A 42,976-nucleotide genomic window follows, 5' to 3' on the forward strand; every position below is an offset into this window, starting at 1 on the left:
TCCTTTCGAAGGTCCGTCGCACGAGGTTCTCGAAAAGCAGCTTCATAAGAAACTCCCCTTGCAGCTTATAAAGGACAAGGGCTTGCGCAACATCATAGCGTGTGCCACAGACAAGAATCAGAAGGTGCGTTATCAGTCAGCTGCACAGATGCGTGTGGCCATGGAGAACCTCGATGGTCAAAAGCGCGAGATGAAGAAGTCTACCAAGATGTCTATTGCCGCTGCCATTGGTGTGGCTGTTGTTGTGCTGCTCGCCATAGCCGGCGTGTCGTACAGCAACCACCAGAAGGCAGAGCGCGAGGCACTTGCCAAGGAACAGGCCATGAACGACTCGCTGCGTTCAAAGGTGTCTGACGCTACAGCCTCGGCCGATGCAAGCTTTGCTCTTGGTCTAAAGCACGACGAGGGTTACGAGGTGGCTCTTCTCGACGCCTTTAACGGTTATGCTCATGCAATTGGCACAGCTGCAAAGATGACAGCCAATAATGTAGACACCAAGCCTATTGTTGCTAAGAAAGACAAGACTAAGGCTGCCTTGCAGGAAGCAAGAAAAGAGCTTGCCGACAAGAAAAAACTGTTCACCGATGAAGGAATGGCCGACATTGCAGCCGAGTTTGACAAGCGCATCAAGCGCATAGACGAGGCTGTGAAGTAACTTCTATAAGGATATAAAAACATCAACAACTAAAAAGAATTTTTTTTACGTATGAAGAATTACATCAGATTTGTAGTGGTCGTACTGTTCGCCCTTATAGCTGTTAACGTCAGCGCACAGTCGGCTGGCGACCGCTTGTTTGCGCAGGGGCAGAAGTATCAGATGAAACAGACTGTAAAATCGCAGAATCTTGCCATTGCCAAGTTTCGCAGCGCCAAGGCCGCTTACGATTCTGCCACCAAAAAGGCCATGTGCGACAACCAGATTGCCATTTGCCAAAACAACATCAGGACCATCAACTCCAAATCCAAGGTTGTAAGGCATAAAGACAAGCACAAGACTACCGACAACACCCAAGAGAAGCAACCGCAAGAGGCCGAGCCCGAGCGCGAGCCCGTCAAGCTGTCGCTCTCTGTCTCGTCGTTGGAGTTTAAGGCTGCCGGCAAGAAGAACGACAACCACGAGGTAACAGTCAACTGCAACTACGACGACTGGACCTTTACACACCCCGATTGGGTGCAGGTGGTAAAGAACGGTAACCGACTGCTGCTTACAGCCTCGGCCAACGAAACAGAGGAGGAACGCTCAGGCAACCTTACCGTTACGTGTCATGGCACAAAGGCCGAATTGATGATTTATCAGAAGAACAAGTTCTCGATAAAGTCTATCTTCGGCAACAAGAAGAACAAGAAATAATCCATCACATATATGTCCAATCCCGACCATGCCATAGTGCAGGCTCTGCTGCGCCACGACGACAGCGTTACACGCGAGTTTTTCTACCGCAAGTGCTACCCACTCTTCAAGTCGGTATACGACAACTATCACACCGACTGTTCGTCGTGCGTGGAATTTATTAACGAGATTTACATACTCTTGCTCACGCCCAGCCGCTCTACCGGCAAGTGCAAGCTCGAGGGATTCCAGTTCCAGAGCACGCTCTTCACATGGTTGAAAACTGTGTGCTTGTTTCATTGCTACAAGAAGTACGAGGTAAGGAAACGGGCACCCCAAATGCCCATTAGCGAAAATTTTGACGACGAAGGTGTAAGATTTGATGCTCAACACGGGTCTATAGATTTAGACCAGTCGGCTCTGCATGGCCTGGATGCCGAAACAATACTGCGTCTGATGCCCAACCGAAGGTACAGCACCCTTATACGTTTGCGTTATCTAGAGGGGCACACCAACGAAGAGACAGCCCAGATGCTTGGCATGAACCTCAACACGTTCTACAACAAGCACAAGCTGGCTAAAGAACAGTTTAAACGTATATTAAGAATGGAGGAATCGTACAATGACTGATTATTACGACCCGCTGCCCTTTAGCGAGGAACAGTTTGCGGCATGGCTTGACGGCACAATGTCGCCCGACGAGGAACAGCTCTTTATGCAGGAGTGTGCCTCTAACCCCGATATGCAATCCTTGCTCGACGCCAACGACAACATCGACGACTCTTTTGAGGAAATGATTGCCAATGGCTACGAAATGCCTGAAGAACTGTATGCAGATAGCTTCCAACTGCCAGAGATTGGCGACTTCGATGATGTCGATGACCACGTCTTTGGCTTCGACGACCAAATTGCCGACGATGACGATGTTGCCAATTCTGACGATATTACCGATGATGACGATATTGCCAATTCTGACGATATTTCCGATGCCGATGATATTGTCAATTCCGACGATATTGCCGACGATAACGATATTGCCAATTCTGACGATATGAACAGCGACTTCGACCATTTCTTTATATAATAAATCTAACTTATAATTCCCCTCTAAAAATATGGATATTCTGGATAGTAAATGGAACTGTTCCGTATGCATCGATTCGCGCCAAGGTGGACGTCCCGAGAACCAAGACTGCTATGCTTGTGCCGATACGCCTATAGGTTTTGCCGTCGTGGTGTGCGACGGTATGGGTGGCGGACCAGGTGGAGCCAATGCCTCAACCCTTGCCGTACAAGCCATCTTGCAGCACCTTAACAGCTGTCAGCCGTCTGCCGACGTACAGGCTGCGCTCAAGAATGCAGTCGGCTCTGCCAACAGTCTGCTGCGACAGACTGTGCTCGATCATATTGAGCTACAGGGCATGGGCACAACGTGTGTGGTGGCTGTAGTCAATGGCAAGACAGCTACCGTGGCACATGTGGGCGACAGCCGCCTCTATCAGGTGCGGGGCACAAAGGTGCTGTTTCGCACAGCCGACCATTCGGTGGTGGGCGAGATGGTGCGCCGTGGTGAGCTAACTGAGGAGGACGCACGCCGAGCCGCCAACTCCAACGTCATTACAAGGGCTCTTGGCATAACGGATGTCGTGGAGCCCGAAATCGACCGCCTTAGCCTTGCCCCTGCCGATCGCCTTGCTCTCTGTACCGACGGCGTGTGGGGAGCCATGTCCGAGGCACAGGTGGTGGCTTTGATAAGCGACAACAAGAGTCTGCGCGAGGTTGTAAGGCAGACAATGGACAGCGTGGAGATGATGGGACGTGCCAAACCTGGCTACGACAACCTTACGCTTGGCATTGTGCGTATTGCAGCACCCAAGGTTCCACGCAAGCCACGTGGCAAGATGTTTATGCCCCTGCTTGGCCTAATGCTCGTGGCCAGTCTTGGCCTTAATGCCTACTTCTACATGTCGTCTGCCCCCAAAGCCAATAGCTACAGCCAAGACCAAAGCTATAGCGAAGACCAACAATGGGACGCCAAGCACACACAATATGTAGCGCCCCACGACGACTCCGCTACCAGACAAAAGTCCACGCAAGACGATGCGCCCCATGCCGACTACAGCAAAGACGAGAATCCAGACCCCAACCTGAATTATCAGTATCTTAAGAGTGAGAGTAGACAGAAAGACGACACTATACGCAAGCTGCGCCAGCAGATAGAACAGGCTCTCAACGCCAAGCCCGTGGCACCAACCGCAAGGCAGCACACCAACAAGTCGCGCATTACAGAGCGCATAGTAAAGAATCTCAAGGCTATGAAGGAGCCGCAAAAGGACAAGGTACAGGCTACCAAGGCAAAGCGCCAGTATCAGCAACTTATACTTAAGGACTTCGAGCAACTTAAGAACGAGTATCGTCGCACCAACAAGAGCATCTCTGATGTAGAGCGACAAATCAACTCGAGAGCCTTGATCGAGATTAGTCCTGACGGCAAACCATCTGCCAAGTCAAACCAAACGATAGACTACGTGGTGAACACCCTTAACAACATGCCTGTGTATCCGGCTAAATAGAAGCAAAGTGTAGCCCTCTCTACTTGATTCACAAAATCGGCAAGTAAAACAAAAAACGACAACGCCGACTGTTAAGAATAAAAGAATTCTTACAGTCGGCGTTGTTTACATATAACAGTAATAATCCTCGCCAATATCTCTATATTAGCGGCATTCCAAGTTCAGCGCATTCTCTGCGCATATCTTCGGGCCAAATAGAGGCCTGAATCTCGCCAATGTGTGCCTTGTGCAGCAGAACCATGCACAGGCGGCTCTGGCCAATACCGCCGCCCACCGAAAGGGGCAACTCGTTGTTGAGCAGTCGGCGGTGGAAGTAGAGCGATGCGCGGTCTTCCTTGCCCTCAAGCTTAAGCTGGCGCTTCAAGGCCTCGCTGTCCACGCGGATGCCCATAGACGACAGCTCGAACGAGCGTTGCAACACCGGATACCATATAAGAATGTCGCCATTAAGTCCAGCCTTGCCATTCTCGGCAATAGTCGACCAGTCGTCGTAGTCGGGGGCGCGTCCGTCGTGCTTCTCGCCGTTGGCAAGCTTGCCGCCGATACCAATGATGAACACAGCTCCATACTTCTTGCAGATGGCGTCCTCGCGCTCCTTGGGGCTGAGGTTTGGATACATGGCCAGCAAATCCTCGCTGTGTATAAAGTGAATGTCCTCGGGCAAGAATGGTCTAATCTGCTCGTAGGTCTCGCACACCAGGTATTCTGTGCGTCTGATGGCTGCATAAATGCGCTGAACCACATCCTTTAGGAATGCGATAGAGCGCTGGTGCTGTGCGATAACAGCCTCCCAGTCCCACTGGTCAACGTACAGCGAGTGTAGGTTGTCCAGTTCTTCGTCGGCGCGTATGGCGTTCATGTCGGTGTACACGCCATATCCGGGCTGCACCTGATATTCGGCAAGTGTCAGTCGTTTCCATTTGGCAAGCGAGTGCACCACTTCAGCCTTCTGGTCGCCAAGGTCTTTAATTGGGAAAGTAACAGGACGCTCCACGCCGTTAAGGTCGTCGTTAATGCCAAGTCCCTGAAGCACAAACAGCGGAGCCGTTACGCGGCGCAGTCGTAGCTCGGTGGCAAGGTTTTGCTGGAAGAAGTCTTTTATAAGTTTAATGCCCTGCTCGGTCTTGTAGGTGTTGAGCAAGGCACAATAGTGTTCTGGTCGAATAAGTGTGCTCATCGTGTGTTATGTTGTTGTTTTGTAATATTTATCCTTTATGTTCTATACGTTTGTAAATGCAAAGGTATAGAATAATTATCGATTGGCAAAACAAAAAGCCGTGAAAATATCAAAAAGATATTAAAATAAATTGTTTGCTTTACAAAAGTGCATAATAATGCAAGGTATGCTAACCTCCTACAGGATGTTCTTCTCACGCATACTCTCTCGTTGCATCAAAGCAAGGACAAGCCTTGGCAGCAAAATCCCTATGCGACCGTACCACAGCTTCGGGAAACACGTGCTTGAGCGTCTTAACGAGATTGCGCATAGCCTTTCGTTGCTCCACGGTCCTGGTGTCCTTAGGCATCTTGCCGTCGGCATCGAGACCACCGATGTAGCACACGCCAATCGACGTGGCGTTGTGTCCCTTGCAATGTGCGCCCACTTCGGCAATTGGTCGGCCACGCTCCACATCACCATTCAATCGCACTACGAAATGGTAGCCAATAGATTTGAAACCCTGCTGACGATGCCAGCGGTCGATGTCGGCAGCCCGAAAGTCCTTGCCCTCGGCAGTAGCCGAACAATGGATTATTATTAAATCAATTTTTCGCATAATATATATAATGAACGTATAATTTTACTTGTAGTTCTTTTGTATGTAGTTCCCACAGAATGCACAGACCACACAGAAGCCTACGGGCTTAAGCTTTTCGAATCCACAGAATGGCCTACGCTTCGCGAGGCAAGAATCCACAGAAATGAATGCTTGCTGGTCTGCGTTCTGTGGGAACTACAAGCAAAGGAGATACAAGTACAAGAGCCTTTCGCCGCCATAGACGGCAACCATGCTTAACCTCGGCGTCGCTACACAAGCAATCAATTCTGTGCTTTCTGTCGTATGACGCGCAGCGTCTATACGCTCTGTGAATTCCGAAATATTAATCCCGTAGGCTTCTGTGTAGTCTGTGCGTTCTGTGGGAACTTTTCCCCTCACATTATAGCAAAGCTAAAAATGCGATGCGCACGAGCTTGCGGTTATTGCGCAAAGGATTGACGAAATGAAAGTCAATATCGCCTGAATTACTGAATGTTTCTGTTCTTGAGTCATAATAATAATTTTTTGATGAAACTTTAGCAAGTTTATAGAATTCAGAAGTTAGAGAAGTTAAAGAAGTTAAGTTTCGCAAGCGAAAAAGAATTTATCGGAAGTTAAGAAGAAGTTAAGTTTCGCAAGCGAAAGAAGTTATCGGAAGTTAAGAAGAAGTTAATCCATCTGCGATGGATGGAAGTGAACGGACAATACATATGCCCTTTAACTTCGGGCGAAGCCCAAACTTCCTTTAACTTCTAATTTCCCTCTTCACTATTGGATTTTTCTCTCTTCACTCTTCACTTTTCACTTAATACGCTATTGGATTCTTCACTCTTCGTTCTTCACTCTTCACTTAACATATGGATTCTTCACTCTTCACTTTTCACTTTTCCCTTAAACTCCCTTTTTCTTTATCGCTTCCAAGTCCACGCTGCCCTCACCATTCTTCTCCGCCTTCAGCGCAGCAGCCTGCACCACGCGACTCGACGTTGGGCTAAAGACAGCATCGTCGATAAGGTTCTCCAGTTCGCTGTCCGGGGTGAAGATAACGTTAATCTTCTTGATGTTGGCAGCGGTGAAATCCTTCACATTTTCTGCACCTTGGCTGCTGATAGTGAAACCGAATGTACCCAAACCTTCAAGCTGCACCTTGTTGCCGTTCAATAGTTGCTCGCGCACACAGCAGGCCACGTCGGCAAGCACGCCCTTGATAGTGCCCTTAGAGAACACGCTGTTGTGTCGCGCCACGTGCGCCACAAACTTATCGGTACCCAGCTTCTCTCTAATCTGAGCGGCTGCATAAGCCTTAGCACCCTCATCCTTACTCAAGTGGTTGGTGGTCATAAAAACAGAATATTCAATCATAATGTTAAAATGTTTTAAAAGTTAGACATTGAAATTTTAGAGTTAAGTACGAGTTCATATTTAGCTTTATATATGAGCGGCAATCTGTAGGAGGGTATGGCGTCCTTGCCGTACCCACTCTGCCATGAGTGTCCTGCCGATTTAGTGGGTATGGCAGGGATGCCATACCCTCCTACTATGTGTAAAGATATTTATGAACTGTTACTTAAACATTTGAAATCCCCGTAGCCCGACCGTCCCGTCATTTTTCTTGTGCGACTATTGTCGTGGGCCATTTACACTATTCTCGAGGCGCCTTTCGAGTAATGTTGTTGGCCAGGGCGAGCAGTCGCGTGTGAGCAATCCGCTTGTGGATGGACGTTGGACATGTGGCTGTTGGATTACATGTGCAAAGTTAATACATCCCAAAACATCAATCATACGATTGAGTACGATACGTGCGATTGAGTACGATTCAGTACGATTTTGTTTGTAAGACATAAGAACATGGTTTATTTAGACAGAAGAACAGAAGAACATGTTTTTTATTAAGACAAGAGAACAGAAGAACATGTTTTATTTATTAAGACAAGAGAACATGAGAACATGTTTTATTATTAAGACAAGAGAACATGAGAACAAGAGGGAAGGGTGAAGGCTTGATTGAGCAAAACGAGAACATGAGGTTTGGTTGGGCTTTGCCCAACACTCGTTGCTTGCGTATCCTCTATTAACTATTGGATTCTTCGTTCTTCACTCTTCGTTCTTAACTTTCCCTTCCATTACGGTTCGCCCAGCCACCTCACAATCATCTCCACCTCTCTTGTGGACAGCCATTTAACGTTCTTCTTGTATCCTTGTTCCACGAGCGCGTTGTGCAGCTCGGGGCAACGTTTAACCCACATCATCAGTCGGTTTACGGCCACGTGTGGGTCGGTTGAGGGGAAGTAGAGGAGGGCCAGCTCCTTCTTGGTGTAGGGTTGTAATTTAAAATTTTTCATACGTTTAAAAGGGAAAAGTTAAAAGTTAAAAATCCAAATGCTAAGTGAAGAGTGAAGAGGGAAGAGTGAAGAATCCATGTGTTAAGGGGAAAGTGAAGAATCCATGTGTTAAGGGAAAAGTGAAGCTTTGGAGGCTATGGCGCCTCGCCATAGCATAAGCAGCAAGTACGGCACAATTCTATGAATATGTGAGTGGGAGTTTGCTGCTTAGGTAGCCAATGGTAGGGCTGGGTTGTGCCAATGGTAGGGCGAGGGCGCCCTACCTTCCAAATGCTGTCGCCATAGTATGTTAGCATTGGAGGCTATGGCGCCTCGCCATAGCATAACCAGCAAGTACACCGCACAAATCTATGAATATGTGGGTTTGAGTTTGCTGCTTAGGGTAGGGCATGCTATGGCGAGGGTGCCATAGCCTCCCAAGCCTCTCTTAACATTTGGATTTTTCACTCTTCACTTTTCACTTTTCACTTAATACGCTATTGGATTTTTCACTTTTCCCTTTTCCCTTTTCACTTAACACATAGTAGTCGGAGAAGTCCTTGCAGGTGGGTGGCAACTGATGGTGCTCCAACGTGGGGAGGACCTCCTTTAGCTGAAGGAAGAGTTGTTCGCCAGGCGCGTCGCGGTCGGGATACATGTGGAAGGAGGTAGCCAGACGGTCGGAGAGGTTGCACAGCAAGTCCTTGTCGGCTTTGGAGAGGAGCGTGGCTGATGGTATTGCCACAGCCTTGTGACCAGACGAGAGCATGGCCCAACAGTCGGAACAGCCTTCTGTGATGTATAGCGGTTCTTCGGGGCGCAGCATGGCGACGATGGGCAGGTTGTAGATGGAACAGCGGGCGCCGTAGGGGAATCGGAAGCGAGGAGTGGCCTCTCCCACGGCGCCTCCACCATAGGGATGGGAGTGATGTGCTGTTGTGGGATGACATTCCCCTTTGGCAGGCTTCTGATAATCAAGGTTTCGGTTCTGTATGCCAATCAGCTTGCCCGTGGTGTCAAAGTAAGGCGTTTGTAGCCAATGCGTGCCTTGGCGGTCGGTCCAGGAAGTGAGGCGACACCATCTTACGACGCGCGGGTCGAGCCTACGCTCGTCGAATAAAAACCTTTGCGCTTCGTCGCTCAGCCAGGGGTGCTCAAAGTGGCGTGCATAGCGCGAGGCGTCGAAGGAGTTTTGAATTTTGAATTTTGAGTTTTGAGTTTTGGGGTTGTACTCTTCTACTATTATGTTGGTAGAATCGGCCAGCCATCGGCAAGCGTCTGGGAAGTCCTTGCGCAGATGTCGCATCACGAGGTCGATGGTTCCGCCATGCGCTCCGCAGGCAAAGCAGCGGTAGATGTTGCGCGACGTGCTGTAGGTCATACTGGCGTGATGATCGTCATGAAACGGGCATAGGCTCTTGTGACGTGTGACGCGCAGGCCGAGGCGCTCGGCGACCCCCTCTATTGGAAGGTCGCGGAGCTGTTGTATAGTGGATTTATCGAGCATGGCTACTTATTTTTTGGTGATATTGTCGGAAGATATTCCTTGTAGATACTCCTGAGTCTTGGTGTAGAGTCCGGTTTGGGCGGAGTGGACTATAAACTTGCGGAACACCCATTTGTAGAGTTGATTCTTCGTGCCCTCCTTCGTCTTGCCTATCGATATGCGCAGAGCCTCAAGTTGAGCCTCGTTGAACGAGTCGGGCAGGTCGTCGAGCAGATTCTTCGGGCCGCGTCTGCCAGCCTCGCTGACGCTGCCCTCGTCCTGACCGAGCATGTCTGCAAAGACTTGCATCTTCGACCATATATCGTGGTAGACGAGCCATTCCACGAGATGCCCCATGGCAGCAGTCCACGTCTGGTTGTTCAATGCCCAGAGCAGGCATCCAGCCTTCCATGCCGAGACGAGCGCACGTTTGGAGATGTCCCAAAGGATGTCGTCGTCGGCAAGGTCGGCAAGCGAAGCCATGTCGGCAGCAAGCTGGTCGGTAAGGCGGTTGAGCGGCTGAATAACGAACCTTCCCTTGCAGATGGCAAGCCGAGCAATATATTCGTCGAGTTTTTTGTAAAAATCGTCACCATATTTGCCTTGGCGTGGAATGCGCCCGTCGCGTCCTTGGCGAGGCTTGTACGAGAATACCACACGTCCGAAGGTGCCGTTGAACAGTTCCTGCTTATAGAACTTGCGTGCGGCGAATGGAGTAGAGCTGATAGTGATGTTGGCACGCAGAACGGGATTGCCCGTAACGCCGTCGGCTGTGGCACGCAAAGCACCCGCACGCTGGCGGTCGTATATGTTGCGCATCATCTGCGAGATTTGCCGGTGCCCGCCACACACGCGGTCGGCCATCTCCACCTCGGGCATGTTGATGTACTGGGTGCGCTGCCCCAGCTTCTCGCATCCCATGGCGTTCTGTATGAAGGCTGCGTTGGTAACATCGGCGGGTGGAAACCAGAAAGCCACATCGGGTCGGACGGGTTTCTCCTTGTTGGCGCTCTTCGTCTTCACCAGCTTCTGCCACTCCACCAGCTTCGTCAGCTCCTCCTCGTCGTGAGCGCGGAAGTCGCGGCAGAGGGCTTCCACAAGTCCTGACAGTTGACCCTTTCCAGCGCCACTATCAGCCACGAGATTTGCCAACATTCCACATGTTTCCTTCCAACTTTGGTCGGGATACATGAATTCTGCTCCGCTTACGTGAGCGCCAAGGATAGGAAAAATCATCGGGACGATGGGCTGATGCATGTCTTTTGACACTTGCGAGAGCAAAAGTGTAACACATTCCGTTCCTTTTCCAAGTTTTGGCATCTTCGGAGCGGTAGTTTTACTGATATTGTATTTCATTTCTTGTTGTTGTCATTTATTTAAACTATTGATTATAAGCCTTTTAGAGGGAAGTGGGTTTTGCTTAATCTTCCAATTCCAGTTCTTCCAATTATTTTTTTTAGGGTTGCCATTCCCTTTCTTATATATATAACTACTTAATAATCAGTTAATTATATAGTCTTTAGAAAGGGATTTTGTATGAAAGTACACTTATTGGAATTTGGAAGAACTGGAATATTGGAAGATTTACGATTCACCCAATGGAGGAGTAATGTAATTCAAGTTTATTACCAGCCCACCCACTTCACCTCTCCGAGGCCCTTGTCCGCGCAGCACTTTAGTGCCATGCGAATCTCGTTTCTCACGCCCTCGGCATACATGTCGCTGTTGAGCAGATACACCGGTTGTAGTTCTTTGAAGTTGAATCTAATGTGTCCGTCTCTCGGTCGATAGGTTAGGGTGATGTATTGTCCGTCGAAGATTCTCATGTTGCGCCTTGTGTAGGCTCTGCTCGGTCGTTCCACAAATTGAGCGTGGTATTCGTCGTCGAGCGTCAGAGTGCCGTAATAAGGCTTGTTCTCGTCCACCAGGTCGTCGGTCTGCAGAAAAGCCTGCAAGTCGATGCACAGCAAAATGTCCCTTTTCATGCCTGGCCTCCTTTCTGTGCGAGGTTGGGCTTGTAAGTCAGCAGCTTGCGACGGCCGTTGGCGAGGGGTGAGTCACTTGCGAACATCTCCTTGATGATGTCGCATACTGGGCGAGGCTCGTTGCATGTTGTAGAGCCTGCCTGAAAGTTGGGATTCAATACCTTTTTCATAGTTTATATCGGTATTAAAATGTCCTCTCTGGTACGACAGCAATCGAAGAGGAATCCATGCTGTATTTTATAGTACCATCATTCCCCGTCTTGTGATTTCGAACTCACTCATCGGGTAGTCTTTGTTTTACTAAGACAATGCAAATTTCGCTGTTTTTTCGTTGGTAGCCAAGGAATAAATTAGATTACGTATTGCCGTGAAAATACTGGTTTTCAATGCGTTGCAATTCTGCTTTTGCGATAAAAAGTAGATTGAAAAAGCCGAAATTAGATTGGAAAAAGGCAAAAAGTAGATTGAACACTCCGCTCCAATCTACTTTTTATGCAAAATCAATCTACTTTCCTTGAAAACTCCACCAAACCATACTTATGTAAACTAAAAAAGTGTATCAGCTATAGTCGGCCGATACACTTTTTGTATATTTCAGATAAAAACCCTAAAAACAAATCTACTTTTTAGGCTATGTTTCCCATTAAATCCTCGTCGTTGCTGTCGGTAAACAGTACGATAATGTTGGAAAGGAAGCGCTTTACAGCTGGATCTTCCTTGTCGTAACTCTGTCTATGGTTGTTCACGGCAGCATATTTCACTACCTTATGCTTGCCTTTGTAATGGCTGACGAAATACTCAAGAGCTTTTTTCACATTGTTGGGCAACGCCCATTGACAGAATATATACTCGTACATTCCCATGTCCTTATGTTTGAAGTCGGGTGGCAAGAGTTCGTCAAAATGACTTATCACATACTTTATCTTCTTTACGGTTTTGGGATTGTTGCCCCACAGAGCCTTCTCTTCCAGAGTGATGTCAGCGGTATCCGTGAAGCATTCTATAATGCAGAAGTGCTCCATTTCGGCATGATTGTGCTTATGAAATTCACCTTGTGCGAATCCTTCTTCTGAGGCATAGTTTAGGTAACTCTGATATGCAGGTGTTATCTCTCTAAGGCTGTTAACCGTGTCTTCGGTTATAAGCATTATTTCATTCTTAAGACGCTTGTATGCCTTGTTTCTATATGAGTCCAGAGAGCATTTGCTTCTTGTTGGGTCGTTACGAATCTCCATCTCTTCCTTCAGAATCTCCGTACACAGATTCATGCATTCTTCTTCTGCCCTGAAGAACTTTATAAGCTCGGAAAACAAGCCTTGCACAACAGACGGATAGGTGGACAAGTCGAACAGATTCAACTCGTAGACATTCTTGCCCAATAACGACTCTTCGATTGCCGACTTCTGTTGTATGCCAAAAGTTGCACATTCGGCAGGCGTGGGATGCTTCCTTGGGCAGAATTTCCTGAATATGGTTTTCAAGGGCGACATATGGCTGCGCATATGTCGGAGAATCTCACTTACGGAATTGTAATAAAAATTGTGGTCGGTGGCAAAATCACTATTAAAAACCTCTTCGTATTTATGAAGTCGCACGAGTTCCTTATCCATTTTCTCACGAGCCTGATATATATATTCTGCCAGACGTTCAATCTCGACAAGGTCCATGTGCTTCATTTTAAGGGCACTCAACAGGCGGTCGGCTCCTTCAAGTTCAAAATTTGAGACGATGTCTTTCACCTGAAGCAGTCGGTCGAGCGTTGGTTCAATATCGGTTTTGTAGTAAGCCTTAAGGCACTTTTGTTGAAGGGTTTCTGTCATTTGATGTTTTTAGTTATTGGAGATAAGACAATTTGAAAAACACCTATAGGGTGTTAGAAAATACAAATTTACTACTTTTATTTTGTTCGGTTGTCATGACGAGCAAATAAAATACAGAATATTTTTGCGTCCTAAAGATTGTTAATTAAAATGTGAATGTAATAAGGAGGAAGAAGGGGATAGATATGAAGCATCGGCAGACAGAAATTAAGAAATGTGTGGTGTTGGCTCTGTGCGAATAGACGTAAAATGTTGATGATAGACATTATTCTGCAAGGTAAAGACTGCGGATTATGCTTTGGATTTGGAGCGTGCGAATGGGGCTTGTAGGAGGTACGGTTCGTAGAGAGGGCACTGAAAAAGTTAGCCCTTTAAGACTTTATTCCACTCTTTTAAATAAAAAAGCAGATTGCATTAAACATTATGTCGGTTTTGCAATCTGCTTTTAATTTGCTTTGATATGGTCTAATATACAGCCTTATAGAGGATGTAGGGCACTTATGTCACAAGTGTATAATTCTTCTAATTATTCTTAGCTTAGTCTCAATATTCTTTTGATATTTACGGCAAATATTGTCATTGCACCTTGCATTTGCATACAATCTAGCCCATACGACAATGCCTTATCATAGCCGTATACCTGTTTTAACTCCGAATTTTTTGCCTCTATCTTGTATCTCTGGCGGGCTATTTCTTTAAATTCTTGTGTCTTCTGAAACTCCAGTTGTCTTTTATGTTCTCCTTTCTTGATAGGTACACTATAGGTCTTGCTTTTAGCTCCATCCTTGTAGCATCCGTTTCTTCGTGAGCAAGTCTTGCATTTATCCACATCAAAGAAATAAGTCATGGATTGATTCCAGTTCCTATTCTTTCCCATTATTACTTTTCTGATTGCCATATGGCCAGCAGGACAAACAAACATGCCTGCATCCTTGTTGTAATCAAAATTGTCTTCACTCTTTCTAAATCCACTACTAATAGACGGATGTAATTTGGACACCAAACGAAATCCCCTCTCTTCATCTTCTGCCAGTTTGAGGTTCTTGCAGCCAGAATATGCGGTATCACCAACAACCGTGTCAACCTCCATTCCGTTCTTTCTGCTTTGCTCAACAAGCTCTTCCAACTGAGGCCCGTCACCCTTCTCGCCAGATGTGACTGTGGCAGCAGTTATGATACGCTCATCACTCATTGCGATGTGAGTCTTGTAACCGAAGAACGACGTGTCTTCTGTCTTATGCCCAACACGTGCGTCTGTATCCTTTGAGGTTGTATAGTGGTCTTCTATGTCCGCAAGCGTCTCCTTTAGCATATTTAGTCGCTGTTTTACTGCGGGCACTTCCGAAAGGCAGGAATCCGAGGTGATATGATTTAGAAGGTCCTTGGTATAATCCAACTCATGAACAAGGTCATCGTCTTCATTCTTAGCCGGAAGTGTTTCCTTTATATTATCATCCATGGCATAAAGCGCCTTGCGGAGTTGCTTCGAACGGAGTTTCAGTATCTCAACTGGTGAATACGGATTTGACCTGGCTTTTGTATGAGTCGAATCTACAATAATAGTCTTTGATGTGATGATTCCTTTCTCTATTGCTATCTCTACAGTTTTTTTGATAAGCAGGTTCATAAGATCCGTGTCTTTCAGGCGTAATCTGCGAAACTTACAAAGACTGCTTGGATTGATAACGCCTTCCTCAGGAGTCATATCAAGAAAATACTTAAACGACATGTCATAACGGGAACGCTCTACAACATCCACGTCAGATATATCGTATATTGTCTTCAATAGAAGATATTTGAACATACGAATGGGCGATTCAGCTGTACGGCCGTTATCAGGACAATATTTATTGACCAGTTCCTGATAGACAAAGCTGAAGTCTATCAGGTTATTAATACGGCGGAGAAGGTTGTCCTGGGGGACGACTATATCATAAAGTGAGCTATATTCACTGAGTGGAAGTTGTTGTTGTGACAGCATAAGTACCTTGGATTTTATTCCTTAAAGGTACAAAAAAATCTGCACATAGCCAAATTATGTGCAGATTATAATTGATAAATATATCGCAAGGGACTTTTTCAGTGCCCTCGTTCGTAGACCGTACCACGCAATAGCTATATTTAATGGTTTGCTTATTAATGTAGGCTTTGTGAGATTACATTATTAATGTAGGCTTTGTGCAATTTCGTTTATTTCTTCTGCCGTAAGCCCCGTATATCTTTGTATTTTTTCTGTAGAGTCGCCATCGCTTAGCATGAGCTTTGCAAACTCAATGTTCTTCTGTCGCTCAGCCTCAGCCTTTCCTTTTTCCATACCTTTTTCCATTCCCTGCGCCATACCTTTTTCCATTCCCTGCGCCATTCCTTTTTCCATTCCCTGCGCCATTCCCTGCGCCATTCCCTGCGCCATTCCTTCCTCTAATCCTTGCTTTCGTCCGTCTTCCAAGCCTGTCTTTATGGCGTATTTGTATGTGGCGTAGGCGTCGCGCATAATTCTGATGCTATCCTCGTATTTGTCCATGTCTTTTTTGCTGAGAGTTCTAAGGTCAGAAATCTCAGCCAATTTCTTAAATACTGCGTTTTTAGCCAGGAATGGCATTCTTTCAAATGTATTCATATTCTTTAAAACAAATATCCAACGTTCAAAATCGTTTTCACACTCTGTCTCTGTCTTCTCAAAGAACGGCAGCATTAGATACACCATGCGTATCTTGTCAGACACCATCTTTCCATTGTCTTTATCTGCGAGTATCATGTCCGTTCGTAATTTGCCCAATGGCAGCAAAGGGTCGACGAAGTTCATGAAGCATATTGTGTAAACAGGGCGTATATCATAGTCCCATTCGCCTTTTATGCCTTGGTTTACTATCACGCGTGAGGTATAATACAAAGCCCGGTCAATGAAGTGTTCTTGTCCTCGGTTTTGCATTTCCACGATAATCTCTTTGCCCTCGTCCGTTGTGCAATAGATATCGAATATCACCTCTCTTGAATCTTTCGACAGTCCGATTTGTTCTTTGTTGCCGAACGCCAGCGACTTAATTACGAATTCGCCTGCAAACAGGTCGTTCAAGAAACAAATCAGCAAGTCTTTAGAAATTTCGCGACCAAAGATATGTTTAAATCCCCAATCAGAGAAAGGATTGATGAATTGTGCCATATTTCTATTGTTTTGATTTACTGCAAAAATACGATTTTGTTGTGAGAAATACAAGAATAGAGCGCTATTTATTTATTATTTATGTGTTTTTGTAAAATGATTACAAAAAGGCTGACACCTTTGATTAAGTGTCAGCCCTAATTTTATGTTGTTTGCAAAGTTTTACTGTCCTGCAATTTTTCTTTTTATTTTCTGAACTTTATTGTCTTTGTGCCAGACTTCAGTACGAACACTCCTTGAGGCAACGTCGAGAGCAGGCGCGGCCATAGGTCGTAAGTCACGGTTGTTGTGGTGACGAGTACTCCGTTGAGACCATACACCTTTAACGTTTCACCTATCTCAAACACCTGGTCGGATGTGCTGATAGAGCCAATGCCTGTGAAGCCTTCGGAATCAACCGTAAAGTCGGCTATGTTTTTCTCGTCAGGCGTAACCACGAAGGTATAGTATTGTCCATTATTGTAGTCTTCTTCGTTGAAAAAGAGCGTTCCGTTGTACTTGGCGTTCTTCGAGAGCATGGGCGTAAGCGTGATGGTTTGCGTTACGTTCTGCTGCAATATCACATTAGTTACCGAGTCTGCCACCATCTCGCCCTTTTCCTTGTCGTAGAAAATTGCCTTCACGACGGCTTTTCTGCTTATTTCCTCACCGTCCTCACGATTGTATGGGTAGTGATACTTCAGATCGAACTGCAGATTGGCTGTATATTGTGTGTCGTCTGCGTATGCCGCCTTGGCTGGAGCGTTGTTTGACGTCATCTTGCATGAGATGAGCTTCATATTGGGTGTTTTCAAGTTGTTTTTCAGCTCGTATCTCCAATAAGAAGGCTTGCCGTAAAAGTCGCGTGGCATCAGTCCGGCACGTTCGCCGTCGGGTGTCAGATAGCGGCACTTGAACTCATAGTTGCCCGTAAGCGGGTACAGGCGATTGTTGTATGGAATTGTTGTGCCTACCGTCCAGTTCTCTATTACGGTCAATAGTCGCTCCTCCTTGGTGTCCTGATTTACTGCGTATATGCGCAGAGTCACCGGACTCGTGTTTTTGTTAGCGTATTTCAGGGCTGGTGAAAAGCCGTCCAAATAATATTCGTTTTCAAACGTTTTACAATTCAGCTCATCATTATCCATCACTAAACCGTCGTATGCATACACCAGGTCTGTGCCGTCAAGGATAGGATAGTTGGGCTTCTCCGCTACATCTATATATATGTCTTTTCCCATCACCACCTTAGTCTGTCCCTCTGGCACCAACACCTGATAGCGTCCGGCAGGCATGGTGAAGTTGTTGTCAACGTTCTTCGGCTCAAACTTGAAGGCTGTTGTGGCTGTGTAGTTGTTGTAGACGAAATTGAACGATACAGAGCTTGATCCGCTGGTGCCGTAAAGTTTGCCAGTATCCACATTACGGAACTGCAGGTAGGTGTTCTGTGAAGCACCCGATGCCTTTACGTTCAGATAGAAGCGTGTACCAGCATATATTTCGCTGGCAGGCGTAACATCTTCGATGGTGAGAGTCTTCACAAGGTCTTCTCCCTCCAAACCACGTATTATCATGCCCGTTCCTTCATTCACGATTTCGAGGGTAGGTATGAGTTGCTTCGGCATAGGGCAGAGTTGTGGCTTGTTGTCCTTGTCATAATAAGCCATGCGCAGTTCGTATACGCCGTCAGCCACACCTTGCGGCACCTTTTTGAAGCTATTTGAAAGATTGTAGCGCGTGATGTCTGGCCATCCCTTAATGTCCAGTTGGTAAACTCCGGAAGTAAGATTTGTCACTATATGACCGTTATTGGCAAGAACGGTTATAATGTTTCTTTTCTTCGAGTCGTACGTATTGGTGACCATGAAGTAATACATGTTGCTTTTCGACGTCACAATGCTCTCGCTTGCTCTTGCCGGTGCTGCCTTAGCGTTGTGTTGCGGTGCCTTTACGGCATCGCCACGCGAAGCAGCCCAGTCGCACACATGGAACGGCTGATAACACGCCTCCTGCCAGTCGGTGGTTCGCGGCTGTATGCCGATAATCATGGAGTGCTGGCAGCGATAGCCTTGTTCGTAATTGAATGTTCCGCCCGGGTTGAGTATCGCCACGTCGTAATATCCGTCGGCAACGCCGCCCCATCCCCAGTTGACGTGTACATAGTTCTTGTCGTCAATGCCGTCAATGACGAAGGCGTGGTTTCTCGCGGGTTTGACAATGTAGCCGCCGCTCACGTCGCTCGCAGAATAGATGATGGGGCGTCCTGCCTCCATTTCATCCTGTATCATGCTCATCCATTTGTCCGTGGAGATGTAGTAATCGGAACTGCGTACCATGTCGACATAATAATGCAGGTCGCGTTCCACATACATACATTCATAATTGTAGTATCGGTTGAGGGCAACGAATGGAAGGTAAGCGCTGGTTTCGTCATAACCGAATTTTGCCTTGCTGGCTACTGCAGCCTCAAATATCAGCTTGCCCACGGCATCCTTCTGTGTTTTTGTAGCGTTTACGCCATCGTAGGTGTTGAGCATGTTGTTCCAGTCGTAGGTGGTAGTAGAGTAGTCGATGTTGTATTCGGTCTCTGACTCTACGTCGGCATACTCCAGCTTGCCGTCACCCTTACGGTCCTGATGATAGTAATTGAGCACCTGAGCCAATGCTACGGGCACACAACCTGCCACTACCGTCTTCGTGCCGTTTGACGGGCATTTGCTGTTGTATGGTGCACCTTGATTCCATTGTGTCTTTAGCAGAGGTGCCACAGGAGCCACCGTCTTGCCCTCCCAGTGGGGTTCGGAAGTGGCGTCCGTGGCTGTCATTGCTTCACGATATTGCGCAAGCCACACCTTCATGGCGTCAGGCATGTTGGTTGGGTCGATAGAACCCTTGTCTGAATAGCCCGCCACCAGTGTGTTGCCGTTGCCAGCGCACACCACGCAGTAGCCGCCTTCCTCGGCGTTGAAGGCATACACGCCGCCATTGTCGGCGGCTGCTCCGCCTTTACCCTTTACCTTTGCAATAGATTTGCCGATGTTAACTGTGGAGAGATTCACAGCCCCACCTCTTTTCTGGGTCATGAAGCTCAACGCCGTCTCCTTGGCTTCGTCAGCGGTTTGTGCCGAGACCTGAGACGGCAAGACGAATGATGCCAACATAATTGTTGACAAGAGTAAATTGTCTGTCTTCTTCATTTGAGCATTAAAATTTCTGATTTTTTATCTGTATGTCATAATAGTTGTCGCCGCATACGGTTCTGTGCTTTATGATGCTGAACTCATGAATGTTTGAGGGGACATTTGGAATTGTGATTAAAGCCTTCATAGGAATGTCTGGCTGAAGCGTAACGCCGTCCCAGTTGTCGATGCTTTTGCCGCCTATTGTCATCGTGTGCTTGTAGGAGTTGCCCTCGCTGTCGTATACTGCATGTCCGCTGCCGTCGCTGGCTGCCAGCTTGAACGCATTGGTTCCAATGTTCTTCACCGTGGCATCTACGATTACATTCTTGCCGGTCTTGTCGCGGTAAACCCTGTTGAGGTTGTACTGGAGAATGGGCAGCGACACGAATATGTTGTCGGCATTGGTGTTGCTTGGCATCTTGATGGCGTTGGAGCCAATAGTATAGCTGAACTTCTGGTTGTTCTTGCCGTCCTCCACAATGCCGCCGAAGCGCACACTCTTGATGAAGCGGCAGCTTGTGCTCACCTTCTTTATCGAGATGAATCCCTTGACGGGCACTCCAGAGGGCAACGTCTTGAACAGCTCGCCGCCCCAACCGTCTTCGCCTCCAACATTGAAGCTTATAGCGTGGATGTTGTTGTTGTCGTCGGTGGCATAGGCATCGTTTATTTCGCCCCAGAATGGGCGGAATGTGATGTCGCTCGTCGAGGTGTTAATTACTATGAACCGCAGCAACACCTCGTCGCCCCAGTATTCGCACGATGTCACCTTGAAGTCGATATGAGGAATGTAGCCCTTTGTGTCGCTGCTTGACGAGTTGCTGTTGTTGGATGTTTTAGTCGATTCGGTGGTTGCGTCAAGCAATGCTCCCGCTACCTTGCCGAGTTTCTTGAAGAATTGGGCGTTGGCGTTCTGCACGCTGAGTGACGACAGCACCAGGGCCATGCCGATGATAGTTTTTGCTTTCATATTTTTATAGATTTCTTCTTGTTACTATTTAGCATTGATTGTGTAAGTCTCGAACGTGTCGTAGTCGTTGAAGTCGTTGAAGTCGAATTTTACGCCTTTCGCGCCTTTCTGCAGCTGCTGGTACTTCGCCCATCCGCTCTCGTTGAACACTTGGTTGCCAAAGCTTATCGTCACCTTGCCGCCTTCGAACGAGGCGATGGCGTTCTGCGACTCCGAGTCATACGACCATTCAGCTGCGTCTTTTAGCTTCTCCACAGCATCTCTGACGAATGTATGCGTGTTTGCTACTTTTCCGCCGAGCTTTATCGGCAGTTTCTCTACCTCTATGCTCTTAATCTTTCCCTTGCCGTCGCCGATGGCGGTGAAGAGGGTGGTGTGCGTTTTGTCGCTGAACTCGCAAACGGTCATGTCCGACTGGTTAACCGGTATCTCTTCCTTGTAGCAGTATATGTAGCACGAGTCGGGCATTTCGCTTATCTTCGCACCAATCTTTACAGGACCAACGCCTTCTGTCGTTGCGCGTTTGTCGGTGTAGTCGAAGTAGGTGTTGTAGTCGACAAGTTCAATAGAGGCGATGCTGTCGAGCGACATGAGATAATGCATCTGCTTGTCGTACTTGTCGTTGTCTTCAAGAGTCTCGTCAAGTGAGCAAGCGTTGTACTCTCCGATTGTGAACTGCAAGTTCTGGTATGAGTGGAAATGTGCCATACCTTTATCTGTTACAGTTCCATCGGCAGCCTTGCCGAGATAATACAATTCTGGAGTGACCTGTGAATTGTCGTTACGTTTGAGCTTTACGGTTATATAGCCACCCATGGCATCGGCTGTGTCAACCCTTGCGGTAATGTTCAAGTCGCCGAACTTCATTCCCGTCTTGTCTTCAAGCGGGAAGTCCTTGCCCGACTCAAGTCGTGCCATGTCGTCAACCAATGCCTTGCGCGTGTCGTCGCCTATCTTGTCGTGTATGCGCTTCTGCATCTTTTCGTATTCCTTCAGAAAGTCGTCGCTTGACACGTTGATGGCGTGCTTGTCGCGGGCTTTTTCCATTAGTTTCTTCATGTTGTCGGCCTCCGAATGGTATGCTTCGTAGCACTTGGCGCGTGCCTCCGGTATGCTTCCCAACACGCCGTTGCCCGTGAAACTGTAGCCGTCTACGCTGTTGCCGCATGAGCACATAATTGCCGTTGTGGCTATAAGCGCCGATATCATGCACTTCGTTCTTTTGTTCATATGCAATGTTTTATTGGTTTAATAATACACTATTGTGCGGGTCTCTGTCCACGGGTCGCGTCCGGTGGCGCCGTGGCACGTGCGCTTGGTCCAGTTGCCTTGCTCGTCTATCTTGGTGTAGTCGTAGGTTACGTTTTCCTCGTAGGTTATCGGTTCATCGGCTCCCATTTCGCTTATCTCGCCCTTGCAGTAGCGCGAGCTTACGAAGCCTTTGTCGTTGTACTTGTATGTGTAGTTGTCGGTTCCAGAGTCAGCATCGCTCATCGACGACTTCTTCACACGGCCGTTGGCATCGTAGCTGAACAAATAGCTTGTGAGTTCGTTCTCGCCGAGCGCGTATCTCTCTATCAGTCCTTGCTTGTTGCGCGAGATGTTCTCCTTGCGACCGTTGATGGTCGTCAGGTTGCCATGCTTGTCGAAGGCGTAGGTTATGGTCTCATCGTTGGCTTCGGCGTTCTTCCACTTGCAGGTCTTCACGTTGCCCACAAGCTGGAATGTCGGGCGGTCGCCGGGCTTGTTGGCTTCGGTTTTGGGCTGCTGTTCCGGCTGGGCCGTAGCTGTGGGGTCGGTGGCAGTTGTGTCAGCCTGCTCAACGTTGGGTGTAGGTTGTTCCTTTGTGCCATTCTTGCACGATAGTGTTGTAAATGTTATGGCAGCGAAAGTAGCTACCATAATCGAATAGAAAGGTTTTCTCATAGTTTTATGGGTTTAGTTATTTTACTGCAATGTTGTAGAATGCAACCTCGTGGTCGCCAAATGGATAGTTGTTGGCGATACAGCTCAGTTCGAAACAGAATGTCTTGGCATTGGGCTTTACATTCTCAATGCGGACGGTGTACTGCTGTGTTGCCGACTGGCGCAGCTTGGTGGCAATGCCTGTCTGGAAGTTGGAGCCATTGAGAGATATTCCCATATAGTTGTATTCCTCGTTGGTGTTGTCTTTTGCGTCGTCGGTGGTTAGTTGGAAGTCGTACAGGTCTTTGCCGGTGTTGTTACCTTGCAAAAATAACAATAATTTAAGAACAGAAGAAACAATATCGAAAAATTTTTATATGAAAATAATGCAACCCCTATATTTTAGGAGGCTAAAATGCTAACCGTACCACGCAAATGGCTATAGTATTGATAATGTATAGCTTACGTGGTACGGTTCGTAGACCGTACCTTCTACAGTTTCGTGGATAATTCGTGTTGTTATAGCGTGAAGTCGAATGCCAGTCCGCCACCCTCGTTGTTCTTCACGCTTATGCTGCCTCCATGCAGAATGACGGCATTCTTGACGATAGCGAGTCCCAGTCCTGTGCCACCCATTTTTCTTGATCGTCCCTTGTCCACGCGGTAGAAGCGCTCGAAGAGGCGTGGCAGATGTTCGGCGGGCACGCCCACGCCGTTGTCGCAGAATGAGAAGTGCCACTTGGGCAAGTAGTTTGCGTCGTCGTAGGTTTCGTGGCGGTTGATTGGGGTGGCAGCGAGTGTGATGGTGGTTCCCTCGCCAGCGTATGCGATGGCGTTGTCGGTTAGGTTGCGAAATACGCTGTACAGCAAACTGGGGTTGCCCTTCACTACGATTCCTTGTGGCAGATTGTTGACAACAGCCATGTGCTTCTGTTGCAGCTGTAGGGCCGTTTCCTTCTGTATGTTGGCCACGATGTCCGAGATGTTCACCTGCTCGTTGCCCATCATCTCGGGCGCGTCGTCCATGCGGTTTAGGGTTGAGATGTCTTGCAGCAACGACGTTAGGCGCTGGCTTTGGGCGTAGCATCGCTTAAGGAACATGTCGCGTGCCGTGTCGCTGGTGTTGGGATTGTCAAGAATTGTTTCCAGATAGCCCTGAATGCTTGCCACAGGCGTCTTGAGCTCGTGGGCAATGTTCTGCGTCAGTTGGCGTTTAAGCACGTCTTGCTCGCGTCGTGTGGTCTGCAATCGCTTGTAAATCTTTATTATGCGTTCAGCAATTTCGCCCAGTTCGTCGGCAGGAAAGCCAACAAGATCCTCTGTGTCGAGCGATTCGCCGTGGTCGGCACGTGTGGCAAATGTGCGCAGCCTCTGAATGTTGTCGTCCAGTCGGCGTGTAAAGCGGTACAGTATGACGGTAAGCAGCAATATGGCGCCGAATGCAAACCAGATGTAGTGTTGGTCGGCCTGTAGCGACTTGGCAAGGTCGCTGGTGTAGGGCAGGGCCGTGCGAATGATGAGCGAGTCGTTGGCAAAGTATGTGGCCGAGTAGAAGAAGTCGCCGTTGACGGTCTTGCTGTTGCGCTCCACGGTAGAGCCCACGCCCTTGCTCAAGGCGGCTGCCACCTCGGGTCGCGAGGCATGGTTGGCAACATGTCCGTATTGCTTAAGGCTGCTGTCGTACATCACATGTCCGCTGGGCGATATAAGCGTAACGCGCAGATGGGGCATGTTGTGCGACTTGACGTAAGCGTCGAGCGCCTGTTCCGAGTAGTCGGGAAAGAGGTGCAGATATTCCTCCATGCGCGTGTTGTAGTCTTGCAGCTTAAGGTTTAGGGTGTCCACCTTATACTGCTTCTCCCTGGTTTGCTGAAACACGATGAATGCCACGGCAAAGACCAGGAACACGGACAGCACGCTGAGATAGAGCTTGGTTCCAACGGATATTCGCATAGTTTTTCGGTTTGTTTTTTATTGTTTTAGCGCCTTTTCTTATTATTTAGCGCCCTTTTCTATTGTTTTTAGCCCCTTTTTTTATTGTTTTTGAACGCCTTTTTTATTGTTTTAAGCATCAAAGTAGTAGCCAAATCCCAGGCGCGTTACGATGCACTTGGCAAATGGGCCAATCTTCTTTCTAAGGCGCGTGATGTTTACGTCCACGGTTCGGTCGAGCACCAGCACGTCCTTTGGCCATATGCGCTCAATAAGCTCCTGTCGTGAGAATACGCGTCCACGCTCGCTAAGCAGTAGGTTTAGCAGCTCAAACTCGGTCTTGGTGAATGGCACGTCCTCGCCCTCGATGCTTACCGTCTTCTTGTCGAGGTTCATAATGATGCCCTGGTACGACAGCACCTGTGGCTCGCCCTCGTCGGCGCTGGTGGCTGTGCGTCGCAGTACGGCGCGCACCCTAACCATAACCTCGCGCAGGGAGAAAGGCTTTGATATGTAGTCGTCGGCACCCAGGTTGAATCCGGTAACGGTGTCGTTCTCGGTGTCGCGTGCTGTTAGGAATATGATGGGCACGTTGGCAGTTGTGGGTCTTTCCTTCAGCTTGCGCGCCATGGCAAATCCTGACATTCCGCCCATCATCACGTCGAGCAGCAAGAGCGAGAACGAGGCTATGTCCATCTGCAACGCCTCCTCGGCCGACGAGGCTGTAGCCACCTCGTAGCCCTCGGTTTCAAGATTGAACTTAAGGATTTCGAGCAAGTCCTGTTCGTCGTCCACAACAAGTATTCTCTGGTTCTGTTTCATCTTATATTTAATAATGTATATAGTTTTCAGCCGTGTAATTGTAAAGAAATTGTATCTTTTCTTTGATTACGTTGCAAAGATACACATTCTGCTCATCATACATATTGCACAGGCGTTACAATTTTGTTACATCAAAATATCTATCTTTATTTTTTGTGCTTTCAACCATTTGCATTAACTTTGCATATTGCATCTGCCTTGCCGCCATAAAATGAATGGTAGGGGCAGGCAAATCTCAAATATAGTTTCATGAACAACGACAAATTAGGACTCTTAGACAACATACAGTATCCAAGCGACTTGCGTCGTCTGGACGTGGCTCAGTTGCCCAGGTTGTGCGCCGAGCTGCGCCGCGACATTGTTGAGGAACTGGCCGAAAATCCAGGTCATCTCGCTTCGTCGCTGGGCGTGGTGGAACTGACGGTTGCCCTGCACTACGTGTTCAACACCCCCAACGACCGCATAGTGTGGGATGTGGGCCATCAGGCCTACGGCCACAAGATACTGACGGGCCGCAAGGACAACTTTCACACCAATCGCAAGCTGCATGGCGTAAGGCCGTTCCCCTCGCCTGAGGAGAGCCCCTACGACACCTTTACGTGCGGACACGCGTCCAACTCCATCTCGGCGGCTTTGGGCATGGCTGTGGCGGCTCGCAAGACGGGACACGCCAACCGACATGTGGTGGCTGTGATAGGCGATGGAGCCATGTCGGGCGGACTGGCCTTCGAGGGACTGAACAACGTGTCGTCGTCGCCCAACGACCTGCTTATCGTGCTGAACGACAACGATATGAGCATAGACCGTGCCGTGGGAGGTATGGAGAAGTATCTGCTGAACCTTGACACCAACGCCACGTACAATCGGCTGCGCGACCGTGCCTCGCAATGGCTGCGCTCTAAGGGCTACCTGAACGACGACCGACGCAAGGGAATAATACGGCTGAACAACGCCCTGAAGTCGGCGCTGGCTCATCAGCAGAACATTTTTGAGGGCATGAACATACGCTACTTCGGACCGTTCAACGGCAACGATGTGGGCGAGGTGGTGCGCATACTTGAACAGCTTAAGGACATGCGCGGACCAAAGCTGCTGCATCTGCACACCGTTAAGGGCAAGGGCTACAAGCCTGCCGAGGAGCATGCCACCATATGGCACGCGCCTGGCAAATTTGACCCCGACACGGGCGAGCGTATCAACGAGGGCGAGCCTTATCCGCTGAAATACCAGGAGGTGTTCGGCAAGACGTTGCTGGAACTGGCAAAGAGCAACCCCAACATCGTGGGCGTTACGCCAGCCATGCCCACAGGATGCTCTATGGACATAATGATGAAGGAAATGCCCGACAGGGTGTTCGATGTGGGTATTGCCGAGGGACATGCAGCCACATTCTCGTGTGGTATGGCCAAGGACGGACTGATGCCCTTCTGCAACATCTACAGCGCCTTTGCTCAGCGCGCCTACGACAATATAATACACGACGCGGCAATACTGAACCTGCCCGTTGTGTTCTGCCTCGACCGTGCCGGACTGGTGGGCGAGGACGGACCTACGCATCATGGCGTGTTCGACATAGCGGCATTAAGACCTGTGCCCAACCTTACCCTGTGCTCGCCTATGGACGAGCGCGAATTGCGCCGAATGATGTACACAGCCCAACTGCCCGGCAAGGGAACCGTCGTTATACGCTATCCGCGTGGAAAAGGCGTGTGCGGCGAAGACTGGCAATGCCCGCTTGAGGAAATACCTGTGGGCAAGGCACGCTGTATTAGTCAGGGCAAGGACGTGGCTGTGCTGAGCTACGGACCTATTGGCAACGACGTGCAGAAGGCTGTAAACGAGCTTAAGGAAGAGGGATGCCCGCTGAGCGTGGCCCACTATGACATGCGGTTCTGCAAGCCTCTGGACACGGAGCTGCTGGAGGATGTTTCTGCCCGTTTCAAACGTGTGGTTACGGTGGAGGACGCACAGCGTGCAGGAGGCTTTGGATCGGCCGTGCTGGAGTGGATGAGCGACAACAACAAGGATGTGAAGGTGCAGCGAATAGGTCTGCCCGACCACTTTGTGGAGCATGGAACCGTAAACGAGCTGAAGGTTATTGCAGGCATCGACAATGACTCGATAAAGAAGGTAATTAGAGAGGGATAACGTAAGCTGTTAAGGAGCAATCTGCTACCATCGAGAACGAAAAGCTCCTTAACTTCTGAACTTTCTAAAAATCAATATAGATCAACAATGAAGATAATAATAGCTGGCGCCTATGCCATCGGAACCCACCTTGCACGACTGCTGTCGCGCGAGCACGACGACATCGTTGTGATTGAGCCCAACGAGGAACGTTTGGCAGGTATTGGCCAGGATGTGGACATCCTGACAATGGAGGCATCGCCTACAAGCATAAAGGCACTAAAACAGGCTGGTGCCGAGGATGCCGACCTGTTTATCGGCGTAACGCCAAACGAGTGCCAGAACATGACGGCGTGCACACTTGCAAAGGCTCTTGGAACCAAGAAGACCGTGGCTAAGGTGGACAATTCGGAATACATAGCCCCCGAGCTGCAGGAGTTTTTCTCAGAGTTGGGCGTAAGCTCTATCATCTATCCGGAGATGTTGGCCGCCATCGACATCAACAACGGACTTAAGATGTCGTGGGTTAGGCAGCGTTGGGACGTACACGACGGAGCCCTTGTTATGCTGGGCGTAAAGTTGCGCGAGACGTGCACAATACTCGACCGCCCGTTACGCGAGCTCTGCGGTCCTGATGATCCTTACCACATTGTGGCCATAAAGCGCCAAGGCGACACCATTATCCCAGGCGGTAACGACTGTCTGCAGATGTACGACATGGCCTACTTTATGACTACCAAGCAATATATTCCATACATCCGAAAGATTGTGGGCAAGGAGCATTATGTGGACGTGAAGAACGTGATGATAATGGGAGGCGGAGCCACAGCCGTGCGCACCGTAAAGACTATGCCAAGCTACATGGACGTGAAGATTATAGAGACCGACGACCAGCGTTGCGAGCGACTTAACTCTATACTTGAGAACGACAAGGCGCTTATAATCAACGGCGACGGACGCGACCTGTCCTTGCTCGTAGAGGAAGGTATAAAGAACACACAGGCCTTTGTGGCGCTAACAGGAAATGCCGAGACCAATATCCTTGCATGCCTCACAGCCAAGCGCATGGGCGTGCGCAAGACGGTGGCCATGGTGGAGAACATCGACTACGTGAGCATGGCCGAGAGTCTGGATATAGGCACCATAATCAACAAGAAGTCGATTGCGGCAAGCCACATCTACCAAATGATGCTTGATGCCAATGTGCACAACGTGCGATTCCTTATGACAGCCAATGCCGATGTGGCGGAGTTTATTCCGTCGGAAGGCTCGAAGGTGACGCGCAAACCGGTTAAGGACCTTGGACTGCCTAAGGGAATGACCATCGGCGGACTGGTGCGCGACGGTCAGGGACTGCTTGTGTCGGGCAACACGATGATACGTCCGGGTGATTCGGTTATGGTGTTCTGCCACAACCTAAACATGAAGAAGATAGAAAAGTTCTTCCTATGATAAATCTCAAACTGATATACAAGATTATTGGCTCGCTGCTCTTCATAGAGGCAATGATGCTGTTGGTGTGCCTTGGCGTGTCGGTTTACTACCACGAGGACGACCTCCTGGCGTTTGTCTGCTCCATAGCCATATCTGCGGGAACAGCACTTGTGTTGCGACTGTTTGCACGCAACTGCGACAACAACCTCTCGCGCCGCGACGCCTATCTTGTGGTTACGCTTACGTGGGTGGTTTTCTCGCTCTTCGGCACGCTGCCATTCCTTATAGGTGGCTATCTGCACTCGTTTACCGATGCCTTCTTCGAGACAATGTCGGGATTCACCACTACCGGAGCCTCCATTATCGACGATGTGGACGCTCTGCCACACGGCATTCTGTTTTGGCGCTCGTTTACCCAGTGGATAGGCGGTCTTGGTATCGTGTTCTTCACGATAGCCCTTCTGCCGTCGTTGGTGGGAGGTAGCGTAAAGGTGTTTGCAGCCGAGGCTACGGGCCCTATAAAGACCAAGCTTCACCCCCGACTCAGCACCAATGCCAAGTGGATATGGGTGGTATACTTATGTATCACGTTGCTGTGTATTGTTTCGCTGAAGTTAGCCGGAATGGATTTCTTTAGCAGCGTGAACTACAGCTTCACTACAGCCGCTACGGGTGGATTTGCCACACATAGCGACTACAGCTATCTTACCCCCGTGGTGCAGTATATCGTAACCTTCTTCTGCTTTGTATCGGGTGTCAACTTCACCATGCTTTACATCACGGCGTCGAAGCGCAAGATAAGCACCCTGTTCAATAGTGCCGAATGCAAGTTCTACTTCTTTGTAGTAGTGGCCTTCACACTATTCATAGCCTTCGAGTTGATGTGGAAGAACGGCTACGCGCTTGAGCCTGCGTTGCGCAGCAGCGTGTTTCAGGTGGTGTCGTTCATTACCACAACAGGTCTGCTTTCCGACGACCCTGCAGTATGGCCGCACGTTACGTGGGTAGTGCTTGCCGTATGTATGTTCTTTGGAGCGTGCTCTGGCTCAACCAGTGGTGGCTTTAAGTGCATTCGTTGCGTTATGCTATTGAAGATAATAAAAAACGAGTTTCGACAGATGTTGCACCCCAATGCTGTGTTGCCCATGCGTGTGGACGGTACAAATGTACCATCGTCTAAACGTGTAACGCTGCTCGCCTTCTTGTCCATATACCTTATATTATGTTTGTTTTGCTCGTTCTCGATGATAGCAATGGGCATCGACAATACTAATGCCATTACCATAACACTTAGTTCGCTTGGCAATGTGGGCCCTACACTCGGTACCGAGATTGGTCCTACTATGTCGTGGAGCGAGCTACCAGTAGCAGCCAAGTGGATTTGTTCGGTGCTGATGCTCATAGGCCGTCTTGAGATATTCAGCGTCTTAGTGATATTCACACCGCAGTTCTGGAAGGAGAATTAAACTTTCAGAACGTGTTAGAACGGAAACTACTAATGTAGAAACGTATTAGTAATATATACTAATATATATAAATATATGGAACTAATTAAATTTTATGCCCTTCTAAAGTCAACCCTTTGGGGTGGCGAGAAGATTGTCCCATTCAAGCACCTTAGCACCGAGCAGCATAATGTAGGCGAGAACTGGGAAATTTCAGGTGTTCCCGACAATGAGACAGTCGTAGCCAATGGAGTTTATGTAGGGAAAAAACTAAATGATATTGTAGCTATTTTGAAGGAGAAACTTGTAGGAAAGGACAACTACGAGCGCTTTGGCAACGAGTTTCCGTTGCTCGTCAAGTTTATTGACGCTCGTCAGGACCTGTCCATACAGGTACATCCAACCGACGAGATAGCCAAGCGTCATGGCAAAGAACGTGGCAAGACAGAGATGTGGTATCTGCTCGACAGCGACAAGGATGCCTCTCTGCTGTGCGGACTGAAGAAACAGATTACGCCGTCGCAGTATGCCGAAATGGTGGCAAACGACACTATTGTGGATGCCATTGCCCGCTATAATGTTAAGGAGGGCGATTGCTTCTTTATACCTGCAGGACGCATACATGCCATTGGTCCAGGCTCTTTCCTTGTAGAGATACAGCAGACGTCGGACGTTACTTATCGCATTTACGACTATAAGCGTATTGATAAGCACGGCAACTATCGTGAACTGCACACCAAGCAGGCTGCCGAGTGCATCGACTATAATGTTTCTTCGAGCTATCGCATAGAGTATACACCTGCCAAAAATCAGGGGGTAAGTTTGGTGCAATGTCCTTACTTCTGCACCGCCGTGTACGACCTTAACGAGCCAATGACGCTCGACTACTCCGAGCTTGACAGCTTTGTTGTCCTCATCGGACTGAAGGGCGAGGCGAAGATTACCGACAACGAGGGCAACATCATCAGCTTCCAGGCTGGCGAGAGCATCCTTGTGCCGGCTACAACAAAGACGCTTAAGGTTGAGGGAACAATAAAGTTCCTAGTAACATACGTTTAGATTCAAATAAAAAAAACATTTGGATGTTCAATTATTGGCGAACACCCAAATGTTTTTTTATGTTGCATATTGCCTCAATCCCTATTGGGAGGAGGGGCTTTCTTCCTTTTTTAATCGTCCTGACCAAACAACGGGTCTTCCGGCATAACCATCAAAGGCTTCTGGTCGAATTCCTTGAGCAACGTTTCCGGCACATACTTCTTGTCTACGACAAGGCGGAACATGTATTCGTTGAACCAGCGGTTGGTCATTATAAGACAGCCGTTGACGCCATTGTTGGCACCCCAGCTGTTTTCAACCTTCCACTTAATGGGGTTGCCGTCCTTGTCGAGGTCTACAGCCGTTAGGGTCATGGCGTGTGTAGAGCCGCTGTCGAAGGTGGCGATGCGCTCAGCCTTGTTCATCTTGTTGAACGAGGTAGAGAAAAGCGAGCCATAGTCGAAATTCTCTGTGTCGAGATAACCTGAGGCACGGTCGAGCTGCTTGCCAACATCGTACGACGAATACATCTTCTTGCCGTCCTTAAGTGAGGCAATAGCAAGCTTGGCAATATCCTCAACCGGCAGGTTAAGATACTTCCAGTTCTGTCCGTCGTAAACGTGGCGGTCGTACTCCACCTCATAAGTCTTGTGGTAAGGGCGGCGTGGGTCGTTCATCACCATGATGAATGTTCCCTCCAACGGATGGCCCACTACCTCGTCGTAGAACGACTTAGGAGTGAAGCGGCGTGGTTCGCCCACAGCCTTGCCGTCCTTGTTGCGGAACTGGTAGGTGAACTCCTTTACAGGCTCGCCCATCGTGATAGACAGCATGTGGTATACGGTGCCAAGCATCTCGGTCTTGCGCTGGTTGATTGCGGCAACCTTCTTGCCGTCGGCCACCATCTTGCGTAGCTCCAAGCCAAACTCGCGCAGCTTTGTAGAGATGAGCGACGAAATCTTTGAGGTGTTCTCGGCCGAGAAAGTCTCTGGCTGAACCGACATAGGCACCAAGCCATACTTAGGAGCAAGGTCGGCAGCGCCGCAGAATGTGCCGCCGTCGTTAAGCGGATTCTTGAAGAAGAACTGTACACGCTGATCGTCGATAGGCTTCTTAGCATTGTCTATCACGCCCTGAAGCATAAGGTTGGCCTTCTCGAGTTGGTCGAAGAAGAAGAGGTAAACGTGCGAGAAGTCTACCACAATAGAGTCGCCATGGTTGCGTGCAAAATCTGAGCGCAACACGTTGAAGCTTGAGAACATCCAGCAGCGTCCCGAGCTTTTCTGGTTGTGTATCGACTGCTTGGCAGTCTCCACGCTGAAGTGGTCGTTGGTGTAGCGGTTGTTGCCAAAGTTCTTTGCCAAGTCGTCAATCTTGTTGGATGCAAGAGCATTGAAGAGAGCCTTGTCGGCAGTAGTTGTTGCCTTCTGTGTCTTCTCAATATTCTGCAACATCTCGGCAGAGATGCCTCCCTGCTTGTTTTGTGCGCCGGCTGTTGTGGCAAGCGCCAGGCATAAGCCTAAAGCCAATGTCTTTGTATTCATCTTTTTAAATTAGTTTGTTTTACTTGTTTTCAACCTACAAAAATAGGTATTAATCCCGATAAAGCCAAATCTTTTGCTTGATTTTTAGAAAGATAGAACTATAATGTACTTTATTGTACTAAGAATTGAAATAAATTGTTTAATTTTGCAAATTATTATTAGTATTCACTAACATTTATTTCTTAAATACACAACAATGAAGACCAACAAACTCACCATTTTGGTAGTTTTGCTTGTTGCCGTTCTTTTCTCGGCAAAGGCTAAGGCACAAACCAATGCACAAGTTTTGTACGATTTCGGCTCAGACCGCAAGTTTGTCACCCTCACACTTGAGATGTTCAAGCAAGACAAGTGGGGTAGCACCTATTTCTTTGTAGACCACGACTTCAACTACGACAAGGTAACAGGAGCCGAGCACAACATTGCCCAGGGCGGTACTTATACCGAGATTTCGCGCGCCCTCAACTTCTGGAAGAACTCAAACATGAAGAACTGGAGCCTTCATGCCGAGTATAATGGCGGTATTTACGCATCTTATCCTATCAACAACGCATGGCTCTTTGGTGTGGAATACTTCATGCACGACAAGTCGTTCAAGAATGTTCTGACACTTGAGGCTCTGTACAAAACAATCCGTAAGACCGACCAGAATGTGCCAATGCAGTTTACTGCTGTGTGGACCTGCAACGACATCTTCGGTGTAAAGGGCCTGAAGTTTAACGGCTTTGCCGACTTCTGGTGGGAGACTCACGCCGTTGACTATCGTGAGGACGGATCATTCGACACCAAGCACACAGTATTCATTACCGAGCCACAGCTGTGGTACAACGTAGGCCAGCACTTTGGTTGCGAGAATCTAAGTCTTGGAGGCGAGGTAGAACTGTCTAACAACTTTGGCTCGACAGGCGGATTCAAGTGCCGTCCGTGTCTTGGCGTTAAGTGGGACTTCTAAAAGGTAAAAAAGTAAATAAAAGGGTAAAAAAGTAAAAAGTTTGATTCTATAGTCTTTAGAGGCTTAGTTATATAGACTTATAAAGTATTAAAACTCAAAAAGACTTAGAAGACTTAAAACTCAATAACAATGCTTTCAAAACTTTTCGGCTTCGATCCTGCGAAGCACAACATCAAGACCGAGGTAATGGCAGGCATCACAACATTCCTCACCATGGCGTACATCCTTGCGGTCAACCCAAGCATCTTTGCCAACCTCGCATCTAAGGGAATGGACACCAACGCCGTGTTCACGTCTACGGCTCTTGCAGCCATCGTTGGCACATTGGTTATGGCTATATATGCCAAGAAACCCTTCGGACTGGCTCCTGGTATGGGTCTTAACGCCTTCTTCGTGTTCACCGTGTGCCTCACAATGGGCTATTCATGGCAGTTTGCACTTACAGCCATCCTCATAGAGGGATTCCTCTTTGTGCTGATGACGCTCACACGCATACGCACACTCATCGTCGACGCCATTCCGGCTGCGCTCAAGAGAGCCATCGGAGCTGGCATCGGACTCTTCATTGCCTTTATCGGACTGAAGAATGCGGGCATCATTGTAGAAAACTCGGCTACGTTTGTAAGCATCGGTCACCTTACATCGGGTACCGCCTTGCTTGGTGTTATAGGCATCATCTTCACCTCTGTGCTCGTTATCAAGAATGTGCCTGGCTCGCTGCTTATCGGCATCCTCGGCACAGCTCTTATCGGCATACCTATGGGTATCACCCATTTCACGGGCATACTTGACACTCCGCCGTCAATAGAGCCTATCTTATGCCAGTTCGAGTTTCACAACATTTTTACCATCGACATGGTTATCGTGGTGTTCACCTTCCTCTTTATCGACATGTTCGACACCATGGGCACCCTCGTTGGTGTGTGTACCAAGGCAGGTATGATGCGCAAGGACGGCCGTATTCCAGGTCTTAACAAGGCTTTCATGGCAGACGCTATCGCTACTATGACTGGCGCATGCTTGGGCGCAAGTACTACAACAACCTACGTTGAGAGTGCTTCGGGTGTAGCCCTGGGCGGTCGTACAGGTCTTACAGCCTTCTCTACAGCTGTTTGCTTTGCCGTGGCTCTGTTCTTCTCTCCGCTGTTCCTCTCTATTCCGGCCGCTGCCACAACTCCTGTATTGGTAATTGTGGGCTTGTTTATGCTGTCGCCAGTAAAGGACATCGACCTCGACAACTATGCCGAAGCCATCCCTGCTTTCATCACCATCGTCATGATGCCGCTTACATACAGCATCTCCGACGGTATCCTTTGCGGCGTTATTTCGTATGTTGCCATCAACGTGCTGTGCGCCAACTGGAAGAAGCTCAACCCTACGCTTTACGTCCTCGCCGTGCTGTTTGTAATAAAATACATTTTTATTTAAGGATTGCACAGATATTTGGACTGATACAAAATGCAATTTATACTTATATCACTTCATGTAAAATATTAATGGGCATTAACGACAAGCTTTGTAAGCGTCGTTAATGCCCATGTGTGTTTCTATAGGTTTAATGAGAGTACCTTCCATACCTAACGAACAATGTAGAAAAACGTAAAATGAGAAATAAAAGTTGTTAAATGTTGGTGGATTATGCGCTATATTATTATTAATGTGAGTAACTTTGCAGTCGGAAAACTTGATAAGCGAATTTAGTTTTCTATATAGCGATAACTTTTTTATGATACTATATATTAATAAGGTGTAAAGTTGAAATAACGAATAAACAAAATATTTAGTTACAAATAGGTATGAATAAAACAAAGATTTTATTGGTTGCAGCTTTGACTGCAGTGCTCGCCTCTTGTGGTGGCGGCAAGAGTGGCGGCAAGCCAAACTTCGGCGACAATGAGTATGCCGTACGTACTGTCCAAGGACAGAACGCAGACCTTCAGACCACTTATCCCGCAACAATCAAGGGTGTACAGGACGTAGAGATTCGTCCGAAAGTATCTGGTTTCATCACAAAGCTTTGTGTTAAGGAAGGTCAGCAGGTTAAGGCTGGTCAGCTCCTTTTCGTTATCGACAACGTTACTTATGCCGCTGCCGTACGTCAGGCTAAGGCTGCTGTTAATGCTGCCAAGGCTCAACTCAATACTGCCCGCCTTACATACAAAAACTCGGAGAAGCTCTTCAAGAACAATGTTATTGGTTCATACGAGCTTCAGTCTACCAAGAACGCTATGGAGAGCGCAGCCGCACAGCTGGCTCAGGCAGAGGCTGCATACGTATCGGCTAAGCAGAACCTCGACTTCTGCTACGTAACAAGTCCTGCCAACGGTGTTATTGGCGACCTGCCTTATCGTGTTGGTGCCCTTGTTAGCGCTTCTTCACAGCAGCCTCTTACAACTGTTTCAAACAACTCTACTATGCAGGTTTACTTCTCAATGACTGAGAAGGATCTCCTCGACATGACCAAGACAGCTGGCAACATGAACACAGCTATCTCAAACTATCCGGCTGTTAAGCTTCAGCTTGCAGATGGTTCTATCTACAATCATCCGGGTAAGGTGGCTACTGTGAGTGGTGTTATCGACCCAACTACTGGTACTGTGTCTATGCGTGCCGACTTCCCCAACCCTGAGCGTGTGCTCAAGACTGGTGCTTCTGGTTCTATCGTAGTTCCCCACACTGCTACTGGTGCTGTTATTATTCCTCAGGACGCTGTTGTTGAGGTTCAGGACAAGCACTTCGTTTATATTGTTGGCAAGGACAACAAGGTGAAGTATACTCCTGTAACTCTTAATCCGCAGAATGATGGCAAGACTTATATTATCACTTCAGGTCTTAAGGTTGGCGACCGTTTCGTAGTAAATGGTGTTTCTTCACTCCAGGACGGTATGGAAATCAAGCCTGTTACAGAGGCTCAGTATGCCGAGAAGCTGAAGAAGACAGAGGAACTGGGTGAGGCTCAGGGCGACCTCGGCAAGCTGAAGAAGGCATTCGGAAAATAAAGAATTCAGAAGTTAAGAGCTTGGAAGTTAAGCCAATAGCACATATTAAGTAGCTTGACATATGGCTTAACTCCATTATTCTTAACTTCTTAACTCCTAAATTTTAAACAAATGAAATTAGATAGATTTATCAAACGCCCGGTGCTTTCCACGGTGATTTCTATCCTCGTGGTTATCTTGGGTGTACTCGGATTGGTGTCGCTGCCTATCGAGCAGTACCCTAATATGGCGCCTCCTACCATTATGGTGCGTGCCGCCTATACCGGTGCCAACTCCCAGACTGTGCTCAACTCTGTGCTTGCACCGTTGGAGGAGTCAATCAACGGTGTGGAAGGCATGACTTACATGACTTCTGCCGCTACCAACGACGGTTCGGCTTCTATCACCGTATTCTTTAAGCAGGGTATGGACCCTGACATGTGTCAGGTCAACGTTCAGAACCGTGTGTCGCAGGCTTCGGCTTTGCTGCCTGCCGAGGTTACCAAGGCTGGTGTTACTGTTGCTAAGCGTCAGTCGTCTACCGTTATCCTCTTCGGTCTTACAGCCGACGACGACCGCTACGATGACAAGTTCCTTACCAACTACGCCAACATCAACGTCATTCCTGCCATCAAGCGTGTGAATGGTGTGGGTGAGTGTCAGTGCTTCTCACAGAAGGACTACACTATGCGCCTTTGGATTGACCCAGTGAAGATGAAGAGCTACGGCTTGATTCCTTCCGACCTTACTGGTGTGCTTGCTCAGCAGAACATCGAGGCTGCTCCTGGTTCAGTAGGCGAGTCTTCTGACAATCAGTATCAGTATACATTCCGTTATAGAGGTCGTCTGCAGACTCCTGAGGAGTTTGGCGACATGATTATCAAGTCTACTCAGGACGGTCAGACTATCCGTGTTAAGGATGTGGCACGCGTAGAGATGGGTGCCCTCTCATATACTGTAGAGTCAAAGAACAACGGCAAGTCATCTGTAACCATGATGGTTACCCAGACCGCTGGTTCTAACGCTACCGAGATTGCCACCAACATCAAGAAGCTCCTCAAGGAGCAGGAGGCTTCTATGCCGCCGGGAATCCACTTCGACATCATGCAGGACGTTACAGAGTTCCTCTTCGCCTCTATCGAGGACCTTATCAAGACTCTCTGCGAGGCATTCGTTCTTGTGTTTATCGTGGTGTACATCTTCCTTCAGGACACACGCTCAACACTTATTCCGTTGATTGCCGTGCCTGTGTCGTTGATTGGTACATTCTTCTTCCTCTATGTGTTTGGCTTCTCGCTCAACTTGCTTACACTTGCCGCCCTCGTGCTTGCCATTGCCATTGTGGTCGATGATGCCATTGTGGTTGTGGAGGCCGTCCATGCCAAGCTCGACCTTGGCTACAAATCGGCCAAGCTTGCGTCTATCGACGCCATGAACGAGATTTCGGGAGCCATCATCTCTATTACCCTCGTTATGGCATCCGTGTTTATCCCAGTGTCATTCATGGGTGGTACGTCAGGTGCATTCTACCGTGAGTTCGGTATCACTATGGCTATCTCTATCATCATCTCGGCTCTTAATGCCTTGACACTTTCTCCGGCTCTTTGTGCTATCTTGCTTAAGCCGAAGGATGAGGAGGGTAAGGAGCGCAAGATGTCAATGGTCGACCGCTTCCACGCATCGTTCAATGCCGCTTATGGCAAGGTGCAGGAGAAGTACACCAAGGGTGTGCGCCGCCTTGTGGAGCGTCCTATCATCGCCATCGCTACTGTAGTTGTTGCTATTGCTGCAATGGCTGTGCTCATGGGTACTACCAAGACAGGTCTTGTGCCTGACGAGGATACCGGTACTGTATTCTGTACTGTTTCTACACCTCCTGGAACTTCAATGAAGAAGACCAATGAGGTTATGGACCAGGTAGACCGTATGCTTGCTACCAACCCTGCTATCGCCAGCCGTATGCGTATCACTGGTTACAACTTCATCGCTGGTCAGGGCTCTAATCAGGGTACGTTCATCATTAAGCTCAAGAGCTTCGAGGAGCGTCAGAAGGATGAGGGACCGCTTAAGTATATCGGTGTTCACAACCTTGGTTCTACAATGGTGCTCGGTATGATATACAAGCAGACTGCAGCTATCAAGGGTGCTCAGATTCTTGCCTTCCAGCCGCCTATGGTGCAAGGCTTCTCTGCAACCAACGGTATGACCTTCTCTATGCAGGACCGTACTGGTGGTGATGTGAACAAGTTCTTTGACATTACTCAGAAGTATATCGCAGCCCTCAACGAGCGTCCGGAGATTTCGAACGCCATGACATCATACAACACCAAGTATCCGCAGTATAAGATTGATGTTGACGTGGCCAAGTGTAAGCAGAGCGGCATCGACCCGTCTGCAGTGCTCTCTACAATGCAGGGCTACTATGGCGGTATGTATGCGTCTAACTTCAACTCTTACGGTAAGCTCTATCGTGTATATGTTCAGGCTCCGCCTGAGGCACGTGCCGACATCAAGAGTCTCGACAATATCTATGTGCGCACATCGGCTGGAGCTATGGCTCCTATCAAGGAGTATGTCAACCTTAGCCGTGTGTATGGTCCGCAGGAGATTGACCGTTTCAACCTCTTCACATCTATCAATGTGAACGCTTCGGCTGCCGAGGGTTACTCTACTGGTGACGCTATCAACGCTATGGCCGAGGTTGCCAAGACCACTCTGCCAGCAGGCTACACCTACGAGTTCTCAGGTCTTACACGTACAGAGCAGGAGTCATCCAACTCTACTGCTATCGTGTTCGTACTCTGCTTGACCTTCGTTTACTTGATTCTCTCGGCACAGTACGAGTCTTATGTTCTGCCTCTGTCGGTAATCCTCTCAATTCCGTTCGGTCTTGCAGGAGCCTTCATATTCACCAACATTTTTGGCAAGAACAACGACATCTACATGCAGATTGCGCTTATCATGCTTATGGGTCTTCTCGCTAAGAACGCCATCCTTATTGTACAGTTCGCCCTTGAGCGTCGCCTTACTGGTATGGCTATCTCATGGTCGGCAGTGCTCGGTGCTTCGGCCCGTCTGCGTCCTATCTTGATGACCTCATTGGCTATGATTATCGGTCTTCTTCCGTTGCTCATGCCTTGGGGTGTAGGTTATAATGGTAACATGACACTTGGTGCTGCAGCCGTAGGTGGTATGCTTATCGGTATGCTCTGCCAGATTATGGTTGTACCGGCTCTGTTCTACATCTTCCAGACTCTGCAGGAGAAGATCAAGCCTATCGAGTTTGAGGGTGACTCTGCTAATGTTGATTCTGAGATTCGTCAGTACACCAACCCCTATGTGGCTGGAGCATTGCAGGATCAGATAGACAAGAAATCGAATTAAGGTTTTTAAGAATTTATCGTAGTTAAAAAGAATTTATAGCCATTACCTATTTCTGATGGAAAGGCATTTGGCTATAACTTCTTTGTAACTTTAAATTCTTTAAATTCTAAACAAAGTAACAATGAAATTAAACAAGATATTTCTTTTCGCATCTGCATCCTTGCTGATGACCAGTTGCGGATTATACAACAAGTACGAGCGTCCTGAGGTCAACGCCAAGGGCATTGTGCGTGATGTTCAGAGCACCACCGACACACTTGCCGTGGCCGACACAGCAAGCTTTGGCAATCTGCCTTGGCGTGAGGTGTTCACCGACCCACAGCTTCAGTCGCTCATCGAGACAGGTCTGGCCAACAATACCAACCTGCTCAATGCTGCTCTCAACGTTAAGATGGTTGAGGACCAACTTATGATTGCCAAGTTGGCTTTCGTTCCTGGTTTCACTTTCTCTCCGCAGGGAACTGTGGCTTCTTGGGATGGCAATAAAGCTACAAAGACCTATTCATTGCCAGTTACAGCATCTTGGAGTGTCGACCTCTTTGGCAATCTTCTTAATGTGAAGCGTTCTGCCCAGATGGCTCTCCTTGCAACTAAGGACTATCAGCAGGTGGTGCAGACAAAGGTGATTTCAAACATCGCCAATATGTACTACACTCTGCTTATGCTCGACAAGCAGCTTCAAGTGGTGAATGATATGAGCAAGCTCGTGGAAGAGACTTGGAATATCATGAAGATTCAGAAGGAGCTTGGACGTGTGAAGGAGACATCTGTGCAGAGTGCTGAGGCTAACCTCTATTCTGTTCAGGCTCAGGCAGCCGACCTCAAGCGTCAGATTCGCGAGACAGAAAACTCGCTCTCGCTTTTGCTCGGTCAGCAGGCACAGACTATCAAGCGTGGAACATTCGAGGGACAGTCGCTTCCTTCAAAGTTCTCTACAGGTATAGGCTTGCAGCTTCTCAACAACCGTCCTGACGTTCACTATGCCGAGATGTCGCTCGCTCAGTGCTTCTATGATGTAAATACAGCTCGCTCAAAGTTCTATCCTAACATCACAATCTCTGGCACTGGTGCCTTCACCAATTCTGGTGGCGGTGGCATTGTCAATCCAGGCAAGTGGCTTCTTTCGGCTGTAGGCTCACTCACACAGCCTATCTTTGCCCATGGACAGATTGTTGCAGGCCTTAAGGTTGCCAAGGCTAAGCAAGAGCAGGCTTACAACACATGGCAGAATGCTGTGTTGTCGGCAGGTTCTGAGGTGAGCAACGCCCTTGTTCTCTACAACTCGTCTGACGAGAAGTCGAAGCTTGAGGAAAAGCAGGTGGAGAGCTTGAAGAAGAATGTGGAGTACAACAAGATGTTGTTCAACGATGGTTCTGCCACATATCTTGAGGTAATCACCGCTCAACAGAGTCTTCTCAATGCCGAGCTGTCGAAGGTAGCAGACGACTTCTACAAGATGCAGGCTGTGGTAAACCTCTACTACGCTTTGGGCGGAGGAAGATATTAAAAAGTGAAGAGTGAAAAACGAAGAGTGAAGAATCCATATGTGACACAAAGCAATTGGATTTTCTCTTTTCCCCTTTCCACTTATACAATTGGATACTTCACTCTTCACTCTTAGTTCTTAACTTTCAAAATTCAAAATTATGATTAGTGATAAAGCATATATAGCTCCTGGCGCAAAGATTGGCAACAATGTGACAATCTATCCGTTTGCCTACATCGAGGACGACGTTGTCATTGGCGACGACTGCGTAATCTTTCCTTACGTCAGCATAATGCGTGGCACACATATGGGCCGTGGCAACAAGGTGTATCAGAACACTGTGCTTGGTGCAGAGCCGCAGGACTTCAACTATAATGGTGCGGAGACTCGTCTTGTTATCGGCGACGAGAATATCTTCCGCGAGAATGTTGTAGTCAACCGTGCTACATTCGCCGAGGGTGAGACACGTATAGGCAACCGCAACTTCTTCATGGAGGGTGTTCATATCTCTCATGATACTAAGGTAGACGACTACGTCACCTTCGGTTATGGTACTAAGATTGCTGGTGACTGCGAGATTCACAGTGCAGCCATATTCTCATCTGGTGTTATCGTCAATGCCAATGTGCGCATTGGTGGTGCCTCTATGGTTACCAGTGGTGTGCGCATCTCCAAGGATGTGCCTCCGTTCATCGTGGCTACCGACAACCCTGTGCGTTATGGTGGCGTGAACGAGACTCTCCTGAAGTCATCCAATACTTCAGAAAAAGTCATCAGCCATATTGCCAATGCCTATCGTCTTGTGTTCCATGGTCAGACCAGCGTGTTCGATGCTATCAACCAGATTAAGGAGCAGGTGCCCGAAGGCAAGGAAATCAGCGCTATCGTCAAGTTTCTTGAGGGCAGCCAGATTGGTATCATCAGCAAATTGTAAAACAGATATTTCATACCTTTTATATATTAGTGTTGTTATTTCAATAAGTAAGCGGCAGGGTAGACGAGAGGTCTGCCCTGCCGTTGTTGGATTAATAGAATTGCATTGTTAAAATATGTCCAAACGAAATATTTATTATTTAAAAGATTTTATATTTAAATAATATTTTGTAGCTTTGCCAATAAATAGTCAATATATACAAACTATATCTCTATTCCGTGACACCGAATGTCCGTTCCGTGACACTGAATGTCCGTTCCGTGTCACCGAATGGCTGTTCCGTGTCCCCGGACGGACATTTTAAATGTGGTTTAACGATTTTAGTTGACCACTCTAAGTATTATTGATAATACAAGTTGACTCAGTTATTACTTATTTATAATTCACGTTGACTTATTTAATTTTAGTCATACTTATAGTTGACTACTTATG

At 48.1% G+C, this 42,976-nt stretch carries 35 protein-coding genes (1 of these 35 only partly in view); 15 read left to right on the forward strand and 20 right to left on the reverse strand.

Annotated elements, in window-relative coordinates:
- The 5 genes in view from C9991_RS06155 to C9991_RS06175 are tightly spaced (at most 51 nt apart) and all read left to right on the forward strand, a layout consistent with a single transcriptional unit that may run on beyond the window.
- A protein-coding gene (locus C9991_RS06155) for a serine/threonine-protein kinase (protein WP_106811667.1) crosses the window boundary here: on the forward strand, positions 1–655 show its end. The gene continues 755 nt to the left of window position 1, outside the view; the window shows 655 of its 1,410 coding nt (coding positions 756–1,410); its start codon lies off the left edge, out of view; it ends in the stop codon at positions 653–655.
- Between the two features lie 51 nt (positions 656–706).
- On the forward strand, positions 707–1,351 hold the full coding sequence (locus tag C9991_RS06160) for a BACON domain-containing protein (RefSeq protein WP_106811668.1): 645 nt from the start codon (positions 707–709) through the stop codon (positions 1,349–1,351).
- A gap of 12 nt (positions 1,352–1,363) precedes the next feature.
- Positions 1,364–1,960 (forward strand): RNA polymerase sigma factor, encoded by a 597-nt coding sequence (locus tag C9991_RS06165; protein WP_106811669.1) that lies wholly within the window; start codon positions 1,364–1,366, stop codon positions 1,958–1,960.
- Entirely contained in the window at positions 1,953–2,414 is a 462-nt protein-coding gene (locus tag C9991_RS06170; protein ID WP_106811670.1) for an anti-sigma factor, read from the forward strand. The genes C9991_RS06165 and C9991_RS06170 overlap by 8 nt, the downstream gene beginning before the upstream one ends.
- A 31-nt stretch (positions 2,415–2,445) precedes the next feature.
- Positions 2,446–3,903: a PP2C family protein-serine/threonine phosphatase gene (locus C9991_RS06175; RefSeq protein WP_106811671.1), complete on the forward strand. Its 1,458-nt coding sequence runs from the start codon at positions 2,446–2,448 to the stop codon at positions 3,901–3,903.
- A gap of 139 nt (positions 3,904–4,042) precedes the next feature.
- Here the strand turns inward: C9991_RS06175 and asnA are convergent, their stop codons facing one another.
- From asnA to phoB, 19 genes are all read right to left on the reverse strand, one after another.
- Complete coding sequence (gene asnA / locus C9991_RS06180; RefSeq protein ID WP_106811672.1) at positions 4,043–5,080, reverse strand: aspartate--ammonia ligase; 1,038 nt, start codon at positions 5,078–5,080, stop codon at positions 4,043–4,045.
- A gap of 193 nt (positions 5,081–5,273) precedes the next feature.
- A complete protein-coding gene (locus tag C9991_RS06185) occupies positions 5,274–5,678 on the reverse strand; it encodes an N-acetylmuramoyl-L-alanine amidase (protein ID WP_106811673.1) in 405 nt (134 codons plus the stop codon).
- A gap of 873 nt (positions 5,679–6,551) precedes the next feature.
- Positions 6,552–7,022, reverse strand: a complete 471-nt coding sequence (locus C9991_RS06190; RefSeq protein WP_106811674.1) for an HU family DNA-binding protein — start codon at positions 7,020–7,022, stop codon at positions 6,552–6,554.
- Between the two features lie 258 nt (positions 7,023–7,280).
- Positions 7,281–7,502 (reverse strand): hypothetical protein, encoded by a 222-nt coding sequence (locus C9991_RS16650; protein WP_157949379.1) that lies wholly within the window; start codon positions 7,500–7,502, stop codon positions 7,281–7,283.
- Between the two features lie 281 nt (positions 7,503–7,783).
- Positions 7,784–8,002: a DUF4248 domain-containing protein gene (locus tag C9991_RS06195; RefSeq protein WP_106811675.1), complete on the reverse strand. Its 219-nt coding sequence runs from the start codon at positions 8,000–8,002 to the stop codon at positions 7,784–7,786.
- Positions 8,003–8,459: 457 nt separating this feature from the next.
- Positions 8,460–9,488 (reverse strand): CHC2 zinc finger domain-containing protein, encoded by a 1,029-nt coding sequence (locus C9991_RS06200; protein ID WP_106811676.1) that lies wholly within the window; start codon positions 9,486–9,488, stop codon positions 8,460–8,462.
- Positions 9,489–9,494: 6 nt separating this feature from the next.
- Positions 9,495–10,823 carry a hypothetical protein gene (locus C9991_RS06205; RefSeq protein ID WP_232823251.1) on the reverse strand — a complete coding sequence of 443 codons (1,329 nt, stop codon included), beginning with the start codon at positions 10,821–10,823 and terminating at the stop codon, positions 9,495–9,497.
- A 269-nt stretch (positions 10,824–11,092) separates the two neighbouring features.
- Entirely contained in the window at positions 11,093–11,452 is a 360-nt protein-coding gene (locus tag C9991_RS06210) for a hypothetical protein (protein WP_106811677.1), read from the reverse strand.
- A complete protein-coding gene (locus tag C9991_RS16655; RefSeq protein ID WP_157949380.1) occupies positions 11,449–11,622 on the reverse strand; it encodes a hypothetical protein in 174 nt (57 codons plus the stop codon). The genes C9991_RS06210 and C9991_RS16655 overlap by 4 nt, the downstream gene beginning before the upstream one ends.
- Before the next feature lie 456 nt (positions 11,623–12,078).
- The gene (locus tag C9991_RS06215; RefSeq protein ID WP_106811678.1) at positions 12,079–13,272 is read right to left on the reverse strand and encodes a hypothetical protein; all 1,194 of its coding nucleotides are present in this window, start codon (positions 13,270–13,272) and stop codon (positions 12,079–12,081) included.
- 532 nt (positions 13,273–13,804) lie between these two features.
- The gene (locus C9991_RS06220) at positions 13,805–15,253 is read right to left on the reverse strand and encodes an IS1182 family transposase (RefSeq protein ID WP_106810833.1); all 1,449 of its coding nucleotides are present in this window, start codon (positions 15,251–15,253) and stop codon (positions 13,805–13,807) included.
- Positions 15,254–15,436: 183 nt separating this feature from the next.
- Positions 15,437–16,432, reverse strand: coding sequence for an Rpn family recombination-promoting nuclease/putative transposase (locus C9991_RS06225; RefSeq protein WP_106811679.1), 996 nt, complete (start codon positions 16,430–16,432; stop codon positions 15,437–15,439).
- A 185-nt stretch (positions 16,433–16,617) separates the two neighbouring features.
- The gene (locus C9991_RS06230; protein ID WP_106811680.1) at positions 16,618–19,608 is read right to left on the reverse strand and encodes a C10 family peptidase; all 2,991 of its coding nucleotides are present in this window, start codon (positions 19,606–19,608) and stop codon (positions 16,618–16,620) included.
- 7 nt (positions 19,609–19,615) lie between these two features.
- Positions 19,616–20,563 carry a hypothetical protein gene (locus C9991_RS06235; RefSeq protein WP_106811681.1) on the reverse strand — a complete coding sequence of 316 codons (948 nt, stop codon included), beginning with the start codon at positions 20,561–20,563 and terminating at the stop codon, positions 19,616–19,618.
- A 24-nt stretch (positions 20,564–20,587) separates the two neighbouring features.
- Positions 20,588–21,793 carry a hypothetical protein gene (locus C9991_RS06240; RefSeq protein WP_157949381.1) on the reverse strand — a complete coding sequence of 402 codons (1,206 nt, stop codon included), beginning with the start codon at positions 21,791–21,793 and terminating at the stop codon, positions 20,588–20,590.
- Between the two features lie 18 nt (positions 21,794–21,811).
- Positions 21,812–22,489, reverse strand: coding sequence for a hypothetical protein (locus C9991_RS06245; protein ID WP_106811683.1), 678 nt, complete (start codon positions 22,487–22,489; stop codon positions 21,812–21,814).
- A gap of 16 nt (positions 22,490–22,505) precedes the next feature.
- Entirely contained in the window at positions 22,506–22,796 is a 291-nt protein-coding gene (locus tag C9991_RS06250) for a hypothetical protein (RefSeq protein ID WP_106811684.1), read from the reverse strand.
- Positions 22,797–22,987: 191 nt separating this feature from the next.
- Entirely contained in the window at positions 22,988–24,421 is a 1,434-nt protein-coding gene (locus C9991_RS06255; RefSeq protein WP_106811685.1) for a sensor histidine kinase, read from the reverse strand.
- A gap of 111 nt (positions 24,422–24,532) precedes the next feature.
- Entirely contained in the window at positions 24,533–25,222 is a 690-nt protein-coding gene (gene phoB, locus C9991_RS06260; protein ID WP_106811686.1) for a two-component system response regulator PhoB, read from the reverse strand.
- A 249-nt stretch (positions 25,223–25,471) separates the two neighbouring features.
- Here phoB and dxs point away from each other — a divergent pair, with 249 nt between their 5' ends.
- The 4 genes from dxs to manA all read left to right on the forward strand — a co-directional run bounded on the left by dxs (position 25,472) and on the right by manA (position 31,287).
- Positions 25,472–27,370: a 1-deoxy-D-xylulose-5-phosphate synthase gene (gene dxs / locus C9991_RS06265; RefSeq protein ID WP_106811687.1), complete on the forward strand. Its 1,899-nt coding sequence runs from the start codon at positions 25,472–25,474 to the stop codon at positions 27,368–27,370.
- 87 nt (positions 27,371–27,457) lie between these two features.
- Positions 27,458–28,801: a Trk system potassium transporter TrkA gene (gene trkA, locus C9991_RS06270; RefSeq protein WP_106811688.1), complete on the forward strand. Its 1,344-nt coding sequence runs from the start codon at positions 27,458–27,460 to the stop codon at positions 28,799–28,801.
- Positions 28,798–30,249 carry a TrkH family potassium uptake protein gene (locus C9991_RS06275; RefSeq protein WP_106811689.1) on the forward strand — a complete coding sequence of 484 codons (1,452 nt, stop codon included), beginning with the start codon at positions 28,798–28,800 and terminating at the stop codon, positions 30,247–30,249. Before trkA ends, C9991_RS06275 begins: the two co-directional genes overlap by 4 nt.
- A gap of 75 nt (positions 30,250–30,324) precedes the next feature.
- Entirely contained in the window at positions 30,325–31,287 is a 963-nt protein-coding gene (manA, locus tag C9991_RS06280; RefSeq protein ID WP_106811690.1) for a mannose-6-phosphate isomerase, class I, read from the forward strand.
- 110 nt (positions 31,288–31,397) lie between these two features.
- Here manA and C9991_RS06285 read toward each other — a convergent pair whose 3' ends face one another.
- On the reverse strand, positions 31,398–32,810 hold the full coding sequence (locus tag C9991_RS06285; protein WP_106811691.1) for a C1 family peptidase: 1,413 nt from the start codon (positions 32,808–32,810) through the stop codon (positions 31,398–31,400).
- Positions 32,811–33,006: 196 nt separating this feature from the next.
- On the opposite strand from C9991_RS06285, the gene C9991_RS06290 reads away from it, so the two are divergent.
- The 6 genes from C9991_RS06290 to lpxA all read left to right on the forward strand — a co-directional run bounded on the left by C9991_RS06290 (position 33,007) and on the right by lpxA (position 42,544).
- On the forward strand, positions 33,007–33,762 hold the full coding sequence (locus C9991_RS06290) for a DUF5020 family protein (protein ID WP_106811692.1): 756 nt from the start codon (positions 33,007–33,009) through the stop codon (positions 33,760–33,762).
- A 129-nt stretch (positions 33,763–33,891) separates the two neighbouring features.
- On the forward strand, positions 33,892–35,190 hold the full coding sequence (locus tag C9991_RS06295) for an NCS2 family permease (RefSeq protein ID WP_106811693.1): 1,299 nt from the start codon (positions 33,892–33,894) through the stop codon (positions 35,188–35,190).
- Between the two features lie 368 nt (positions 35,191–35,558).
- Positions 35,559–36,761, forward strand: a complete 1,203-nt coding sequence (locus C9991_RS06300; RefSeq protein ID WP_106811694.1) for an efflux RND transporter periplasmic adaptor subunit — start codon at positions 35,559–35,561, stop codon at positions 36,759–36,761.
- Positions 36,762–36,872: 111 nt separating this feature from the next.
- Positions 36,873–40,124, forward strand: coding sequence for an efflux RND transporter permease subunit (locus C9991_RS06305; protein WP_106811695.1), 3,252 nt, complete (start codon positions 36,873–36,875; stop codon positions 40,122–40,124).
- A gap of 121 nt (positions 40,125–40,245) precedes the next feature.
- Complete coding sequence (locus C9991_RS06310; protein ID WP_106811696.1) at positions 40,246–41,631, forward strand: efflux transporter outer membrane subunit; 1,386 nt, start codon at positions 40,246–40,248, stop codon at positions 41,629–41,631.
- A gap of 139 nt (positions 41,632–41,770) precedes the next feature.
- The gene (gene lpxA, locus C9991_RS06315) at positions 41,771–42,544 is read left to right on the forward strand and encodes an acyl-ACP--UDP-N-acetylglucosamine O-acyltransferase (RefSeq protein ID WP_106811697.1); all 774 of its coding nucleotides are present in this window, start codon (positions 41,771–41,773) and stop codon (positions 42,542–42,544) included.
- The last annotated feature ends 432 nt before the right edge of the window (positions 42,545–42,976 follow it).

Source organism: Prevotella merdae (assembly GCF_900290275.1).
In the GTDB taxonomy this organism is placed as follows: Bacteria; Bacteroidota; Bacteroidia; order Bacteroidales; family Bacteroidaceae; genus Prevotella; species Prevotella merdae.

Bases quoted from the DNA above. Each gene is read 5' to 3' on its own strand.
- C9991_RS06160 (WP_106811668.1), top strand. From the start codon at position 707: ATGAAGAATTACATCAGATTTGTAGTGGTCGTACTGTTCGCCCTTATA.
- C9991_RS06165 (WP_106811669.1), top strand. From the start codon at position 1,364: ATGTCCAATCCCGACCATGCCATAGTGCAGGCTCTGCTGCGCCACGAC.
- C9991_RS06170 (WP_106811670.1), top strand. From the start codon at position 1,953: ATGACTGATTATTACGACCCGCTGCCCTTTAGCGAGGAACAGTTTGCG.
- C9991_RS06175 (WP_106811671.1), top strand. From the start codon at position 2,446: ATGGATATTCTGGATAGTAAATGGAACTGTTCCGTATGCATCGATTCG.
- asnA (WP_106811672.1), bottom strand. From the start codon at position 5,080: ATGAGCACACTTATTCGACCAGAACACTATTGTGCCTTGCTCAACACC.
- C9991_RS06185 (WP_106811673.1), bottom strand. From the start codon at position 5,678: ATGCGAAAAATTGATTTAATAATAATCCATTGTTCGGCTACTGCCGAG.
- C9991_RS06190 (WP_106811674.1), bottom strand. From the start codon at position 7,022: ATGATTGAATATTCTGTTTTTATGACCACCAACCACTTGAGTAAGGAT.
- C9991_RS16650 (WP_157949379.1), bottom strand. From the start codon at position 7,502: ATGTCTTACAAACAAAATCGTACTGAATCGTACTCAATCGCACGTATC.
- C9991_RS06195 (WP_106811675.1), bottom strand. From the start codon at position 8,002: ATGAAAAATTTTAAATTACAACCCTACACCAAGAAGGAGCTGGCCCTC.
- C9991_RS06200 (WP_106811676.1), bottom strand. From the start codon at position 9,488: ATGCTCGATAAATCCACTATACAACAGCTCCGCGACCTTCCAATAGAG.
- C9991_RS06205 (WP_232823251.1), bottom strand. From the start codon at position 10,823: ATGAAATACAATATCAGTAAAACTACCGCTCCGAAGATGCCAAAACTT.
- C9991_RS06210 (WP_106811677.1), bottom strand. From the start codon at position 11,452: ATGAAAAGGGACATTTTGCTGTGCATCGACTTGCAGGCTTTTCTGCAG.
- C9991_RS16655 (WP_157949380.1), bottom strand. From the start codon at position 11,622: ATGAAAAAGGTATTGAATCCCAACTTTCAGGCAGGCTCTACAACATGC.
- C9991_RS06215 (WP_106811678.1), bottom strand. From the start codon at position 13,272: ATGACAGAAACCCTTCAACAAAAGTGCCTTAAGGCTTACTACAAAACC.
- C9991_RS06220 (WP_106810833.1), bottom strand. From the start codon at position 15,253: ATGCTGTCACAACAACAACTTCCACTCAGTGAATATAGCTCACTTTAT.
- C9991_RS06225 (WP_106811679.1), bottom strand. From the start codon at position 16,432: ATGGCACAATTCATCAATCCTTTCTCTGATTGGGGATTTAAACATATC.
- C9991_RS06230 (WP_106811680.1), bottom strand. From the start codon at position 19,608: ATGAAGAAGACAGACAATTTACTCTTGTCAACAATTATGTTGGCATCA.
- C9991_RS06235 (WP_106811681.1), bottom strand. From the start codon at position 20,563: ATGAAAGCAAAAACTATCATCGGCATGGCCCTGGTGCTGTCGTCACTC.
- C9991_RS06240 (WP_157949381.1), bottom strand. From the start codon at position 21,793: ATGAACAAAAGAACGAAGTGCATGATATCGGCGCTTATAGCCACAACG.
- C9991_RS06245 (WP_106811683.1), bottom strand. From the start codon at position 22,489: ATGAGAAAACCTTTCTATTCGATTATGGTAGCTACTTTCGCTGCCATA.
- C9991_RS06255 (WP_106811685.1), bottom strand. From the start codon at position 24,421: ATGCGAATATCCGTTGGAACCAAGCTCTATCTCAGCGTGCTGTCCGTG.
- phoB (WP_106811686.1), bottom strand. From the start codon at position 25,222: ATGAAACAGAACCAGAGAATACTTGTTGTGGACGACGAACAGGACTTG.
- dxs (WP_106811687.1), top strand. From the start codon at position 25,472: ATGAACAACGACAAATTAGGACTCTTAGACAACATACAGTATCCAAGC.
- trkA (WP_106811688.1), top strand. From the start codon at position 27,458: ATGAAGATAATAATAGCTGGCGCCTATGCCATCGGAACCCACCTTGCA.
- C9991_RS06275 (WP_106811689.1), top strand. From the start codon at position 28,798: ATGATAAATCTCAAACTGATATACAAGATTATTGGCTCGCTGCTCTTC.
- manA (WP_106811690.1), top strand. From the start codon at position 30,325: ATGGAACTAATTAAATTTTATGCCCTTCTAAAGTCAACCCTTTGGGGT.
- C9991_RS06285 (WP_106811691.1), bottom strand. From the start codon at position 32,810: ATGAATACAAAGACATTGGCTTTAGGCTTATGCCTGGCGCTTGCCACA.
- C9991_RS06290 (WP_106811692.1), top strand. From the start codon at position 33,007: ATGAAGACCAACAAACTCACCATTTTGGTAGTTTTGCTTGTTGCCGTT.
- C9991_RS06295 (WP_106811693.1), top strand. From the start codon at position 33,892: ATGCTTTCAAAACTTTTCGGCTTCGATCCTGCGAAGCACAACATCAAG.
- C9991_RS06300 (WP_106811694.1), top strand. From the start codon at position 35,559: ATGAATAAAACAAAGATTTTATTGGTTGCAGCTTTGACTGCAGTGCTC.
- C9991_RS06305 (WP_106811695.1), top strand. From the start codon at position 36,873: ATGAAATTAGATAGATTTATCAAACGCCCGGTGCTTTCCACGGTGATT.
- C9991_RS06310 (WP_106811696.1), top strand. From the start codon at position 40,246: ATGAAATTAAACAAGATATTTCTTTTCGCATCTGCATCCTTGCTGATG.
- lpxA (WP_106811697.1), top strand. From the start codon at position 41,771: ATGATTAGTGATAAAGCATATATAGCTCCTGGCGCAAAGATTGGCAAC.